The organism is Noviherbaspirillum aridicola (assembly GCF_019656455.1).
Taxonomy (GTDB): Bacteria; Pseudomonadota; Gammaproteobacteria; order Burkholderiales; family Burkholderiaceae_D; genus Noviherbaspirillum; species Noviherbaspirillum aridicola.
Genome location: NZ_BPMK01000008.1, coordinates 1 through 55,594, shown reverse-complemented (window position 1 = coordinate 55,594; position 55,594 = coordinate 1). Strand labels below are relative to the sequence as shown.

54 protein-coding genes, 1 tRNA gene and 1 pseudogene are annotated in these 55,594 nt (G+C 66.7%); 37 read left to right on the top strand and 19 right to left on the bottom strand.

Features of this window, described 5'->3' with window-relative positions:
- Positions 1–195 precede the first annotated feature (195 nt).
- Positions 196–393 (top strand): hypothetical protein, encoded by a 198-nt coding sequence (locus NCCP691_RS10160; RefSeq protein WP_220808159.1) that lies wholly within the window; start codon positions 196–198, stop codon positions 391–393.
- On the opposite strand, the gene NCCP691_RS10155 is transcribed toward NCCP691_RS10160, so the two are convergent.
- A complete protein-coding gene (locus tag NCCP691_RS10155; RefSeq protein WP_220808158.1) occupies positions 394–942 on the bottom strand; it encodes a thermonuclease family protein in 549 nt (182 codons plus the stop codon). It abuts the gene before it with no gap.
- 92 nt (positions 943–1,034) lie between these two features.
- Positions 1,035–1,481, bottom strand: coding sequence for a response regulator (locus NCCP691_RS10150; RefSeq protein WP_220808157.1), 447 nt, complete (start codon positions 1,479–1,481; stop codon positions 1,035–1,037).
- A 166-nt stretch (positions 1,482–1,647) separates the two neighbouring features.
- Between NCCP691_RS10150 and NCCP691_RS10145 the strand changes: the two genes are divergently transcribed.
- The 3 genes from NCCP691_RS10145 to NCCP691_RS10135 all read left to right on the top strand — a co-directional run bounded on the left by NCCP691_RS10145 (position 1,648) and on the right by NCCP691_RS10135 (position 3,784).
- On the top strand, positions 1,648–1,908 hold the full coding sequence (locus NCCP691_RS10145) for a WGR domain-containing protein (RefSeq protein WP_220808156.1): 261 nt from the start codon (positions 1,648–1,650) through the stop codon (positions 1,906–1,908).
- Between the two features lie 102 nt (positions 1,909–2,010).
- Positions 2,011–2,715, top strand: coding sequence for an SGNH/GDSL hydrolase family protein (locus tag NCCP691_RS10140; RefSeq protein ID WP_220808155.1), 705 nt, complete (start codon positions 2,011–2,013; stop codon positions 2,713–2,715).
- 25 nt (positions 2,716–2,740) lie between these two features.
- Positions 2,741–3,784, top strand: a complete 1,044-nt coding sequence (locus tag NCCP691_RS10135; protein WP_238482393.1) for an SDR family NAD(P)-dependent oxidoreductase — start codon at positions 2,741–2,743, stop codon at positions 3,782–3,784.
- 199 nt (positions 3,785–3,983) lie between these two features.
- On the opposite strand, the gene NCCP691_RS10130 is transcribed toward NCCP691_RS10135, so the two are convergent.
- A complete protein-coding gene (locus NCCP691_RS10130) occupies positions 3,984–4,178 on the bottom strand; it encodes a hypothetical protein (RefSeq protein WP_220808153.1) in 195 nt (64 codons plus the stop codon).
- Positions 4,179–4,413: 235 nt separating this feature from the next.
- Here NCCP691_RS10130 and NCCP691_RS10125 point away from each other — a divergent pair, with 235 nt between their 5' ends.
- From NCCP691_RS10125 to NCCP691_RS10075, 11 genes are all read left to right on the top strand, one after another.
- The gene (locus NCCP691_RS10125; RefSeq protein WP_220808152.1) at positions 4,414–6,531 is read left to right on the top strand and encodes a TonB-dependent siderophore receptor; all 2,118 of its coding nucleotides are present in this window, start codon (positions 4,414–4,416) and stop codon (positions 6,529–6,531) included.
- A gap of 179 nt (positions 6,532–6,710) precedes the next feature.
- Positions 6,711–7,772 carry a TauD/TfdA family dioxygenase gene (locus tag NCCP691_RS10120; protein WP_220808151.1) on the top strand — a complete coding sequence of 354 codons (1,062 nt, stop codon included), beginning with the start codon at positions 6,711–6,713 and terminating at the stop codon, positions 7,770–7,772.
- Positions 7,773–7,798: 26 nt separating this feature from the next.
- Positions 7,799–8,803 (top strand): ornithine cyclodeaminase family protein, encoded by a 1,005-nt coding sequence (locus NCCP691_RS10115; RefSeq protein ID WP_220808150.1) that lies wholly within the window; start codon positions 7,799–7,801, stop codon positions 8,801–8,803.
- Positions 8,804–8,806: 3 nt separating this feature from the next.
- Positions 8,807–10,216, top strand: a complete 1,410-nt coding sequence (locus tag NCCP691_RS10110; RefSeq protein ID WP_220808149.1) for a type III PLP-dependent enzyme domain-containing protein — start codon at positions 8,807–8,809, stop codon at positions 10,214–10,216.
- Positions 10,217–10,243: 27 nt separating this feature from the next.
- Entirely contained in the window at positions 10,244–11,290 is a 1,047-nt protein-coding gene (locus NCCP691_RS10105) for a cysteine synthase family protein (protein ID WP_220808148.1), read from the top strand.
- Positions 11,287–12,678 (top strand): MATE family efflux transporter, encoded by a 1,392-nt coding sequence (locus NCCP691_RS10100; RefSeq protein WP_220808147.1) that lies wholly within the window; start codon positions 11,287–11,289, stop codon positions 12,676–12,678. Before NCCP691_RS10105 ends, NCCP691_RS10100 begins: the two co-directional genes overlap by 4 nt.
- Positions 12,675–13,709: a FecCD family ABC transporter permease gene (locus NCCP691_RS10095; protein ID WP_238482392.1), complete on the top strand. Its 1,035-nt coding sequence runs from the start codon at positions 12,675–12,677 to the stop codon at positions 13,707–13,709. The genes NCCP691_RS10100 and NCCP691_RS10095 overlap by 4 nt, the downstream gene beginning before the upstream one ends.
- Positions 13,706–14,740, top strand: coding sequence for a FecCD family ABC transporter permease (locus NCCP691_RS10090; RefSeq protein WP_220808146.1), 1,035 nt, complete (start codon positions 13,706–13,708; stop codon positions 14,738–14,740). The genes NCCP691_RS10095 and NCCP691_RS10090 overlap by 4 nt, the downstream gene beginning before the upstream one ends.
- A 1-nt stretch (position 14,741) precedes the next feature.
- On the top strand, positions 14,742–15,545 hold the full coding sequence (locus NCCP691_RS10085) for an ABC transporter ATP-binding protein (protein WP_220808145.1): 804 nt from the start codon (positions 14,742–14,744) through the stop codon (positions 15,543–15,545).
- Positions 15,542–16,501 carry an ABC transporter substrate-binding protein gene (locus tag NCCP691_RS10080; RefSeq protein WP_220808144.1) on the top strand — a complete coding sequence of 320 codons (960 nt, stop codon included), beginning with the start codon at positions 15,542–15,544 and terminating at the stop codon, positions 16,499–16,501. Before NCCP691_RS10085 ends, NCCP691_RS10080 begins: the two co-directional genes overlap by 4 nt.
- Before the next feature lie 4 nt (positions 16,502–16,505).
- Complete coding sequence (locus tag NCCP691_RS10075; protein WP_220808143.1) at positions 16,506–16,961, top strand: GNAT family N-acetyltransferase; 456 nt, start codon at positions 16,506–16,508, stop codon at positions 16,959–16,961.
- 23 nt (positions 16,962–16,984) lie between these two features.
- Here NCCP691_RS10075 and NCCP691_RS10070 read toward each other — a convergent pair whose 3' ends face one another.
- The gene (locus NCCP691_RS10070) at positions 16,985–18,940 is read right to left on the bottom strand and encodes an APC family permease (protein ID WP_220808142.1); all 1,956 of its coding nucleotides are present in this window, start codon (positions 18,938–18,940) and stop codon (positions 16,985–16,987) included.
- A 189-nt stretch (positions 18,941–19,129) separates the two neighbouring features.
- On the opposite strand from NCCP691_RS10070, the gene NCCP691_RS10065 reads away from it, so the two are divergent.
- The 4 genes from NCCP691_RS10065 (at position 19,130) to NCCP691_RS10050 (ending at position 22,230) form a co-directional block, all read left to right on the top strand.
- Positions 19,130–19,214 (top strand) — tRNA-Leu (locus tag NCCP691_RS10065).
- 81 nt (positions 19,215–19,295) lie between these two features.
- The gene (locus NCCP691_RS10060; RefSeq protein ID WP_220808141.1) at positions 19,296–20,213 is read left to right on the top strand and encodes a 5'-nucleotidase; all 918 of its coding nucleotides are present in this window, start codon (positions 19,296–19,298) and stop codon (positions 20,211–20,213) included.
- Positions 20,214–20,314: 101 nt separating this feature from the next.
- Entirely contained in the window at positions 20,315–21,433 is a 1,119-nt protein-coding gene (locus NCCP691_RS10055; RefSeq protein WP_220808140.1) for a PEGA domain-containing protein, read from the top strand.
- A gap of 14 nt (positions 21,434–21,447) precedes the next feature.
- The gene (locus NCCP691_RS10050; RefSeq protein ID WP_220808139.1) at positions 21,448–22,230 is read left to right on the top strand and encodes a TssQ family T6SS-associated lipoprotein; all 783 of its coding nucleotides are present in this window, start codon (positions 21,448–21,450) and stop codon (positions 22,228–22,230) included.
- Positions 22,231–22,664: 434 nt separating this feature from the next.
- On the opposite strand, the gene NCCP691_RS10045 is transcribed toward NCCP691_RS10050, so the two are convergent.
- Positions 22,665–24,977: an NADP-dependent malic enzyme gene (locus NCCP691_RS10045; protein WP_220808138.1), complete on the bottom strand. Its 2,313-nt coding sequence runs from the start codon at positions 24,975–24,977 to the stop codon at positions 22,665–22,667.
- Positions 24,978–25,144: 167 nt separating this feature from the next.
- On the opposite strand from NCCP691_RS10045, the gene thiL reads away from it, so the two are divergent.
- The 3 genes from thiL to NCCP691_RS10030 all read left to right on the top strand — a co-directional run bounded on the left by thiL (position 25,145) and on the right by NCCP691_RS10030 (position 27,341).
- Positions 25,145–26,113 carry a thiamine-phosphate kinase gene (gene thiL, locus NCCP691_RS10040; protein ID WP_220808137.1) on the top strand — a complete coding sequence of 323 codons (969 nt, stop codon included), beginning with the start codon at positions 25,145–25,147 and terminating at the stop codon, positions 26,111–26,113.
- Positions 26,110–26,631 carry a phosphatidylglycerophosphatase A family protein gene (locus NCCP691_RS10035; protein WP_238482391.1) on the top strand — a complete coding sequence of 174 codons (522 nt, stop codon included), beginning with the start codon at positions 26,110–26,112 and terminating at the stop codon, positions 26,629–26,631. The genes thiL and NCCP691_RS10035 overlap by 4 nt, the downstream gene beginning before the upstream one ends.
- A gap of 221 nt (positions 26,632–26,852) precedes the next feature.
- Positions 26,853–27,341 (top strand): CinA family protein, encoded by a 489-nt coding sequence (locus NCCP691_RS10030; RefSeq protein ID WP_220808136.1) that lies wholly within the window; start codon positions 26,853–26,855, stop codon positions 27,339–27,341.
- On the opposite strand, the gene pyrF is transcribed toward NCCP691_RS10030, so the two are convergent.
- A complete protein-coding gene (gene pyrF, locus NCCP691_RS10025) occupies positions 27,338–28,162 on the bottom strand; it encodes an orotidine-5'-phosphate decarboxylase (protein ID WP_220808135.1) in 825 nt (274 codons plus the stop codon). The genes NCCP691_RS10030 and pyrF overlap by 4 nt on opposite strands.
- A gap of 62 nt (positions 28,163–28,224) precedes the next feature.
- Between pyrF and NCCP691_RS10020 the strand changes: the two genes are divergently transcribed.
- From NCCP691_RS10020 to NCCP691_RS10005, 4 genes are read left to right on the top strand one after another with little or no spacing between them, the layout of a single operon-like run.
- A complete protein-coding gene (locus NCCP691_RS10020; RefSeq protein ID WP_220808134.1) occupies positions 28,225–29,115 on the top strand; it encodes a DMT family transporter in 891 nt (296 codons plus the stop codon).
- Between the two features lie 48 nt (positions 29,116–29,163).
- On the top strand, positions 29,164–29,757 hold the full coding sequence (locus NCCP691_RS10015) for a LemA family protein (protein ID WP_220808133.1): 594 nt from the start codon (positions 29,164–29,166) through the stop codon (positions 29,755–29,757).
- Positions 29,758–29,768: 11 nt separating this feature from the next.
- The gene (locus NCCP691_RS10010; RefSeq protein WP_220808132.1) at positions 29,769–30,575 is read left to right on the top strand and encodes a TPM domain-containing protein; all 807 of its coding nucleotides are present in this window, start codon (positions 29,769–29,771) and stop codon (positions 30,573–30,575) included.
- Positions 30,575–31,075: a TPM domain-containing protein gene (locus tag NCCP691_RS10005; protein WP_220808131.1), complete on the top strand. Its 501-nt coding sequence runs from the start codon at positions 30,575–30,577 to the stop codon at positions 31,073–31,075. Before NCCP691_RS10010 ends, NCCP691_RS10005 begins: the two co-directional genes overlap by 1 nt.
- On the opposite strand, the gene NCCP691_RS10000 is transcribed toward NCCP691_RS10005, so the two are convergent.
- The 3 genes from NCCP691_RS10000 to dacB all read right to left on the bottom strand — a co-directional run bounded on the left by NCCP691_RS10000 (position 31,045) and on the right by dacB (position 34,820).
- The gene (locus tag NCCP691_RS10000) at positions 31,045–32,088 is read right to left on the bottom strand and encodes a M48 family metallopeptidase (protein ID WP_220808130.1); all 1,044 of its coding nucleotides are present in this window, start codon (positions 32,086–32,088) and stop codon (positions 31,045–31,047) included. The genes NCCP691_RS10005 and NCCP691_RS10000 overlap by 31 nt on opposite strands.
- A complete protein-coding gene (locus NCCP691_RS09995; protein WP_220808129.1) occupies positions 32,085–33,314 on the bottom strand; it encodes a YjgN family protein in 1,230 nt (409 codons plus the stop codon). The genes NCCP691_RS10000 and NCCP691_RS09995 overlap by 4 nt, the downstream gene beginning before the upstream one ends.
- A 90-nt stretch (positions 33,315–33,404) precedes the next feature.
- Positions 33,405–34,820, bottom strand: a complete 1,416-nt coding sequence (gene dacB / locus NCCP691_RS09990; protein WP_220808128.1) for a D-alanyl-D-alanine carboxypeptidase/D-alanyl-D-alanine endopeptidase — start codon at positions 34,818–34,820, stop codon at positions 33,405–33,407.
- A gap of 55 nt (positions 34,821–34,875) precedes the next feature.
- Between dacB and NCCP691_RS09985 the strand changes: the two genes are divergently transcribed.
- From NCCP691_RS09985 to NCCP691_RS09955, 7 genes are all read left to right on the top strand, one after another.
- A complete protein-coding gene (locus NCCP691_RS09985; RefSeq protein ID WP_220808127.1) occupies positions 34,876–35,334 on the top strand; it encodes a MarR family winged helix-turn-helix transcriptional regulator in 459 nt (152 codons plus the stop codon).
- A 127-nt stretch (positions 35,335–35,461) separates the two neighbouring features.
- Complete coding sequence (locus NCCP691_RS09980) at positions 35,462–35,881, top strand: organic hydroperoxide resistance protein (RefSeq protein WP_220808126.1); 420 nt, start codon at positions 35,462–35,464, stop codon at positions 35,879–35,881.
- A 120-nt stretch (positions 35,882–36,001) separates the two neighbouring features.
- Positions 36,002–37,420, top strand: a complete 1,419-nt coding sequence (locus tag NCCP691_RS09975) for a coiled-coil domain-containing protein (RefSeq protein ID WP_220808125.1) — start codon at positions 36,002–36,004, stop codon at positions 37,418–37,420.
- A gap of 194 nt (positions 37,421–37,614) precedes the next feature.
- Positions 37,615–37,905 (top strand): co-chaperone GroES, encoded by a 291-nt coding sequence (groES, locus tag NCCP691_RS09970; protein ID WP_220808124.1) that lies wholly within the window; start codon positions 37,615–37,617, stop codon positions 37,903–37,905.
- Between the two features lie 35 nt (positions 37,906–37,940).
- Complete coding sequence (groL, locus tag NCCP691_RS09965; RefSeq protein WP_220808123.1) at positions 37,941–39,587, top strand: chaperonin GroEL; 1,647 nt, start codon at positions 37,941–37,943, stop codon at positions 39,585–39,587.
- A gap of 249 nt (positions 39,588–39,836) precedes the next feature.
- Positions 39,837–41,282, top strand: a complete 1,446-nt coding sequence (locus tag NCCP691_RS09960; RefSeq protein WP_220808122.1) for an ATPase domain-containing protein — start codon at positions 39,837–39,839, stop codon at positions 41,280–41,282.
- Between the two features lie 45 nt (positions 41,283–41,327).
- Complete coding sequence (locus NCCP691_RS09955; RefSeq protein ID WP_220808121.1) at positions 41,328–41,684, top strand: response regulator; 357 nt, start codon at positions 41,328–41,330, stop codon at positions 41,682–41,684.
- A gap of 12 nt (positions 41,685–41,696) precedes the next feature.
- On the opposite strand, the gene NCCP691_RS09950 is transcribed toward NCCP691_RS09955, so the two are convergent.
- From NCCP691_RS09950 to NCCP691_RS09910, 9 genes are all read right to left on the bottom strand, one after another.
- Positions 41,697–42,275: a DUF3299 domain-containing protein gene (locus NCCP691_RS09950; protein ID WP_220808120.1), complete on the bottom strand. Its 579-nt coding sequence runs from the start codon at positions 42,273–42,275 to the stop codon at positions 41,697–41,699.
- A gap of 8 nt (positions 42,276–42,283) precedes the next feature.
- The gene (locus NCCP691_RS09945; RefSeq protein ID WP_220808119.1) at positions 42,284–43,546 is read right to left on the bottom strand and encodes an ABC transporter permease; all 1,263 of its coding nucleotides are present in this window, start codon (positions 43,544–43,546) and stop codon (positions 42,284–42,286) included.
- The gene (locus NCCP691_RS09940; RefSeq protein WP_220808118.1) at positions 43,543–44,253 is read right to left on the bottom strand and encodes an ATP-binding cassette domain-containing protein; all 711 of its coding nucleotides are present in this window, start codon (positions 44,251–44,253) and stop codon (positions 43,543–43,545) included. The genes NCCP691_RS09945 and NCCP691_RS09940 overlap by 4 nt, the downstream gene beginning before the upstream one ends.
- Before the next feature lie 9 nt (positions 44,254–44,262).
- Positions 44,263–44,751, bottom strand: a complete 489-nt coding sequence (locus NCCP691_RS09935) for a DUF2796 domain-containing protein (RefSeq protein WP_220808117.1) — start codon at positions 44,749–44,751, stop codon at positions 44,263–44,265.
- Positions 44,752–44,763: 12 nt separating this feature from the next.
- Complete coding sequence (locus NCCP691_RS09930; RefSeq protein ID WP_220808116.1) at positions 44,764–46,755, bottom strand: TonB-dependent receptor; 1,992 nt, start codon at positions 46,753–46,755, stop codon at positions 44,764–44,766.
- Between the two features lie 71 nt (positions 46,756–46,826).
- Positions 46,827–47,186 carry a hypothetical protein gene (locus NCCP691_RS09925; RefSeq protein WP_220808115.1) on the bottom strand — a complete coding sequence of 120 codons (360 nt, stop codon included), beginning with the start codon at positions 47,184–47,186 and terminating at the stop codon, positions 46,827–46,829.
- Between the two features lie 69 nt (positions 47,187–47,255).
- Positions 47,256–48,038: an enoyl-CoA hydratase gene (locus tag NCCP691_RS09920; RefSeq protein WP_220808114.1), complete on the bottom strand. Its 783-nt coding sequence runs from the start codon at positions 48,036–48,038 to the stop codon at positions 47,256–47,258.
- Positions 48,028–48,945, bottom strand: a complete 918-nt coding sequence (gene ylqF / locus NCCP691_RS09915; protein WP_220808113.1) for a ribosome biogenesis GTPase YlqF — start codon at positions 48,943–48,945, stop codon at positions 48,028–48,030. Before ylqF ends, NCCP691_RS09920 begins: the two co-directional genes overlap by 11 nt.
- Positions 48,946–48,993: 48 nt before the next feature.
- Positions 48,994–49,932, bottom strand: a complete 939-nt coding sequence (locus tag NCCP691_RS09910; protein ID WP_220808112.1) for a histone deacetylase family protein — start codon at positions 49,930–49,932, stop codon at positions 48,994–48,996.
- A gap of 133 nt (positions 49,933–50,065) precedes the next feature.
- Here NCCP691_RS09910 and NCCP691_RS09905 point away from each other — a divergent pair, with 133 nt between their 5' ends.
- The 4 genes from NCCP691_RS09905 (at position 50,066) to mltB (ending at position 55,123) form a co-directional block, all read left to right on the top strand.
- Complete coding sequence (locus NCCP691_RS09905) at positions 50,066–50,986, top strand: AAA family ATPase (protein WP_220808111.1); 921 nt, start codon at positions 50,066–50,068, stop codon at positions 50,984–50,986.
- A 62-nt stretch (positions 50,987–51,048) separates the two neighbouring features.
- Positions 51,049–51,996: a DUF58 domain-containing protein gene (locus NCCP691_RS09900; RefSeq protein ID WP_220808318.1), complete on the top strand. Its 948-nt coding sequence runs from the start codon at positions 51,049–51,051 to the stop codon at positions 51,994–51,996.
- Positions 51,993–54,017 carry a transglutaminase TgpA family protein gene (locus NCCP691_RS09895; protein WP_220808110.1) on the top strand — a complete coding sequence of 675 codons (2,025 nt, stop codon included), beginning with the start codon at positions 51,993–51,995 and terminating at the stop codon, positions 54,015–54,017. The genes NCCP691_RS09900 and NCCP691_RS09895 overlap by 4 nt, the downstream gene beginning before the upstream one ends.
- Positions 54,014–55,123: a lytic murein transglycosylase B gene (gene mltB / locus NCCP691_RS09890; RefSeq protein WP_238482390.1), complete on the top strand. Its 1,110-nt coding sequence runs from the start codon at positions 54,014–54,016 to the stop codon at positions 55,121–55,123. Before NCCP691_RS09895 ends, mltB begins: the two co-directional genes overlap by 4 nt.
- A gap of 165 nt (positions 55,124–55,288) precedes the next feature.
- On the opposite strand, the pseudogene NCCP691_RS09885 reads toward mltB, so the two are convergent.
- Positions 55,289–55,594 (bottom strand): annotated as a pseudogene (locus NCCP691_RS09885) (phosphate ABC transporter substrate-binding protein PstS); the annotation flags it as partial.

Here is a 55,594-nt window from a genome sequence, read left to right as displayed (position 1 = left end):
TGAATACCTTGGGGATGCTTCATCACCTGTAACGTCCGGCCCGCGACGGACTTTAGGGACGCCCCCGCTTTTGCCATTCCGCAAGCGAGCGTTGAAACAGCGTTTTGGTTCCAGGCTGCGTTTGTCGGCGCTCAAGAAATGTCACTGCTCGCGGATGACAATCCTTCCATTCGGCAAATAGAAGGGGAGGATGCAATGACCGGCTGGACGGACGATCTGGAAACAGTCTCATTCTTCATGCAGGCCGCACTGGTTCTGCTCGGACTGCATCTGTCGGTGCTGGCGGGCTTGCTGGCACGCTGGCTGTTCGAAAGGGTGGCCGTCGCGCGGCCGCCGGAATCGGCGCCGGAGACAGGCGAGGCGCCGGAGCGGGTACTGCCGAAAGCCGCCTGATCAGCAGCCGTAGCGCTTGGCGCCGTCGACGATACGGTACTCGCCGTGCCGTCCGACAAAGCAGATGCCTTCCACCGACTGCTTGGCCACGGCCTTTTTCAGTCGCGGCTGACGCCGGAATTCCCAGGGCGGCACGGCATTCGGATGCGACCAGAGTCCGCGCTTGTCGCGCCGCGCGATGGCTTCCAGCCCGGGCAGCGACAGATCCTTGTTGTACTCGGTATAGACCCAGGCAAGCCCGCGCTCGACCTGCACGCGGCTGATATCGACGCCGCCGCAGGTCACGGTCGCGACCACGCGCCCGTAGGCATCCACGTCGCGCTCCTGGTATTGCGCCTGCTTGCCGAAGCACAGCGACGACAGCGATTGCTTCGCCTGCTCCGAGAACGCCTGGTTCTTCTCCGGGGCATCGATGTCCGCCACGCGGACCACCACCGGCGACTTGCCTACCTGGATGGTCAGCGTGTCGCCGTCGGTGATGCCGACGACCTTGTTTGCCCAGGCGGGGGAAAGCAGTGTCAGGCCGAGCAGGGAGAGCAGGAGTTTCATGCAGCCAATTGTACGGACGCCTGATGACGCCGTGATGAAGCGTGACGAGAAGTTGCGTCTTTGCAACACGGCCGCGGCGGGCGCGACGCGTATCAGGCCGGCCTGACCGCCCCTTGCGGCGGCTCGTTGTGAACCGTCCAGTAGCAGCCGAGATCGGCGACGACGCGCATCAGCTCCTGGAAGTCCAGCGGCTTGACCACATAGGAATTGACCCCGCCCGCATATGCGCTGGCGATGTCCGCCTCCATGCGCGACGCAGTGAACATCACCACCGGCAGCTGCGCCAGTGCGGGCGTGGTCCGGATGGTCCTGAGCACTTCGATGCCGTCGATCTTGGGCAGCTTGAGATCGAGCATGATCAGCGAGGGCAGGCCCGCTGGCCGCCCCTCGAACGCGCCGCGCGCAAACAGAAAGTCGAGCGCCTCCTCGCCGTCGCGGGCGACCACGACTTCATTGCCGAGACGATGTTTGTTGAGCGCGTGGAGGGTGAGTTCGAGGTCGTGCGGATTATCCTCGACCAGCAGGATAGGTTTGGCCATGATCAAAGCGTGATTTGTGAAGCGGCATTAGACAAAATCCCGTGCACTTATGCAAGTGGGGCCCATGCCGGGAAAGCGTCGGAGGCTAACGCCGCTACTGTTTCCAGCGAAACAAAATCGGTTATCCTCCCGGCTCATCAACCTGTCGACGCCTGCCCTTTCTTGCATGATTGACCCCGCCGATTCGGTCACCCTCGCCCTGCCGCAACCCACCCGGGTCCGTTTTGTCGCGGGCAGCCGCGTGCATACCGCCACGCTCGACCAGGACCTGTTCGGCGACTGGACGCTGACCCAGTCCTGGAGCGGCCCGCATGGCAGCCGCGGCGGCGGCAGGATCACCCGGGTCGCCAGCTTCGAAGCCGGGATGGCGCTGATGCAGGCGCTGGTGCGGAAACTCGGCAAGGACGGCTATCGCCTCGCGCCCTGAGGGCGCCCCTCTCCTTCAACCCGGCGGCGTCACCGGCGCGAACGCCGCGTGTGACCCGCGGTCGAACATCGACCGCAACGCATCCTGTTACGCAAGACAGGCATGAAGATCTCACGCAGGCAATTTCTCGTTTCCATGCTCGCGGCGCCGGCCGCCCTCGCCTCCATGTCCCATATCGTTCTGCTCGGCGACTCCATTTTCGACAACGGCAGCTATACCGGCGGCGGCCCCGACGTGATCAGCCAGGTGCGCGGCCTGATGCCGGGAGGCTGGAAGGCAAGCCTGCTCGCCGTCGACGGCGCCACCACCGCCGGCATCCCCCGGCAGCTGGAGCGCCTGCCGTCCGGCGCCAGCCATCTCGTACTCAGCGTCGGCGGAAACGATGCGCTTGGCGCGCAGCACATCCTGCAGTCGCGGGTCGCCACGACGGGCGAGGCAATGATGCAGCTCGGCCGCGCGGTCGCCAGCTTCGAGTCGGCCTACCGCAACGCGGTCGCCGCCTGCCTGCGGCCGGGTCTGCCGCTCGTCCTCTGCACGATCTATAACGGCAACTTTCCCGACCCGCAGTACCGGCAGCAGGTGACGACGGCGCTGGCCGTCTTCAACGACGTGATCCTGCGCACCGCCATCGAGCACCGGCTCGGCCTGATCGAGCTGCGCCAGATCTGCAACGAGGCGCGGGACTACGCCAATCCCATCGAACCCTCGAGCCGCGGCGGCGAAAAGATCGCGCGCGCGATCATCGACGTCGTCACGGCAAGGACCGATGCGCGGCGACGTTCGCTCGTCATCGGCGCGCCACCCTAGGATTTCAATGCAACGGAGACAGGCCATGACATGGACAGCAGCAGGCTTCAGGCAAGGCATCGCAACCCTCACCCTCCTGCTGGCAGCCTTGCAGCTGACCGGCTGCGCGACCGGCGGCCAGCGGCAGCAGGATGAGCTGGCCCAAATTGCGGGCAAGACCTATGTGGTGACCGGCGCCTCCAGCGGCATCGGCCGCGGCACGGCGCTCAAGCTGGGCGCGCAGCGCGCCAACGTCGTGCTCGCGGCGCGGCGCACCGAGGTGCTCAAGGAAGTCGAGGCCGAGGTTCGCGCCGCGGGAGGCACGCCTCTCGTCGTCACCACCGATGTCGCCAATCCGCAGGAAGTGGAAAGACTCGCCGCGGCCGCCGTGCAGCGCTTCGGCCGCATCGACGTGTGGATCAATAACGCGGGCGTGGGCGCGATCGGTCCCTTCGAAGCCATACCGCTGGCCGACCATGCCCGCGTCGTCGACGTCAACCTCAACGGCGTCATCTACGGCAGCCATGTCGCGCTGCGCCAGTTCCGCAAGCAGGGGCACGGGCACCTGGTCAATATCGGCTCGGTGGAGAGCGAGGTGCCGGTCGCCTACCACGCGTCCTATTCGGCGACGAAAGCCGGGGTGCTGGCGCTCGGCCGTGCGCTGAACGAGGAGATCCGCCACAGCGGCGCGAAGAACATCGCCGTCTCCACCATCATGCCCTTCGCCACCGACACGCCGTTCTTCGATCATGCGGCGAACTACACCGGCCAGAGCCCGCGCCTGGTCATGATGGACGATCCGCAGAAGGTCGCCGACGCCATCGTCCGCACCAGCGTCAGGCCGGACGAGGAAGTCGCCGTCGGCTGGAAGGCGAAAAGCGGGGTGGCGAGCCACAAGCTGATGCCTGACCTGACCGAACGCGCCACCGGCATCGTCTCGCGCGAATATCAGATGGAGAAGGAAACCGCCGCCCGCCAGCCGCCCACCTCGGGCAGTCTGCACAAGCCCCTGCAGGCGGGGACCTCGGTCGACGGCGGCATACGCAAGCGCATGCAGGAGGAACGCTCGCGCGCGTCGCAGTCGAAATAGCGCGCGGCGCTGGAAACGACAGGCCCTCCGCGATGGAGGGCCTGAAAAATGGTGCTGGTATTGCTTCCGACCGCCAGCTCCGGTGGATGCATCCTCTTCTTCTGCAAGCCTCGTCTCACCCGGATGAATGCATGAGGGGATTCTGGACGGGCAAGCGAATCGTGCCCCTGATATCGCCCAAGTATCCGATTGGCGGACGTCAATCCTTGCGCGCCGCGCCGATCACGCCGGCAAGCAGGAGCGCGAAGCCGACGAAGAAAACGAGTTCTCCGCCGGAAGCGGACGCGACGTCCAGGATCATGACGGCCATGCCCGTCAGTATGACGGCCATCCCCACGGCCATCGCAATCGTCCAGTAGTTCACATTGTCGACGTTGAAAATCCAAGGCCGCAATTAAACCCTTTTTGGGAAGCCAGCAACATCCCATGAACATGGGGAGCAACCGCGCGTGTGAAAATGCCACAGCGTCAACTTTTTTTGATAATGATTCTCATTCGTGCTATCTTCGAAACCTCGTGAGTGAGTGCACGCACTCCTTCTGAACCGCGCGTGGCCATCCCCTCTGCGGCCCGCGCTTCAACAGGCGATCGATCGCCCCGGGAGGCAGGTTTTGTCGACAAGAACAGGAATGAAGCCCCTTGCAATTTCCGCGGCCTGCATGCTGGCCGCATCGCCGCTCGCCCTGAGGGCCGAGACCGGCGCTCAAGACAATGCCGGTCTGGCCGAAGCATCGGCGCGGCATCCCGAACAGGTCATGCCGGCCGTGGTGGTCGGCGGGAGAAAGCCGCTGTACGACGTGCGCGATGTCAATCTCGGCGCCTTCGGCGCGAAGGACGCTTTCGACATCCCGCTGTCCATCCATTCATATTCATCCGTGCTGATGGAGAATCAGCGCGCGCGCACACTCAACGACGTCGTCCGCAACGACCCCGCGGTACAGAATGCATCGATCGGCGGCGCCTTCGATCACGTCAGCATCCGCGGATTCGAGACCGACTGGGTGAACACCATGCGCCGGGACGGACTGAGCATCGCGCCCTACCAGGATGTGCCGCTCGAAAATGTGGATCGCGTCGACGTGCTCAAGGGGCCGTCCGGCTTCCTGTACGGTTACAACTCGCCGGGCGGCACCATCAACCATGTGCTCAAGCGCCCCACCGCCAAATCCTTCGTCAGCGCGACCGGCGAGCTGCGCAACCATGACGGCCGCTACGCGCACGTCGATGCGGGCGGCAAGTTCGGCGACGATTCGCCGCTCGGATACCGTGTCAATGCCGCCGTCGAGAAGGTCGGGAATTTCCGCCACGCGGACGACCTTTCCCGCCGCTTCCTCAGCGCCGCCATCGACTGGAAGCTCAATCGCGACGCCTTGCTGCGCTTCGATTTTGACGCGCAGGAAAAGGAGCTGGCGGCGCAGCCGCTGATCGGCGTGCAGAGCGGGGGACGGCTGCCGCCGGCAATCGACGGCCGCACCCTGCTCGGCCAGCCCTGGCTGCAGTACGAGACACGCACCCACAACGTCGGCGCGCGCTTCGACATGGGGCTCGGCGAGGGCTGGTCGTTCACCGCGCAGCTCAACCGCTCGTACAACAGGCGACTCGCCGCCTTCCCCAGCGTGTATGAAGTGGCCGCCAACGGCGACATAGTCAGCGGCGACATCTTCCTGTCCCCCGACCAGACGTTCAGGACCACTTCGGGGCAGGCCTTCGTCACCGGCCGTTTCGCCACCGGCGCCGTCGGCCACGAGATCGTTACCGGCATCTCGGGCCGCGACTACGAGGCGAGGGACGCCGGTTATGCCATCCTGCCGCACACGGTCGGCAATATCTTCAACCCGGTTTACAGTCCCGAACCCGAGCTGCCCGCATCCCGGCCGAAGAACCTGACCGAGAACCGCCAGTCCTCACTGTTCGTCAGCGACCTTCTGAGCTTCGGCGAACGCTGGCAGGCGATCGTCGGCGCCCGGCACATCCGCTATCACAATGAATTCACGCGGCCCGGGACCCCGACCGAGCACTACCGGAAAAACTCCACCGTGCCGAGCGGCGGACTGATCTTCAGACCGACCAGGCGGGTAATGACCTACGCCAGCTATTCGGAGGGACTCGAACAGGGCGGCATCGCCCCCTTCAACTCGGCCAACGCGGGCGAGGTCATGAACCCGGTCAAGAGCGAACAGCTCGAAGCCGGCATCAAGGCGGAACTCCTGGACGAGCTGAGCTTCGGCGCCGCCGTCTACGAGATTGAAAAGGGTCTGCAAGCCATCAACAGCGACAACGTCTATGTACAGGACGGCCGCCAGCGCCATCGCGGTCTCGAGCTGACCGTCAGCGGACAGCTGACGAGAGACCTGGCGCTGGTCGCCGGCCTCGGCTTCATCGACACCGAACAGGTCGGCAATGACGATGTCCGCACGCGCGGCAAGCGCACGCCCAATGTGCCGAGGCGGCAGGCCAGCATCTTCATCGATTACCGCGTGCCGGGCATCGCCGGTCTGCACGTGAACGGCGGCGCGTATTACGTCGGCGCGCGTCCGCTCGACGGTAGCAACACGGTCGAGCTGCCAGCCTATACACGCTTCGACCTCGGCGCGCGCTACGTGACGACGATAGGCGGACGCAAGACGACGGTGCGCGCCCATGTCGACAACCTCACGGACAAGCGTTACTGGGCCGCGGCGAGCTTCGGCAGCGTCTACCCGGGCAAGCCGCGCACCGTGAGCGTCTCGGCGCAGGTCGAGTTTTGAGAACCTGGGGGCCGGAGCGGTCCCCCAAACCGGTTTCGCCTCTGCCCGCGCGCCTCCGCGGGCGATGCCGAAACAGATTCGTTCAGCACAGCCAGCCCTGGCCAGCAGTGAGGAATTGCTCGCAGTTGTCCGCAATTGCGGCAGTTTTTATTTCTCCAGACAGGAAAAGGAGCATGCACATGGCACAGGCAAGTCCAACGCTCGGCATCCACCATTCATCCGCGGTCTATACGCATCGCCTGACACAACCCGAGCTGGCCTCGGTGGCTAAGCTGGTCGACGAACTGACGCGCAGTTTCGGCAGCGTCGAGACTCCCGAATTCGCCGATGCGTGCACGCTGTGCGCACAGCAGCTGCCGCGCGGCCTGCGCGAGCTGGCACACCGCTTCAAGTATCTGCACCTGCCATACGGCGCGATACTGCTGCGCGGCGTGCCAGTCGACGACGAACGCATCGGCCCCTCGCCCAGCCACTGGGACGCTCCCTGGCGTAACCCGCCGACCCTGCGCGAGGAAGTCGCGCAATGCCTGCTCACCGCCGCACTCGGCGACATCTTCGGATGGCGGACGCAGGAAAACGGCCGCTTCCTCCGCCACATCGTGCCGATCGAAAAAGATCGCGACGAGCAGCTCGGCGGCGGCAGCAGGGTCACCCTGGTGTGGCACAACGAAGAAGCGTTCCACGAGTACCGCAGCGATTTCCTGTCCATCCTTTGCTACCGCAACGACGAACAGGCCGAAACCGTGCTGTCGCATGTCGGGGACATCGATATTCCCGGGGACAAATGGGAAATCCTGTCGGCGCCGCGATTTGTGATCCTGCCCGACAAGTCGCACCTGCCCGACCAGAACATCAGCAGCCAATGGCGGCTGGAGGACGCCGCTTTCCAGCATGTCCGGCGCATGTATGCCGAACCGAAGCCGGTCGCCGCGCTCTCCGGGTCGCGGCGGCGGCCCTGCATACAGGTCGACGAGGCCTTCATGCGGGCGGTGGACGGCGACACCGAGGCGGCGCGGGCCTTCGAATGGCTATTGCGCGAGTTCGATGCACGGAAACACGGCATCGTGATGCAACCGGGCGACCTGCTATGGATAGACAACAAGCGCACCGTGCATGGCCGCTCGGTCTACCAGCCGAATTACGGTCCGCGCCACCGCTGGCTGCGGCGCGTCAATGTGACCCTCAACCTGCGCGCATCGCTGCCCTATCGGGAGAGCCCGACCGCCCGCCAGATCGTCTGAGCCCCCGAACCGAGCAAGGAATCGTCATGCCTCCCACCCTTACCGCCGAAGCCGGCACACTGCGCACACTGAGCAGACAGGATCTGGCGCGCGTCGACTATTCGCTGTCGGAAGTACTGGAAGCCGTCCGCGGCGCGTTTCTCGCCTGCGCGGAAGGCCTGTCGGCCAACCCGAGAAAGCTGAGCGTCAAGGCCGCGGACGGCCGCTCCGTTGCATTCGCGATGCTGGGCCGCGATGGCGAAGGCCAGACAGTCGCGTTCAAGACTTCATACAAATTCACGGGCAGTGCAGATGGCGGGCAAGCCCGCGCGTACTACACCTCGCTGCTGCTCTACGACGATGCGACGGGTCTGCCGATCGCACTGATGGACTGCAGCCTGGTGGGCGCCTTGCGCACACCCGCCGCTTCAGCACTGATCGCGCGGGCGTGCGCGCGACGGGATGCGGAAACCGCCCTGGTTGTCGGTTGCGGCACGCAAGGCCAGAACGCCCTGCCCTTCCTGGTCGAAGCGATGCCGCAATTGCGCCGCCTCATCCTGCACGGCCGGCACGAGCAAGGCCTGCAGGCGGCGCTGGACAGGATGCGCTACTTTCATCCGCAGCGGCAGGTCGAGTTGTCGCACGATCTGCGGGCATCGGCGCTGGCGGCGGACATCATCGTCGGCGCCAGCGGCCCGGCGTCCGCCGAGGCAGTCCGCGAAGAATGGGTCAAACCGGGCGCCGTCGCCATCCTGGTCGGCCACGGCCTGCATGCGGATATTCTGCACGAGGCCGACTACCGGGTCGCCACCAGCGCGGCGCAGATGCAACTGACCGGCACCGACCTCGCCGACCCGCAAGGCGTGTTGCCCGGAGTGGACGCCGAACTGCCCGGCATCCTGCTTGGCCGGCAACCCGGCCGCGTCGACGGCGTGCAGCGCATCTTCGCCTACAACAGCGGGATGGTGGTGACCGACATCGCGGTCGGGCGCCTCCTCGCCGAGCGTGCGCTCGCCCAGGGCCTGGGTCAGGCCGTGCACTTGTGGAGGTGAGGCATGCAATGCACGGAGCCACGGAACGCGATCGAAGCCCTGCCCAGCCTGCCGCCGATCATCCATCCCCTGACGAACGAACTGATCGGCAGGCATCCGGCGCTGATCGCCGAGCTGATCCACGGTCTCGGCCCTGCCCTGCACCTGGTACTGCCCGAGGTCTTCGACGACACGGTGAAGCAGTTCCAGAAAGTCCTGGCCTCGGCCGGCGTCGACGGCTTCATCCTGTTTGCAAAAAAGGCGAACAAGGCCCGCTGCTTCGTCGAGCGTTGTCCGGCGCTCGGCATCGGCGTCGACGCGGCCAGTCTGCAGGAAGCCGGACAAGCCCTGGGCTGCGGCGTACCGGGACAGCACATCGGGGTGACCGGACCGGCCAAGCATGACGACTTGCTGCTGCTCGCCTTGCGGCAGCACTGCCTGGTGGCGATCGACAGTCTCGACGAGCTGCGCCGGTTTGCTGCGCTCGCCGCAAGGACCGGCGGCCGCGGACGGCTTTTGCTGAGGCGGCAAGCGCTGCCGACCGCGGGTCCTGCAGCCAGCCGATTCGGCATGACGGCGGCGGAATGCGAGGAAGCGCTGCGGCTATGCATCGCGCAGCGGCAGCATATGACGCTGGAAGGCTTCAGCTTTCACCTGTCGGGCTATTCGGCGGCGGCGCGCGCCGTCCATGCCGACCGCATGATCGATGCCTGCATCGATGCGCAGCGGCGCGGGCTGAAGCACTGCCTCTCCATCAACATCGGCGGCGGCATCGCAGTGCGTTATGCGGAACAGGCGGCCTGGGACGCGTTCATGCAGCGCCAGCAGGCGTCCCACTATCACGCGGCGAAATCCTTCCCGGATTTCTATCCGTATCACCCGGCCAGCCACGGGCCGGCGATGCTCGCCGAGATTCTGGCTGCAGCGCCTGGTGCGACGGGCATGTGCCTGGCGCAGCGCCTGCGACAGCACGGCATCCGGCTGCTGCTGGAGCCCGGCCGCGCATTGCTCGACCAGGCCGGCTTTTCCGCCTTCCTGGTCCAGGGCCTGAAGGACCGCGCCGCCAGCGACGGCTACGGCATCGTGACCGTCGGCGGCACCAGCTTCAGCCTCTCGGAACAGTGGTTCAACAGCGAATATCTGCCCGATCCGATGCTGCTGGACGCCGGTGAAGCGGACGGCGGCTACGCCGCCTGCGTCGGCGGCGCCAGCTGCCTCGACTCCGACATGCTCAGCTGGCGCAAGGTGCGCTTCGTGCGTCGTCCCCGGGCAGGCGATGTCCTGCTTTACCTGAATACGGCCGGCTACCAGATGGACTCGAACGAATCGCCGTTCCACGACTTGCCATTGCCGCCGAAGGTCGTCGTCTCGATGGAACAGGGGCCGCCGCGCTGGCGGCTGGACACCCGCCCCGGCGCCGCCGCAACGGCTTGATCACTCCACTCGGAAAGAGCACACGACATGGACCGTCATCCTTCCCGGCAATCGCAGCACGTCGTCACGCGCGTATCGCAGCTGATCGGCAATACCCCCATGCTGCAGCTGTTATCGACCCGTTTCGGCAGCCGCATCCTGCTCAAGCTGGAACAATGCAACCCGACCGGCAGCGCCAAGATACGCATGGCGCGCCAGATGCTCGACGAAGCCGAGCAGCAGGGACTGCTGCGGCCTGGCGGCTGGGTGATCGAATCGACCTCGGGAAACACCGGCATGGGCCTGGCCCTGCTCGCCGCCGAACGCGGCTACCGGTTCACCGCGGTGGTCGATCACCATGCGGCAAAGGACAAGATCCGCGCGATGCAGGCCTACGGCGCAGAACTGATCTACGTGAATGAACACGGCGGCGACGCACTGGCGACGGCAGACCGCGAGGCGCTGGCCGAAAGCCTGGCCACCGGGCACGGCGCGTACTGGACCGAACAGCATAACAATCCCGCCAACGGCAACGCCTACAGCCACGTCGCGCAGGAGTTGCTGGACACCCTGGGCGAGGACCTGACCCACCTGGTCGGCGCGGTCGGCACCGGGGGTTCCCTGTTCGGCACGGCGCGCGTCCTGAAACCGCGATTGCCGCGGCTGCGGGTGATAGGCGTCGAGCCGGAAGGGTCGATTGCCTTTGGCGGCCCGGGCGGTCCCTACTACCAGTCCGGCACCGGCACGCCGCCCGGTGCCGCGATCGGCTCGCTCGTCGATTACGACGCGCTCGACGAAGGATTGAAGGTATCGGACCGGCAGGCCTTCAATACCGCCCGCTACCTGGCACGCCGCTACGCCTTGCTGGTGGGCGGCTCGGCGGGGGGCGTCCTTTACCAGGCCATCAGGCGCATCGGCTCCGCACCGCCCGGCAGCACTTTCGTCGTGCTGATCTGCGACGGCGGGGAGAAATACCTGGACACCGTATTCAACGACGACTGGATGCGGGAGCGCGACCTGCTCGACCCGGCCGTCGGCGAAGAACTCGAGCAGCTGATCGAGCAGCTGAGCGAACAATCGATGGAGCAGCCGTGAGCCTGGCGCAATGGCGGGCCGACAGCGCGCATATCGCTGCGCTTGCGGCGCCGCTGATCCTCACCCAGTTCGCGCAAGTGGCCTTGTCGACCACGGATATCGTGATGATGGGCCTGCTGGGACCGCTCGACCTCGCTGCCGGCGGGCTGGCGCTGGCGGTATTCAACGTGTTCCGCACGACAGGCGTCGGCCTGGTGACCCCGACCGGCAACCTCGTTGCCGCCGCCGGCGCAAGCGATGCGCAGGCCGACGCGGAGATCCGCGACCTGGTGCGCGCCAGCTTCGTGCTGGCGACGATGGCCGGACTCGCGTTCTGGTGCCTGATGCTGGGCGGCGGTACGCTGCTGCGATGGCTGGGACAGGACGAGGCCGTGGTCGCGAGGACTGCGGACTATCTGTTCGCGGCAGCGCCGGGCATGCTGCCGCTGCTGTGGTTTCACGCATTGCGCAACTTCACGGTGGGCATGCGGCGGCCCGGCCCGCTGCTGGCGATCACGCTGGCGTCGGTCGCGCTCAACGCCGTACTGAATGTGGTCCTGACCTTCGGCGCCTTCGGCATGCCGGGACTGGGGCTGGTCGGCATCGCCTGGTCCACGACCCTGGTCAATTTTCTGTCGTTCGCGATCTTTCTGCTGCTCGTGCGCCGGGATCCGATGCTGGCGCGCTTCCTGTCCATGCGCCTCTGGCGCGTCAGCCGCGGCGCGCTGACGCGGACCTGGAAGATGGGGCTGCCGGTGGCCGCGACCTACAGCTCCGAAGCCGGATTCTTCGCCGTGGTATCGCTGCTGGTCGGCGCCGTCGGAACCGCGGCGCTGGCCGCGCACACGGTGGTCAATCAGGCCGTCTACATCGTGTTCATGATCTCCGTCGGCCTGTCGCATGCCTCCTCCATCTGCATCAGCAAGGTCTGGGCCCGGAACGAGATCGCCGCCGCCCGGCGTTTCGGCTATACCGGCCTCGGCATGGGCGCCGCCTGCATGGCCGTGATCGGCCTCGCCTATCTCGCGCTGCCGCAGGCCGTGCTCGGCCTCTTCCTGCATTCCGCCGGTGAGAGCGACGCCGCGGTGGCCGCAATCGCCGGCCAGTTGCTGGTCATCGCCGCGGTGTTGCAGGTCTTCGATTGCGGCCAGAATATCGGCGTCGGCATCCTGCGTGGGGCCGGCGAAACCGGCAGCGCGTTCTTCATCACCCTGATCGGATACTGGGGGATCGGCCTGCCCGCCGCCTGGCTGCTGGGCGGGTACTTCCAGTTCGGCGCGCCCGGCATCTGGGCGGGCCTGACCATCGGCCTGATGGCGACCGCCGGTCAGCTGCTGATGCGTTTTCACCGCTTGATCGGCGCGCGCCTCGCCAGGGACGCGGCGACCGCGCCGGTACCCGCACGATGACGACGACCCCCCTTCATGCGCACGGATATCGCGCGGGCGCCGGGAAGCCGGCCTGGATGACGGCGACTTTCTGCGGCATCACGTTTTTCATCCTGTGCGGCAGCGCCGGCATGGCCCTGCTGGTCGGCGCGATCCCGGTGACGACGGCGCAGGTCGTGGAGGCGCTGCTCCGGGGCGGCGGCGACCAGGCCGGGGTCGTGATCTGGTCGCTGCGCGCACCGCGGGTGGCGGTCGCCGTCCTCGCAGGCGCCTGCATGGCAACGTCGGGGGCACTGATGCAAGGCATGACGCGAAACCCCCTTGCCGACCCGACGCTGACCGGCGTCGCCGCCGGCGCCGCATGCGCGATCGTGGTCGCGCAGACATGCTGGCCATCGCTCACCCCGGTCTGGCATCCCGTTCTCGGCATCCTGGGCGGACTGCTGGCGGCGGCACTGACCTTCGCGCTGACCTGGCGGGAACGCTTCTCCCCCGCCCATCTCGCGCTGGCCGGGCTGGCGGTGACGGCCTTCGCCACCGCCGGCATCACGACCGTGCTGGTCATCTCCGGCCCGGAGGCGGCATCGCTGTTCTTCTGGCTGAGCGGCGGGCTGGCCGGACGCGGCTGGGAGCATGTCCGGCTGGTCTGGCCATGGGCGCTCGCGGGGGCCTTGCTTGCACTGATCTGCGCGCGGCCGCTCAACCTCATGGCGCTCGGCGACGACGCGGCACAGTCGCTCGGCCTGCACCTGCCTGCCTGGCGCATCGCCTGTGGCGCCGCCGCCGTCATGCTCGCCGCCGCGGCAGTGGCCGTTGCGGGACCGCTCGGTTTCGTCGGCCTCTGCGCGCCGCACCTGACGCGGCTCTGCGTCGGCGGCGATCACAGGAGGCTGATTCCCGCCGCTGCGCTGTTCGGCGCGGCGCTGGTCTGCGTGGCCGATCTGCTGGCGCGGACGGTGGCCGCGCCGCGTGAACTGCCGTCGGGATTTTTCACCGCACTGCTCTCCGCGCCGCTGCTGATCCGGCTGATTCAGCGCCGGGGGCACGCATGACGCCGCGCGCATCCCTGCGCCGCACACTGGCGCTGACGACGTCGGCGGCCGTGCTGCTGCTACTGCTCGCGGTGCTCGCGACCTTCGAGGGCGCGGCCGACATGTCGGCGGCCAGCGTCGCGCAGGCGCTGTTCGGTTCCGCTTCCGGCACGGATGGCACCATCATCCGGCAGCTGCGGCTGCCGCGCGTCGTGCTGGCCATGCTCATCGGCGCGCATTTCGCGCTGAGCGGCATGATCCTGCAATCCGCCCTGCGCAATCCGCTGGCCGACCCCGGCGTGCTCGGCATATCGTCCGGCGCCACGCTGGCCGTCATGCTGTTTCTGCTGTTCGACGTCTTTCTCGGCACCAGCGACAGCAGCAGGCTCGACAATTATCCCGTCACCTGGCTGCCGGCTGTCGCCCAGCTCGGCGGAACCGGCACCGTCGTGCTGGTCTACCTCCTGGCCTGGCACGGCGGCGCCACGCCCGCGCGGCTCATTCTCTCCGGCATTGCCGTCGGCGCCGGCATGCATGCGGTCGCGATGGGCGTGCTGTCGGGGTGGGGTTCGACACGCATCGAAGTCGTACTCAACTGGCTGTCCGGCAGCCTGTACGGCAAGGACTGGCAGCATCTGTATCCCCTGCTGCCATGGACGCTGCTCGGTGCGCTGACACTGCCCTTCATCATGCGGCCGATGGGCGTACTCGCGCTGGGCGACGACTGCGCACGCAGCCTCGGCCTGCAGGCGGAACGCTGGCGCCTCGTCCTGGTGGCGATGGCGGGTTCGCTCGCCGCGGCCGCGGTGGCGGTCGCCGGGCCGGTCGGCTTTCTCGGGCTGCTCGTGCCACACATCGCCAGGCGGCTGGCCGGCGGATCGCCGCGCCATCAGCTGCCACTGGTCTTGCTGCTCGGCGCAAACCTGGCGCTGGCCGCGGATCTGGCGGGCCGCATACTGATCGTCCCGGACGAAGTGCCGGTCGGCGCCGTCACCGCGCTGCTGGGCGCTCCCTTTTTCCTTTATCTGATGGCGCGACGCCGACACGCATAGCATGACTCTGACCTGTACCGGCCTGTCCCTCGGATACGGCGGAAGACCCATCATCAGCCAGCTTTCCCTCGCGCTGCCCAAGGGCCGCATCACCACCCTCATCGGCCCCAACGGCTGCGGCAAAAGCACCCTGCTGCGCGGCCTGGCCGGGCTGCTGCCGCCGCAACAGGGGCAGGTTCAGCTGGACGAGAAGAGCCTCTCGTCCTGGCCGCGCAGGCAGCTTGCGCGGCGGCTGGCATTCCTGTCGCAGACGCCGACGCCGCCCGAGGGACTCACGGTGAGAGACATGGTGCGGCACGGGCGCTTTCCCCACCAGTCGCTTCTCGGGGGCGAACAGGCCTGCGATCGCGACGCCGTCCATTGGGCGCTGACCGCCACCCGCATGCTCGGCTTCGCAGACCGGCTGATGACCGAGCTTTCCGGCGGTGAGCGGCAGCGTGCGTGGATTGCCATGGCGCTGGCGCAACAGGCGGACATCCTGTTGCTGGACGAGCCCACCACCTATCTCGATCTGCACCATCAACTGGAAGTGCTGCAGCTGCTGACCGCGCTGAACGCGACCCACGGCATCACCCTGGTCATGTCCCTGCATGACCTCAACCACGCCATGCGCTACTCCCACCATACGGTGGTCCTCGATGGCGGACGCATCGCGGCCAGCGGCGCCCCGTCCAGGATCATCGAGCCGGGCCTGCTGCGCCGTGTATTCAAGGTACGGGCCACCGTCTTCGAACGCGAAGATTGCGCCCTGCCCGTTTGCTATCCCGAAGAAACGCTGTCTTCACAGCCACAGGAATCGCCATGACACATCCGATGAGAACCGCCCTGGCCGCCCTGGGAATGCTGACAATTGCCGGCGCCGTGCACGCCGGCACCCCGCCGCTGACCGACGACCGCGGCAAGACACTGCGCCTGCCCGGCGCCGCCACGCGCATTGCCGGCGTCTCCTACTTCGCCGCTGACACCGCCCTGGCTTTCGGCATCCGGCCCGTCGCATCGAGCTTCCTCGTAAGGGCACGAAGCCCCGGGTATCTGCTCGACTGCATGGACGGGGTACAGAACCTCGGCCAGCGCGCCGCCCCCAATCTCGAACTGATGGCGAAGGCCAGGCCCGACCTGATCGTCGCCATCAAGCGCTACACCGAGGCCAATGCCGCCAGGCTGGAGCAGATCGCCCCTTACATGGCATTGCGGCTGGAGACGTTCGCCGACAGCGACCGCTCGATCCTCCTGATGGGCGATGCAATGAACAAGCGGACCGAAGCGGAAAAGCTGAATGCCGATTTCAGGTCGGCTCTCCGGGACCATGCCTCACGCGCACCCGGCATCAAGCCCCGCTCCTACCTCTTCCTCTGGGGCAGCGGCGACGCCCCCTGGGCGTTCTACAACGAGCACATGACCGCTTCCGTCATCAACGCGGTCGGCGGCGTCAATGTCGCGGGATCCAATCCGACGCCCGCCGTGCCCGACAATACCGCGTTCGAGATGAGCGTGGAGGCGATGCTGGCGGCCGACCCCGAGGTGATCTTCATCTACGACTACGGTCCGCAGCGGCGTTTCGAAAGCAACCCGGTATGGCGCCAGCTCAAAGCCGTGAAGAACCGGCGTGTCGTGTATGTCGGGGACCACTGGATCGAGTCGCACGGGCCGGTCGCGCGACAGCTGCTGCTGCGCGAAGCCGCGCATCACCTGCATCCGGATATTTTCCCCGGCCCCGACGCGCGCGCCGTATCGTCGTCCATGCTTCCGCACTGCGGCTGATCCCATGCTCGACTGGACATGGCTGCCCTTCCACGCGCTGACGCCCGAGCAGCTTTACGACGCGATGATGCTCAGGCAGCGTGTCTTCGTGATCGAACAGCGCTGTCTCTATCCCGACGCCGACGGCCTCGATCCCGCATGCCGGCACGGCCTCGCGTACTCGCCGTCCGGCACGCTGCATGCCTATGCCCGGATCCTGCAACCCGGCGTACGTCACCCCGAGCCTTCCATCGGCAGGGTGGTGGTCGTGCCCGAACTGCGCGGCAGAGGCCTCGGCCGCGACCTCATGCAGGCGGCAATGCGTGAAGCGATGCGCCTGTTCCCCGGGCAGCCGCTGCGCATTTCGGCGCAGGCGCATCTGCGGGATTTCTACCGTCAGTTCGGCTTCGAGCCATCGGGGCCGGTTTACGACGATGCGGGAATTCCGCACGTCGACATGTTCAGTCGGGGGCCCGTGTAGTGATGATTGCGGTGGCCGGGCAGTCACACCTTCATCGGCAAAATCACCATCTGCAAACTCTCGAAATGCAGCCGGCGCTGTATCGCCAGCGCGGCCTGGTTGTGCAGCAGGCGGGTGAACCAGTTGTCCTGTTCGAACACCAGCTTGGAGGTGAAGAAGATCGCGTTCGGGTACTCCTGGCTGATCGCTTCGCACAGCTTGGTGACTTCATCGACGACGTCGGTGCCGAAGCCGAGATAGGCGGCAGAGGCCATGTTGTGGCTGTGGCAGAAGTCGACGAAGTACTTGAGCGTGGCGTTGGCCTCGGCGCGCATCTGTTCCATCGCGCCCTCGCCGCCGTAGGCATGGGAGTCGACGGTGCGGGCGTTGACGAAGATGAAGTTCTTGAAGTGGCCGGGGAACATGCGCTGCACCCAGAGCAGCGCATGCAGGCCGCCGCCGCGCGAGGAGCCGACGATGAAGACCGCGGTCTGTGCCTGCGGGTCGGGTTCCACCGCGCCGGTGTGGCGGCCGAAGGGCTGGTTGGCGAAGACCTGGTCGACCGAGTGGATCGCGCGCTTGGTCTCGTGGTAGTGGTTGCGGATGTAGAGACAGAGGCAGGACATCGCCGCGATGATGAGCGCGGCCGCCCAGCCGCCCTGGGCGAACTTCTCGACCAGAAGAATGGAGAGGATGGCCGCGCAGATCAGGAAGCCGGTCAGCGACAGCAGCAGCCGACGCAGCCAGTACTTCTGCTGCTTGTGAGTGAGCCAGTAGACGACGAGGCCGAACAGCGAAATCGCGAAGGTGAGGAATACCGAGACCGAGTACAGCACGACCAGGACCGTCACCTTGCCGCCGGTCCAGAACAGGATGGCGAGCGCGGCGATGCCCATGACCAGAATGCCGTTCTGCGTGACGAGACGGGTGGAGAGGTAGCGGAACTTGTGCGGCACCCAGGAATCGGCGGCCATGTTCGACAGCACCGAGGGACCGCCGAGGAAGCCGGTATTGGCGGCGACGAACAGCAGGCCGGCTTCGAAGGCGAGCACGATCACCAGCATCAGGTTGCTGGTCCAGGCGCCGAGGCCGAAGCTGTCGATGATGGCCTTGAAGGTGGTCGCGTTGAGCGTCTGCCCTTCCACCGGCTTCGCGTCCCAGAGCAGGTAGAGCAGGATGATGCCGCTGGCGGTGAAGGCGAGCGAGAGCGCCATGTACACCATGGTGATCTTGCCGGTGCGCACGCGCGGCTCGGCCAGGATGTTGACGTTGTTGGAGACGGCTTCCAGGCCGGTATAGGTGCCCCCGCCCTGCGAGTACGCGAGCAACAGCATGCCGGCCAGCCCGATCCAGCCGATGTCGGTGGCCAGCGCCCGGGTTTCGTCGAGCGTCACCGGCACCAGTTCCGGCAGATAGGATGCGTGGGCGAAGATGCCGTAGACGATCAGCGCGAAATGCGTGATCACGAAGCCGAGAAAGATCGGCAGCAGCACGCGGATGGCTTCCTTCAGGCCGCGCAGGTTGAGGATGATGAGCACGCCGATGAAGAAGGCCTCCGCCCACAGCTTGTAGGGATGGAAGCCGAGCGGCAGCAGCGAGAACAGCGCCTCGACGCCGGCCGCGACGGAAATCGCGATGGTGAGCACATAGTCGAGTATCAGCGCGCAGCCGGCGACCAGGCCGAGATGCGGTCCGACCAGGTGCGAGGCGACGCGGTATCCGCCGCCGCCCGTCGGGAACAGCTCGATCACCTGGTTGTAGGCGAGCGCGATGATGAAAACGGTGGCGGCGGTGGCGATCGCGAGGTAGAGACCGAGATGGGCATGCTCGCCGAGCGCGCGGAAGGTTTCTTCCGGGCCGTAGGCGGACGAGGACAGTCCGTCGGCGCCCAGCCCTACCCACGCAAGAAAGGCCACCAGGGCGAGCGAATGCCGAGTTTCGGATTTCAGCGGATCGAGCGCCTTGCCGAGCACTATTTCGCGGATCTTCGTGTACTTCATTGTGGTTGCGCCCGGCACGGGTTCGTTCGGAAGAAGTTGGCGATGATACGCCTTCCGATTCCGCAATGACAATGCATGCGCGGCCGTCGTGTTGCTCCTTCCATGCAAATCGGGGATAATTGCCCCTCGCGTCGCCAGGCACTTCGGCCGACGCGCAGAGTCCGGGTCCTCCGGCCTCTTCCGCATACTGCCCGGGTGGTGAAATTGGTAGACGCGCCGGACTCAAAATCCGGTTCCGAAAGGAGTGTCGGTTCGATTCCGACCCCGGGCACCAATCCAATGCTTCCGCCGACACGCCCGCACGACACATGCCGGCCTCGCGGCTTATACTGGCGGCTTCCGTGGACCATCTGCCATGCCAGTCACCCTCGATAATCTGCTCGTCATCGGTATTTCCTCGCGCGCCCTGTTCGACCTCGAGGCGGAGGAAGCGATTTTCCGCAACCAGGGTCTGGAAGCCTATCGCCGCCACCAGCTGGAGAACGAAAACGACATCCTCAAGCTCGGCGCCGGTTTCGCGCTGGTGCGGGCGCTGCTCAAGCTGAACGTGCTGGTGCATAACCAGCGCTTCGTCGAAGTCGTGATCATGTCCCGCAATTCGTCGGAGACCTCGATGCGGATCTTCAATTCGATCCGCCATTATGATCTCGACATCACCCGCGCGGTCCTCTCCGGCGGCGCCTCGCTGGCCCCCTATCTGCGCGCCTTCAATGTCAGCCTGTTCCTGTCGCTGCACGAGGACGACGTGCAGGCGGCGATCGACTCCGGCGTGGCCGCCGCCAGGCTGTACCAGAAACCGGGCAACGCTTTCGAGGAACTCGACCAGATCCGGATCGCCTTCGACGGCGACGCGGTGATTTTTTCGGACGAATCGGAACGGATTTTCCAGACGCAGGGCATCGAGGCCTTTGAAAACCATGAGCGCGAGAATGCCCTCAAGCCGCTGCCGGAAGGACCGTTCGCCAGGCTGCTCAAGGCGCTCTCCTACATCCAGAACAACGTCAAGGCCGGCGACGGCCGGAGCTCGCCGATCCGTACCGCGCTGGTGACCGCACGCTCTTCTCCGGCGCACGAGCGCGTGATCCGCACGCTGCGCGCCTGGGATGTGGCCATCGACGAGACCTTCTTCATGGGAGGCGTCGCCAAGTCCGACGTGCTGGCCGCCTTCAGGCCCCACATCTTTTTCGACGACCAGCCCGGCCATTGCGAGCGCGCCGCGCCGCTGGTGCAGACCGGACTGGTCCCGCTGCGCAAGCCCGGCGTGGATGCCTGAACGCGACAGTATTGCTTCTTGTAAATATATCCGCAGGTCAATATTTTCCCGCAAACGGGTAAAATGCCGGCTCCGGCCACAAGCCGCCTGCCTGCATTCCCATGATTGACGCCACCCCGCCGCTCAAGCAGCTGAACCGCACGTTCATCGGAAGCGTGCTCTTCATCGACATCGTCGGCTATTCGACGCGGACGGTGCCCGACCAGCTGGAGATGAAGGAATGGTTCAACCGCCTGCTCGGCGCGGCGGTGCAGAACGTGGCGGCGAGCGAACGCATCATGGTGGACACCGGCGACGGCGCGGCGATCGCCTTTCTCGGCGATCCGGAAGACGCGCTGTTCGCGGCGCTCGCGCTGCGCGACGCGGTGGAGGATGCCGAGCTGCCGCTGGGCGAACCCGGCTTCGTGCGCATGGGGATCAATCTCGGCCCGCTCAAGATCGTCAGGGACATCAACGGCCACACCAACATGATCGGCGACGGGGTCAATGACGCCCAGCGGGTCATGAGCTTCGCCGACCCGGGACAGGTGATGGCGTCCCATTCCTATTACGACATCATTTCCCGCTTCTCGCGCGACTACACCCAGCTCTTCACCTATGAAGGCACGCGCCACGACAAGCATGTGCGCGAGCACGAGGTATATCGCTTCGGGGCGGCGAAGGACAATGAATCGCTGGCGGAGAAGATGCGCGAGCGTTCGCGCGCGCGCCACCTGCAGAGCGAGCATGAGGATGTACCGCCGGCGGCAGCCGCCCGCGGCGCAAGACCCGGCGGCCGCAACGGCATGATCGTCATGGCGCTGGCCGCCATCGCCGCCATCGCCGGCGGGGCCTGGTTCTGGCGCGGATCGCCGCCGCCAGCCGCGGCGCTGGCGGCATCCGAGCCGCCGCCGGCCGTGGCAAAAGCCCCCGCGCCCGTGCCGGCACCCGCGCGACCGGAACCGGTCGCGGTGGCGGCCACGGCGGACGCGCCGGAACGGAAGACGGAAAAGGCCCCGGAACCGGCCCCGGTCAAGCCCGGCACGGTCAAACTTGCGGTGGCCCCGTGGGGCGAGATTTATGTGGACGGCAGCCGCAAGGGCGTCAGCCCGCCGATGAAATCGATCGCCCTGCCGCCGGGCAAGCACCGCATCGAAGTCCGCAACGGCGACTTCGCCCCCTATCGTGAAACCGTGGACGTCAAGAGCGGCGCCGAGACCACGGTGCAGTACGTGTTTTGACAAGGACTGGAAGCATGCAACACATGAAAGCGGCGGCGCTGCTGCTGTCGGCGCTCCTGGCCGGCTGCGCGCAGATGCCGTTCAAGGGCGGGGATGGCGCCAGGCCGGAGGCGGCAGGCGAGTCCGCGTCGCGCTATGAGCAGGGCCTGAAGCATTACCGCGACAGCCGCTTCGACGCCGCCCTCACCGAGCTGAACGCAGCCATTGCCGACGGACGGCTGTCGGCGTCGGAAGTGACGAACGCGCGAAAGCACCTCGCATTCATCCACTGCATGAACGGACGCGAGCTGCAATGCCGGGAGCAGTTCCAGCTTCTGCTCAAGGCCGATCCCGACTTCGATCTCGCGGCCAACGAAGCCGGTCACCCGCAATGGGGCCCGGTCTGGCGCTCGGCCAAGGGATTGTCGGAACAGCAGCGGGCGCTGTCGCGCGCCAAGGGCTTTCTCGCCAGTGCCGGCCAGCAGAAGCTGGCGGAAGGCATCAGGCACTATGAGGCGGGACGCTACAAGGAATCGCTGGACACCCTGCAGGCCGCGCTGCGCTCGGGACTGCCCTCGAAGACGGAGGAACTGCTCGCGCACAAGCACATGGCGTTCGCCTATTGCCTGAGCAATCGGGCAAAAGAATGCCGCGGCGAGTTCCGCCAGCTGTTCCAGATCGATCCGGGCTTCGAGCTGCTGCCCTCGGAAGCCGGCCATCCGGCATGGACCAGGCTCTACCGCGCCGAAAAGGCGGCCGCGAAAAAATCGGCGGCCGGGGCGGTGAAGAAGGCGGCGGGGCAGGGTCGCGGGAAGTAGACGGCGGGGTCTGACTGAGGCGGGTTTCGTGCCGGCGCAGCGGAGGTGGCGCGGCGTGCATCGCGGTGGCGCGATCTGCGTATCAACTGCTCTCCGGACCACCGGGGTTTGGGCCGGCAGGGACGCCGGCCCTACTTGTTCAGGCTGAGTGGGGCCGGCCTGCCTGCCGGATCAGCGGAGGTGGCTCGGCCTGCGTCGCGTCGCGCGATTTGCGTACCAATCGCTCTCCGGACCACCGGGGTTTGGGCCGGCAGGGACGCCGGCCCTACTTGTTCGGCCTGAGTGGGGCGGCGTCCCTGCCGGACCAGCGGAGCCCGCACAAGCTCATCGCAGCTGACCGCCCTCACTCCACGAACACCCGCCCCATGTTCCGCACAAAAAAAACCGCCCCTGAACAGGAGCGGCTTTTCCACATGCACTGAATAACTCCCGGCTCAACGCTCCGCAACCGCGTCCATCACGCACAGGGCCGTCATGTTGACGATGCGGCGCACCGTGGCCGAGGGTGTCAGGATGTGGACCGGCTTGGCGCAGCCGAGCAGGATCGGGCCGATGGCGATGCCGTTGCCCGCCGCCGTCTTCAGCAGGTTGTACGAGATGTTGGCGGCGTCGATGTTGGGCAGCACCAGCAGATTGGCTTCCGCCTTGAGGGTGGAATCCGGCATGATCGACTGCAGCAGCTTGGGATCGAGCGCGGCGTCGCCATGCATTTCGCCGTCGACTTCCAGCTCGGGCGCACGTTCGCGCACGATCTCCAGCGCGGCGCGCATCTTCTTTGCCGAGTCGCTGTTGCTGGTGCCGAAGTTGGAATGCGACAGCAGCGCGGCGCGCGGATGCAGGCCGAAGCGGCGCATTTCCTCGGCGGCGAGGATGGTGATTTCGGCGAGCTGTTCCGCGGTCGGATTCTCGTTGACGTGGGTGTCGACCAGCACCACCTGACGGTTCGGCAGGATCAGTGTGTTCATCGCGGCGTAGGTGTTGACGCCCTCGCGCTTGCCCAGCACCTGGTCCACGTAATGCAGGTGCAGCGGCACCGTGCCGAAGGTACCGCAGATCATGCCGTCGGCATGGCCCTTGTGGATCATCATCGCGCCGATCAGCGTGTGGCGGCGGCGCATTTCCAGCCGCGCCCACTGCTCGGTGACGCCCTTGCGACGGGTCATGTTCAGGTATTCCTGCCAGTACTCGCGATAACGCTCGTCGTATTCGGGATTGATGGTCTCGAAGTCGACTTCGGGACGCATGCGCAGGCCGAACTTCTCGATGCGCTGCGCCAGCACGGCGGGGCGGCCGACGACGATCGGCTTGGCCAGCTTTTCGTCGATCACCACCTGCACCGCGCGCAGCACGCGCTCTTCCTCGCCCTCGGCAAAGACGATGCGCTTCATGCTGGCCGGCGCCTTCTTGGCGATCGCGAAGATCGGCTTCATGAAGGTGCCGCTGTGGTAGACGAACTTTTCGAGGCTGGCCGCATAGGCCGCCATGTCCTGGATCGGACGGCTGGCCACGCCCGAGGTTTCGGCCGCGCGCGCCACCGCCGGCGCGATCTTGATCATCAGGCGCGGGTCGAAAGGCTTGGGAATCACATATTCCGGGCCGAAGGAGAGGTTGCTGATGCCGTACGCGGTGGCCACCACGTCCGACTGCTCGGCCTGGGCCAGGTCGGCGATCGCGTGCACCGCCGCGATTTCCATCTCGCGGGTGATCGTGGTGGCGCCGGAGTCGAGCGCGCCGCGGAAGATGTAGGGGAAGCACAGCACGTTGTTGACCTGGTTCGGATAGTCCGAACGCCCGGTGGCGATCACCGCGTCGTTGCGCACCGACTTCACTTCTTCCGGCAGGATTTCCGGCGTCGGGTTGGCCAGCGCCAGGATCAGCGGCTTGTCGCGCATCTGCCTGACCATCTCGGGCTTGAGCACGCCGCCGGCCGACAGGCCGAGGAAGATGTCGGCGCCGGGGATCACCTCGGACAGGGTGCGCAGCGGCGTGTCCTGGGCAAAGCGTTCCTTGTCCGGATCCATCAGCTCGGTGCGGCCCTTGTAGACCACGCCGGCGAGGTCGGTCACGTAGATGTTCTTGATCGGGAAGCCGAGGTCGACGATCAGGTCGAGGCAGGCCAGCGCCGCGGCGCCCGCGCCGGACACCACCAGCTTGCACTCGTCGATCTTCTTGCCGACCACCTTCAGTCCGTTGAGGATGGCGGCGCCGACGATGATCGCGGTGCCGTGCTGGTCGTCGTGGAAGACCGGGATCTTCATCCGCTCGCGCAGCTTGCGCTCGATATAGAAGCACTCCGGCGCCTTGATGTCTTCCAGGTTGATGCCGCCGAAGGTGGGTTCGAGCGCGGCGATCACGTCGCACAGCTTGTCCGGGTCGGTCTCGTTGACCTCGATGTCGAAGACGTCGATGCCGGCGAATTTCTTGAACAGCACGCCCTTGCCTTCCATGACCGGCTTGGCGGCCAGCGGGCCGATCGGACCCAGGCCGAGCACGGCGGTGCCGTTGGTGATGACCGCGACCAGGTTGCCGCGCGCGGTATAGCGGAAGGCATTGGCGGGATCGGCGACGATCTCTTCGCAGGCGGCGGCCACGCCGGGAGAGTAGGCCAGGGCCAGGTCGCGCTGGTTGGTCAGCTGCTTGGTGGGTGTGACGCTGATTTTTCCGGGGGTCGGGAACTCATGGTACTCGAGCGCCGCCTGACGCAGTTGCTGGCGGAGTTCTTCCTTGGGATCGTTCGTCGATTCCATGATGTGGCCTTCCTTTTTGGAACGTGGAAAAAGAGGCGATTCTAGCAGACCGGACCTTGCGTTCCGATACGTGATTTATGCAGTGTAGGGCAAAGGCAGCGTGAGTGCGGCTTCGGGAAAACCGAAGTTACGAAAGTTTCGCGGGCCGGCTTCTGTACAATCGCGGGATGTTGTCCGAATTCGATCTCATCGCCCGTTATTTCACGAGAACGCCCCGCCGCAGCGACACCACCGTGCTGGGTGTCGGCGACGACTGCGCGCTGCTCGCGCCGCCGCCGGGCGCGCAGCTGGCCATCTCTTCCGACATGCTGGTCGAGGGCAGGCATTTCTTCCCCGGCGCCGATCCGAAGGCTTTGGGCCACAAGAGCCTCGCCGTCAATCTGTCCGACCTGGCCGCCATGGGCGCGCGCCCGCTGGGCTTTACGCTGGCGCTGGCGCTGCCCGAGGCAGAGCCGGACTGGCTGGCGGGTTTCTCCGCCGGCTTGCTGGCCCTGGCCGATCTCCACGGCTGCGAGCTGATCGGCGGCGACACCACCCGCGGGCCCCTCAATATCTGCATTACCGTGTTCGGCGCCGTGATGCCGGGGCAGGCGCTGCGCCGGGATGCGGCGCGCCCGGGCGACGACGTCTGGATTTCGGGCAGCCTCGGCGATGCCCGGCTGGCGCTGGCCGGCTACCGCCAGGAGCTGGCGCTCACGCCGCAGGAACTGGATGAGGCCGCGCCGCGCATGCATCGGCCGACGCCCCGGGTGGCGCTCGGCACGGCGCTGGCCGGCATCGCGCACGCCGCGATCGACATCTCGGACGGCCTGGCCGGCGATCTCGGCCATATCCTGAAACGCTCCGGCGTCGGCGCGGAACTCGATGCCGACGCCCTGCCCGCCGGCCCGGTCCTGGCCCGGCGCGATGCCGCGCTGCGCCGCGAATACACGCTGGCGGGCGGCGACGACTATGAACTCTGCTTTACCGCGCCGACGGAGCGCCGCGAGGAAGTTCTCGCCGCGGCCCTGGCAGCGGGCACGCCGGTGACGCGCGTCGGCCGCATCGCCGCCGAACCCGGACTGCGCCTGCTCGACCGCGACGGACGGCCGCTCGCGCTGCAACCGACTTCCTTCGATCATTTTTCCGAAACATGACCCCCGTCGATACCGGCCATGCCGGCGCCATCAAGCCGGACGCCCGCTTCATGCTTTCCGATCCCGCCCACCTCATCGCCCAGGGTTTCGGCAGCGGACTGTCGCCGGTCATGCCCGGCACCTTCGGCACCCTCTTCGCCTGGCTGTCGTTCCATGCGCTGAGCGTGCGCTGGCCCGCGGTCTTCACGCCGGGCGCGTGGGCGCTGCTGATCGTCGGCGGTTTCATTGCCGGCATCTGGGCCTGCGGGCGCACCGCGCGCAACATGGGGGTGGACGACCACGGCAGCATGGTCTGGGACGAGGTGATCGGCTTCTGGCTGGTGCTGCTGTTCGTGACGCCGGGCGATTTCGCGACCCAGTTCTGGGCCTTTGTCTGGTTCCGGGTGTTCGACATGATCAAGCCGCCGCCGATCCGGCAGATCGACCGCCATGTGGGCGGGGGCCTCGGCGTGATGTGGGACGATATCGCGGCGGCCTTTTACACGCTGCTGCTGATCGCGGTCTGGCGCGCGATCTGACGCGCAAAAAAAAGTCGCGGTCGGCCAGACCGCGACAAGCTCGAAGCAAAACACCCTTTGGCGGCGTCGCTCAACGCATCCAGTACGGATTCTGCGCGCGCCGCGCACGCGCTGCTTGAGCGGCGTCAGGTCCGGCTCCCGTTCCGCGCGCGGACAGCGCAAAGCCGGGACCCGGTGGTACATTCCCCCGACGGGGAACCCCCTAAAGGAGCGCAACAGAAATGAACAGCGACATCATCGACCTGGCGGCCGCCGCCGGCCGCGCCCTGCGCGACAAGGGATGGATGCTGGCGACCGCCGAATCCTGCACCGGCGGCGGCATAGCGCAGGCCGTCACCGAGATTGCCGGTTCTTCCGAATGGTTCGACCGCGGCTTCGTCACCTACTCCAACCAGTCCAAGTCCGAACTGCTGGACGTGCCGGCGGCGCTGATCGAGCGTTTCGGGGCCGTCAGTGAAGAAGTGGCGCAGGCCATGGCGGCCGGAGCGCTTGCGCGCAGCGGCGCCCGCGCCGGCATGTCGACCACCGGCATCGCCGGCCCCGGCGGCGCGGTGCCGGGCAAGCCGGTCGGCACCGTCTGCTTCGGCTGGGCGCTGGGCGACAGGACCTGGACCGAGCGGCACGTATTCGCCGGCGACCGCCGGGCGGTGCGGGAACAGAGCGTCGCCCACGCCCTGCGCGGGCTGCTGCGGCTGCTGAAAGAGAACTAGCGGAAGGCGTTGATCGCGTCGCGCGTCTCGATCGCCACCCGGCGCGAGGCGGCGGCGAAATCCTCGCCCGCCTGCAGGTCGGGGCTGGCGTACAGGATTGCACGCGAGGAATTGATCATCATGCCGCTGCCGGCGGCGTTCCTGCCCGCCTTCACCGTTGCCTCGATGTCGCCGCCCTGGGCGCCGATGCCGGGCACCAGCAGCGGCATGTCGCCGACGATGCGCCGCACCTCGGCAAGCTCGTCGGGGAAGGTCGCGCCGACCACGAGTCCGCACTGCCCGTTGCGGTTCCATTTCTCGGCCACCATGCGCGCCACATGCTTGTACAGCGGTTCGCCGTCCACCTTGAGGAATTGCAGGTCGGAGCCGCCGGGGTTGGAGGTGCGGCACAGGATGATGATGCCGCGGTCGGTCCATTCCAGGTAGGGCGCGACCGAGTCGTAGCCCATGTAGGGACTGACGGTGACGGCGTCGGCGCCGTAGCGCTCGTAGGCTTCCCGCGCATACTGTTCCGCGGTGGCGCCGATGTCGCCGCGCTTGGCGTCGAGCACTATCGGGATATGCGGATAGGCGCTGCGCAGGTAGGCGCACAGCGCTTCGAGCTGGTCTTCCGCGCGCAGTGCCGCGAAGTAGGCGATCTGCGGCTTGAAGGCGCAGGCGGCATGCGCGGTGGCGTCGGCGACCGCCTTGCAAAAGGCGTAGATCGCGTCCGGCTGGGCCCGGAACTCGGGCGGAAGCCTGGCGATGTCGGGATCGAGGCCCACGCACAGGAGGGAATTATTGGCGTTCCAGGCGGCGGCGAGTTTTTCGGTGAAAGTCACGAGGAAGGTCTGCTGATTGTCGAACAAGCAGCATTGTAACTTGCCATGCTATCGTTTCGGCCATGACGCAGCTCTCCCGCACCCACTGGATTCTTCTCGCCCTGCTCACCCTGTCCTGGGGCTTCAACTGGCCGATCATGAAGATCGGCGTCACCGATTTTCCGCCGCTGACCTTCCGCGCGCTCGGCATGCTCGGCGGCCTGCCGGTGATCTGGCTGGCGGCGTGGCTGCAGAAGGATTCGCTCGCGATTCCGCCCGGCGGCGCCATGACGCTGTTGCGCCTGGCCATTCCCAACATGCTGATCTGGCACGTGTTCATGATCCTCGGCGTCAAGATGCTGTCCTCCGGCCGCGCCGCCATCCTCGGCTACACCATGCCGGTCTGGGCGGCGCTGTTCGGCGTTCTGCTGTTCCGGGAGAAACTCGGGCGCGCGGCCTGGTTCGGCATCGGCTGCGCCTTCGGCGGCGCGCTGCTGCTGCTGTCGAGCGAGTTCGGCAAGCTGGCCGGCAATCCCGCCGGCAGCGTCTTCGCGCTCATCGCCGCCGCCGGCTGGGGCTTCGGCACCGTCCTCATGCGGCGCTCGACGCTGCAGATGCCGACCTCGGCGATCACATTCTGGATGCTGGCGATGGCCACCGCGGGCATGTTGCTTGCGGCTTTCATCCTCGAACGCGACGCCTGGCACCAGCCCGACGCCGCCACCTGGGGCGCGATCCTGTACAACGCGATCATCATCTTCGGCTTCGCGCACGTGGTCTGGTTCATGCTTGCGCGCAGCCTGCCCCCGGTGGCCTCGAGCCTGTCGGTCATGATGATTCCGGTGCTCGGCGTCTTTTCGGGCGCCTGGCTGCTGGGCGAAACCCCGCACTGGCAGGACTATGCGGCGATGCTGATGATCCTGGCCGCCATGAGTTCGGTGCTGTTGAAACGGCCGGGCGCCGCCCATAAATGAGCGCCGTGGCAGAATTTCCAAGTTGACAGTAAAAAAGGACAAGACAAGATGAAGATCTGGCTCAGATGGATGGCCGTCGCCCTGCTCGCCGGCATGCTCGGCGGCTGCGGCTACAACGAATTCCAGAACAAGGACGAACAGGTCAAGGCCGCCTGGGGCGAGGTGGTCAACCAGTACCAGCGCCGCGCCGACCTGATCCCCAACCTGGTCAACACCGTCAAGGGCTATGCCTCGCACGAGAAGGAAACCCTGGAATCGGTGACGCGGGCGCGCGCCGCCGCCACCAGTTTCCAGATCACGCCCGAGGTGCTCAACGATCCCCAGGCTTTCCAGAAATTCCAGCAGGTGCAGGGCGAGCTTTCCGGCGCGCTGTCGCGCCTGATGGCGGTGTCGGAAAACTATCCCAACCTCAAGGCCGATGCCAGCTTCCGCGACCTGCAGTCGCAGCTGGAAGGCACCGAGAACCGCATCACGGTGGCGCGCCAGCGCTACATCGCGGCGGTGCGCGACTATAACGTGCTCGCCCGCAGCTTCCCGACCAACCTGACGGCGATGATGTTCAACTACGAGGTCAAGCCTTCGTTCACGGTGGAGAACGAGCGGGCGATCTCGAACGCACCGACCGTCAACTTCGGCAAGTAAGCGCCCGACCGATGGCAAGGTTCTTCCTCACCCTGCTGCTGGCCATGTTCGCCGCGGGCGCGGCCGCGCAGGAATTCGTGCCGGTGCCGCCGCTGACGTCGCGCGTCACCGACAAGGCCGGCATGCTGAGCGAAAACCAGCAGGCGATGCTGGAGAACGTGCTGAAGGAATATGAGGAAAGGACCGGCAGCCAGATCGCGATCCTGCTCGTGCCCCGGACCGAACCGGAGGCGATCGAGCAATACAGCATCCGCGTGCTCGATGAATGGAAGCTCGGCCGCAAGGGCGTCGACGACGGCGTGCTGCTGGTGGTCGCGAAGGACAACCCGCCTGCGCTGCGCCGCCTGCGCATCGAGGCCGGGCGCGGCGTGCAGGGCTCGCTGACCGATGCCCAGTCCAAGCGCATCCTGCAGGACGTGATCGCGCCGCATTTCAGGCAGAACGATTATTACGGCGGCCTCGCCGCCGGCGTCTCGGCGATCACCGCCCTGCTCGACAAGGAACAGCTGCCGGCGCCGGAGCGACGCGAGGCGGCCGAGGAAGGCGCCGATTTCTCCTTTGGCCTGTTCCTGTTCTTCATGTTCCTGTTCCTGATGCTGTCGCGCCGGCGTTCGTCGCGCTATGCCCGTCACCGCCACGGATGGGGCGGCGCGGTGCCGGGCGTGATCCTCGGCGGTGGCTTCGGGCACGGGCACCACGGCGGCTTCGGGGGTGGCGGCTTCGGTGGCGGGGGCTTCGGTGGCGGGGGCTTCGGCGGCGGCGGTTTCTCCGGCGGCGGCGGAACGGGCGACGGCGGCGGCGCTTCGGGGAACTGGTGATGAAAACATTCAGACGTCTTCTGCGCCACCTGCTGACTACCGGCCGCGCCGGCAAGCGCGCATTCCCGCCCGCGACGCTGCAGGCGATCGAGACGGCGATCGCCGAGGGCGAGACCCGGCACCGCGCCGAACTGCGGCTGATCGTCGAACCCTCGCTCGATCTGCAGGATGTGCTCAACGGCATGAGCGCGCGGGATCGGGCGCGCGAGCTGTTCGCGCAGTACGGCGTCTGGGACACGGAAGAGAACTGCGGCGTACTCGTCTACATCAACCTGGCCGACCACCAGGTGGAGATCGTCGCCGACCGCGGCGTGGGCCGCGTCGTCACCGCCGCCGACTGGCAGCATGCCTGCCGCACCATGACCACCGGTTTCGCGGGCGGCGAGTATCACCGCAGCGTGCTGGCCGCGCTGGGCGAGCTCAATGCCCTGCTCGAGCGGCACTACCCCGACGACGGCTCGACCCGCAATCAGTTGGCCGACAAACCCGTCATGCTCTGATCGGCGCGGCGGAACCGCTCGATGCGCTCGGCGTCGGCGGGATGCGAACTCAGGTATTCCATTGCTTCTTCCTCCTCGGCGTCGCGCGTGCCGCGGCTGTCGTCGTCGTGCCCGGCGTCCGCCATGCGCTCGAACAGGTCCGCCATCGGCGACATCGGCAGGCGATTCGCCTGCATCACGCCGATCGCGTAGCTGTCCGCCTCGCGCTCGAAATCGCGTGAATAGGCCTGGTCGAGCAGGAAGGTGGGTGCCGCCGCGAGCGCGGTCGAGACATCGCCGACGAGCAGATTGATGACCACGCCCACGCCGATGGTCTGCAACAGTCCGCGCAGCGAATGCCGCTGCTGGAGATGGCCGAGTTCATGCGCGAGCACGCCGAGCACGGCCTCGTCGGCCGGGGCGGCCGCCACCAGCTGGTCGGTCATCACGATCACGCCGTTGGGCAGCGCGAACGCATTCGGTCCGACCTTGCTGTGCCTGAATTCGATCCGGTACGCCGGGCTTCCGGCCGGCTTGCGCATGGCGGCGAAGCGCTCGCGCAGCGCGGCCTGGCGCTGCGGGCTCAGGCGCGAAGGCTCCATGAAGCCTTCGTCCATCAGCGCCAGCTGCTCGTCGCCGATACGCCGCGCCAGCTCCGCCGGCAACTGACGCGCGATCGCATCGGCGGCGGCGGGAAGGCCCCATTGATAGCCGGCGATCAGCACCGCCAGCAGCGTGAGCAGCGACAGCAGCGACAGCGGCCAGTTGCGCTGCCAGCGCACGATCCTCGGTTCGCGATATCCGTTCTTGCGCAGCAGGCGCGGCAGGCCCGGGTCCTCGCACTCTATGCGCGTGCCGTCGGGCAGCATGAGTATGCGCGGCGCATGTTCGAGCGGCTCGGAGACCCGCACCTTCGACAGCCGCACGCTGCGGCGCACGCCGTCGCCGTCGAGTGCGAGCAAGCCGCGATGGAACAGCAGCTGTACCGGGTGCCGGCGGCTGGTCTCGCCGTCGTAGTAGTGGGCGGTGATCATAGGCCGATGTCGATGTCGAACAGGTCGCCGGCTTCCTGCCCCGCCGCGCCGGCGTCGTCGGCGCCATGGTCGGCGCGCAGGTCTTCCAGTCCGCCGACCGCCACCAGCGCCATCGAGGCGACGCGGTAGCGCACCAGGCGCACGGTGGCGAAGGGTTTGTAGAGGCCGAGCGTGAGCGTGATCAGCATCAGGTTGCTGGCATGGATCCAGAGCAGGTGGCGGGCGCTGGCCCGGCTTTCGAAACGATGCATGCCGACCTCGGTGTCGTTCCAGACCAGGTTCTGCAGCCGCGCCTCCAGGTAGGGCCGCACGAACAGGTAAAAGGCGTAGGCGCTGGCCAGGCCATAGAGCAGCGCGAACAGCCAGCCGAACATGGTGGCCATCAGCCAGGACGACAGCCTGGCGGTGAGCATGCCGAAGATGGCGGCCGGGATTCCGCCCAGGAAGACCAGGCCGAGCGCCTTGCCATAGACGGCGAAGAAACCGCGCACCCGGCCGTGATAGTAGAAGGCGGTCTGGCCATAGTCGGCCTGTTCATGCTGATAGCGCTTGAGCGCATAGTGCGCCAGGGGCACGGTGGCCCCGAGGGCGACGATGGGCAGGATGCCGGCCAGCAGGATCACGCCGACGCCGGGGTTGGCGCGGAACGAGGCCACCAGGCTCCAGACGAACAGCCCCGTCAGCGCGAGCATGGCGGGAAACAGGATCAGCCGCGCATAGGCCTGGCGCGCACTGCCGCGAAACCGGAAGCGGATGCCGCGATAGCTGGTGTTGGCCAGCTTGAAGCGGAAGGCGCGCGCCAGCAGCCAGGGCGTGATCGCGGCCAGCAGCAGGGCCACCGCCACCGCGGCGACCGCCGAGATGTCGAAGGAGATCTTGTAGGCCGCAACCAGCAGCAGCGCGAGAATTCGGCCGCGAAGGATGGCCTTCGGACTGCCGTGGAAATCGAAGACGGCGCCGTCGAGACGGGTATTGCGGTAGAAGTACTGCAGGCGGCGCACCTTGGCCCAGGCCGAGTAGACGCCCAAGGTCAGCAGCGTCAGCAGCAGGTTGACCACCCAGATGCGGAAGTATTCGCTGCCGCTGCCGGTGAATTCGAAGGGCATGCGCACCGGCTCATCGTCGGCGGGCGCCGGCGCCGTCGTTCGGGAACGCAGGGGCGCGGGCGCGAGAGAAGCCGCAGGCGCCGCCCTTGCCGGAACCTCCGGCTCAAGCGCCAGTTCCATGCCACCGTCCGCCATCCCCCCTCCCCTTGCCTTTTCATTCAGCCATGGACGAGGAGAATACCTTAAGGAAAGACTTTTGCGGGGTCGGCCTCAGCCTTTTTCATAGATCCACTGCAGCAGCGCATCCTGCGCCTCGACCGCGCGCGGCGCGTTCGTATGGTTGATCAGGCAGACGACGATATAGCGTCGGCCGGAAGCGGCGAGCACATAGCCGGCGATGTTGCGGGCGTCGGCAAGCAGCCCGGTCTTCACATGCGCCCTGCCCGCCACGCTGTGACCGTTCAGGCGGCGGCGCATGGTGCCGTCGAGGCCGGCCAGCGGCAGCGAGGCGAGGAATTCCGGCATCGCCGGGGACTGGAAAGCGGTGTCGAGCATGCGTGCCAGGCTCTGCGCGGAAATCCGCTCGGCGCGGGACAGGCCGGATCCGTTCTCGATCACCAGCTCCGGCGCCGGAATGCCGCGCGCCGTCATCCAGTTGCGCACCGCCGTCGCGCCGCCGGCCGCGCTGACCGGCAGGCCGGCGCCGACATGGCCGAGCGTGAGCAGCAGCTGGCGGGCCATCACATTGTTGGAGAACTTGTTGATGTCGCGGACCACCTCCGCCAGGCTCGGCGATTCCCATTCATCGATCAGGCGCGCATCCGGCGGCACGACGCCCAGCCGGGCACCGCCGCGCAGCGTGCCGCCGAGGTCCGTCCAGAGGCGGCGGAAGGCGAGATGGAAGTATTCCGGGTGGCTGAGCGGCCAAGGATGCAGATGGAGGACGCGCTCGCCGCAGGCAGCCGGATAGACGCCGCTGAAATAAACGCCGAGCACGCCGACATCGGTCTGCAGTCCGGCGCGCCAGTCCGCGCACTCGCCCTCGGCCAGGCGCGGCGCGACCACCGGATAGCCGGCCAGCGGCGGGTCGGCGACCACGTTCACCCTGCCGTTCACGGGATCCGGCAGGAAGCGCAGGCTGATCGACTTGTAGTTCAGCAGCAGTGCGTCCGGACCGACGTTGTAGGGCTTTTGCGGCTCGCCGTCGAACTGCGCCGGATCGAAGGCCGTTTCCTCGAACACGCTGCGATCGAGCACCAGGTCGCCCTGTATCTCGCGTATGCCGCGCTCGCGCAGCCGCCGCAGGAACATCCACAGGTGTTCGTAGACCAGCTTGGGGTCGCCGCCGCCCTTGATCACCAGGTCGCCGCGCAGCACGTCGCCCTCCTGCGGGCCGCTTGCCCAGGCGCCGGTCTTCCAGCGGAAGGCGGGACCCAGCAGATCGAGCGCGGCGAAGGTGGTGACCAGCTTCATCGTCGAGGCCGGATTGAAGGCCAGGTTCTCGTTCCAGGCCAGCATCGGCGCGCCGCCGCCGACCGGCGCCACGTAGACCGCGCTCGCCTCGCGCGGTATCTGCGCCCGCTGCAGCGCTTCGGCCATCGGCCGCGGCATCATGGTCTGCGCCTGCGCATACGGCAACACGAGCGCCAGCAGGAAGAGTGAGACAAGCTTCTTCAGTATTCGCATCGCTTGGGGAATAATAGACGGCAGCCGCCGATTATCCCACGCCCGCCCTTTCGCCATGCCCAAGCACGTTACCGAGAATCCCGATCCGCTCGCCCTCGAAAGCCAGTTCTGCTTCGCGCTGTACTCCGCCTCCCTCGCGGTCACCAAGACCTACAAGCCCTACCTCGACCAGCTCGGCCTCACTTATCCGCAATACCTGGCCATGCTCGTGCTGTGGCAGCAGGACGACGTGCCGGTCAAGGAGATCGGCGAGAAGCTCCACCTCGATTCGGGCACGCTCACTCCTCTGCTCAAGCGGCTGGAGACGGCCGGCCTGATTGCCCGGACCCGCGACGAGAAGGACGAACGCCAGGTTCGCATCGCCCTGACGCGGGAAGGCCGTGCGCTGAAGAAAAAGGCGCAGTCCATCCCGCACCAGCTGCTGTGCGCCACCGGGCAGGCGCCGGAGACCCTCGCCCGGCTGCGTGACCAGCTCAACCGCGTGCGCGACGAACTCGGCGAGAAAGATATCTGATTTTTCTCAACCCCCGTGCACGCCCCGGCATTAGATTGCGCACAACTTAATTGCACGTGATATTATTAGTCACCGGCAAAATCAGCCGGTTCCGATCCCTGATACCTGATCCCTGATACCCGATACCATGCAAATCCTCTACACCGCACATTCCACCGCCACCGGCGGCCGCGACGGCCGCGCCAGCAGCAGCGACAACAAGCTCGACGTCAAGCTCAGCACGCCGAAAGAACTCGGCGGGGCCGGCGGCGACGGCACCAATCCCGAGCAGCTGTTCGCTGCCGGTTACGCCGCCTGCTTCCTGTCGGCGCTGAAGTTCGTCGCCATGCACGCCAAGACCGCTCTCCCCGCCGAGGCAGCGGTTGCGGCGGAAGTCGGCATCGGCCCGAATGGACAGGGCGGCTTCGCGCTGGCGGCCAGCCTGAAAGTGAGCCTGCCCGGCCTCGACCGCGACGCGGCGCAGGCGCTGGTGAACAAGGCGCATGAAGTCTGCCCGTACTCGAATGCGACTCGAGGCAATATCGACGTCCAGGTCGCGCTGGCCTGATTTCCCGCGCGGCGCAGCACCATCCCTCGCTTGTACCGCGTACGGCGCTGTCCGTACGCCGCAAGGAACCAAACGGCATGCCCGGTCACTGACTGCACTTCAACAAGTCAGGGGCCGGGCATGCTTGCGTTGGACCGTGTCCCTTTTTCCTTCCACGGTTTTTTTCAAGAGAGGAATATCATGCTGCGCACGAATCCGACCTCAGTTCATACGTTGCAGACAGCCGCCAGGCCGACAGGAAACACACGTGGCCGGCACGCCGATGCGGGCGCACCGCCCACCCAGGCGCCGCCCGGGCCGACGCTCGAGGGCAGGACAGCGCAGCAACGGGCAGGCGACGGGCCGGGGCGCGTCGTTGCAGGCCTCAGGTACGGCCACGTCAGGCTTCTTCAACGAGGCCCGGACGTACCCGAGGCGCGGTCGCCGGCAGCGCACGCTCCGAAGGCCACGCGCGAGCTGAGGAGCGGGAAAGTACGGACGCTGCCGACCATTCCGGAGTGGGAGCCGGTTCTGCGTCCTGACGAGAATTTCGCCGGCGACGTCGCCCGCGCCCTGAGGAACAACGATCCTGCGCCCGCTTCCGAACCTCCCTACAAGACGAGGCTGGCCGATCAAGCCAGGGAGATTCGGCGACTGTCGGATCAGAACAAGGTCCTCCGGGACGTGGTGCAGAATTACAGGCCCGACCCGGCCGCCGTGCTGGCACACGCCACGCCAGGCTATATCGACCAGCTGAAAGCGAGCGAAATGCAGGCGTGGTCGTCCTACAAGCAGCTGAGGCAGCGGCACGCCCGTGTGATCGAGACGCTGCAGCGCCAGAAATCGGAGGCGGAATCGGCCGTGAAGGCGGGCAAGGCAAAGATCGCCATCCTCGAAAACAAGCTCGACAGCGCGAATGAGGCCTACCGCGCCCATGTCCAGGAATGCACGAGAAAAATCTCGGACCTGGCCGGAGAAGCCGGTAAATCGGACGCGCTTGGCAGGGAAATCGCCGAACTCGCCGCGCGGAACAAGACAGCGGAGACAGAAATCGGCGCGCTGCGGTCCGAACTCGCGGATGCGAAAAGCGCCCAGGCGGAAAAGGCGGCGCTGATCGAGAAAAATGAAAACCTGCTGCACGAGAACGCGCAACTTGCGGAGGAAGTGCAAGCGCTCGGCGAGGAAGTCGCCCGCCTCGAAGCGTTCATCGGGCAGATCGAGTGCAGCCTCGAGGAAGAAAAGGCATTCAGCGCGGAAGCGCTGGCTGTCAACAAGAAGTGCGAACAACGGATACGCGCGCTCACCGCCCGGGTCCAGGAACTCGATGAAACGCTGCAAGGCAAGAAATCCGAGATCGAGAAACGCGACGAAACCGTCAAGACCCTCGAGCGCGCGGTCCAGCACAGCGTGGAGAGGTATGGCGAGCTGCACCGGAGCTATGCGCCCCTGCCCGGTCAGATCGAGAAGCTGACCGAGGCAAACCAGCGACTGCGGGAATTGAACACATCGCTTCTGGCCCAGCTGCAGGCCGCGCGTCGTCAGGCCGGCAACCCGGAATAAGGCTTCAAGCCGGACGGCGGTTCTTGAAAAAACAAAATGCCGCCCATATACTTAGCACTCGTTAGGGGAGAGTGCTAACAGTTTCCCCTGGCCTACCAACTTTCCCATGCGGACAAGCACTGCGGCGGAATACCGGTTTGCAGCGCCAGCGCCGCAAAAACTACTATAACTTGTTGATTTAAAAAGGAGTTTGTATGAACCTTCGTCCTTTGCACGATCGCGTCATCGTCAAGCGCCTCGACCAGGAAACCAAGACTGCGTCCGGCATCGTTCTCCCTGATGCAGCCGCCGAAAAGCCGGACCAGGGCAAGATCCTCGCGGTCGGCAACGGCAAGATCCTGGAAGACGGCAAGGTCCGTCCGCTGGAAGTGAAGGTCGGCGACACCGTCCTGTTTGGCAAGTACTCCGGCCAGACCGTCAAGGTCGAAGGCGAGGAACTGCTCGTGATGCGCGAAGAAGACATCATGGCAGTCGTGCAGAAGTAATACAAATCCCGCAGAACAGATAAGGAGTTTCGAACATGGCAGCTAAAGAAGTCGTATTCGGCGATGCCGCCCGTGCCAAGATGGTCGAAGGCGTGAACATCCTCGCCAACGCAGTCAAGGTCACCCTCGGTCCGAAAGGCCGCAATGTTGTGCTCGAGCGTTCCTTCGGCGCCCCGACCGTCACCAAGGACGGCGTTTCCGTGGCCAAGGAAATCGAACTGAAAGACAAGCTCATGAACATGGGCGCGCAGATGGTGAAGGAAGTCGCTTCCAAGACCTCCGACAACGCCGGTGACGGCACCACCACCGCGACCGTGCTGGCCCAGGCCATCGTCCGCGAAGGCATGAAGTACGTTGCCGCCGGCATGAACCCGATGGACCTCAAGCGCGGCATCGACAAGGCCGTCGCCGCCACCGTCGAAGAACTGAAGAACATCGCCAAGCCCTGCACCACCTCCAAGGAAATCGCCCAGGTCGGCTCGATCTCGGCCAACTCCGATTCCTCGATCGGCGAGCGCATCGCTGAAGCCATGGAAAAGGTCGGCAAGGAAGGCGTGATCACCGTCGAAGACGGCAAGTCGCTGAACGACGAACTCGACATCGTCGAGGGCATGCAGTTCGACCGCGGCTACCTGTCGCCGTACTTCATCAACAACCCGGACAAGCAGGTTGCCGTTCTGGAGAACCCGTTCGTCCTGCTGTTCGACAAGAAGATTTCCAACATCCGCGACCTGCTGCCGGTGCTGGAGCAAGTGGCCAAGGCCGGCCGTCCGCTGCTGATCATCGCCGAAGACATCGAAGGCGAAGCGCTGGCGACCCTGGTGGTCAACAACATCCGCGGCATCCTGAAGACCTGCGCCGTCAAGGCTCCGGGCTTCGGCGACCGTCGCAAGGCCATGCTGGAAGACATCGCCATCCTGACCGGCGGCCAGGTCATCGCTGAAGAAGTCGGCCTGACCCTGGAAAAGGCAACCCTGCAAGACCTCGGCCAGGCAAAGCGCGTCGAGATCGGCAAGGAAAACACCACCCTGATCGACGGTGCCGGCCAGGCTGCCGCGATCGAAGCGCGCGTCAAGCAGATCCGCGTCCAGATCGAAGAAGCGACCTCCGACTACGACCGCGAAAAGCTGCAGGAGCGCGTTGCCAAGCTGGCAGGCGGTGTTGCAGTGATCAAGGTCGGCGCAGCCACCGAAGTCGAAATGAAGGAAAAGAAGGCACGTGTCGAAGACGCGCTGCACGCTACCCGTGCCGCCGTTGAAGAAGGCATCGTCCCGGGCGGCGGCGTCGCGCTGCTGCGCGCACGCGCCAACGTCAAGAACCTGAAGGGCGACAACGCCGACCAGGACGCCGGCATCAAGATCGTGCTGCGCGCGATGGAAGAGCCGCTGCGCATGATCGTCACCAACGCCGGCGAAGAAGCTTCCGTCGTCGTCAACAAGGTGATCGAAGGTTCGGGCAACTACGGCTACAACGCCGCCAACGGCACCTACGGCGACATGGTCGAGATGGGCGTGCTGGATCCGGCCAAGGTCACCCGTTCGGCTCTGCAGAACGCAGCGTCGATCGCCGGCCTGATGCTGACCACCGACTGCACCGTTGCCGAGCTGGTCGAAGACAAGCCGGCCGCTGCACCGGCTGGCATGGGCGGCATGGGCGGCATGGGCGGCATGGACATGATGTAATGCCGGCCGCGGGAAGGCAGCCATGCCTTCCGCCGTCAGACAGAAGTAGCAGGAAGCCCGCGGTTCGCCGCGGGCTTTTTCTTTGCCCGGAAAAATTTTCGGCAAAACCGACAGCGCGACCATGAATGCGGCGAGAATGGCCGCAACGGGAAACTTGCTAAACTAGCAGCCGCGATGCGCCCCTCGCGGGTGCCGGGCCGGGTCAGCACCCGACCCGCAACGCGTCACGACTTTCACGAAAGCCAGTTCATGAGCCATCACGATGCCGACAACCTTCATCTGCTTTCGACCGGGATAGGCGGGCTCGACTCTGTCCTCGGCGGAGGCCTTCCAAAGGATCATCTCTATCTGATACAGGGGCTCGCCGGCAGCGGCAAGACGACGCTGGCCTGCCAGATCGGGTTCCATCATGCAAGCCATGGCAAGAAAGTGCTGGTGCTGACGCTGATCGCGGAATCGCATGCAAAACTGCTGCAGCATCTCGGCAATTTCGGTTTTTTCGACCCCGCGCTGGTGGGCAGCCAGGTCCTGTTCTACGGCGGCTACAAGGCCTTGTCAGAGGGCGGCCTGCGCGAACTGCTGAGTTTCATTTCCGCCTGCCTGTCGTCGCACCAGCCTGAAATCATGATCGTCGACGGATTCCGCTCGATCCGGGACTCGCGGCCATCGGACCTGGCGCTGTCGGAATTCATGCACTCGCTCAATGCGCTGGTATCGACCATGGCGTGCACCACCTTCCTGCTGTCGCCGACCGAGGGCAATGAAGCCGAGTCCGAGAACACGCTGGTCGACGGACTGATCGAACTGAGCCAGGAAGAAGACGGCGTGCGCACCATCCGGGAGCTGAAGGTGTTCAAGGCGCGCGGCGCCAACCATCTGCTGGGCAAGCACGCATTCGAGATCTGTACCGGCGGGCTGGTGGTCTATCCGCGGCTGGAGGCCGCCGCAACCCGCAGCAATCATGCGTCCGACGCCAGCGACAAGCAGGTGCGCTTCGGCGTCCCGGGGCTTGACGAGATCGTCCGGCACGGCTTCATGCAGGGTTCGATCACCAATGTGATCGGCACGCCCGGGGTGGGTAAAACCATCCTCGGCCTGCACTACATCCATCAGGGGCTGCTGGACAACGAAACCTGCCTGATACTCGGCTTTTTCGAGTCGCCGCAGCGGCTGCTGCAGAAAGGACGCAAGGTCGGCATCGATCTGTCCGACGCGATGCAGGACGGACGCCTCGAAATGATCTGGCACCTGCCGCTGGAAGTGCTGATGGACCGCCTCGCGTCGGAGTTGCTGGAGAATATCGACAGGAGAAAAGTCTCGCGCGTCCTGATCGACGGCGTCGAGGGATTTCACGACGTGGCCATGCATCCGGCACGCATCAAACCTTTCCTGATCGCGCTGGTCAATGAACTGAGGCGCCGCAATGTCACGACCCTCATCACGCAGGAACTGCCGTATTTCAAATCCTCCTACCGGGATTCGGACTCGTCGGAATCAGCCCTGTACGAAAACATCCTGCTGCTGCGCAGCACGGTGGTCAGCGGCGCGGACCAGCGCCTGCTGTCCGTGATGAAGGTCCGTGAAAGCGGCTATGATCCGGCGCATCGCATCATGAAGATCTCGGACCACGGGATCGCGATTGAAAACACGGTGTCAGCAGGGGCACCCTTCCCCGAAAAGCAGGAGGGGCTCTAGTCACATGTCGAAGCGTATCGCGTCAAAAGACGGACGGAGCGGCGGGTGAAACTGATACTCATTGTGGATGATGAAGTCGACCTGACCACGGCGTATTCCCTGCTGTTCCAGCTTCACGGCTACGAGACCATGACGGCGGCCAATGGCAGGGAGGCGCTGGACGTCATCGCGCGCAGGCGGCCCGACCTCGTCCTGTCCGATCTGATGATGCCGGTGATGGACGGCGTCGAACTGTCCCGGAGGCTGCGCAACGACGAGGCGACGGCTTCCATTCCCATCATCCTGATGAGCGCGGCGCCGGAGCGCCACACGCTGTCGGACCGCAACTTCGACGCGCTCATCCTCAAGCCTGCCCGCTTCCAGACGATGCTCGAGAAAATTCGGGCCCTGCTGCCGGACTGACCGCGGCCCGGCCTATTTCTGCGTGTAAGGACTCAGCGACTCCGCCCTGAGGCGATAGCCGGAAGCACCGAACTCGGTATCGCTGCGCACGGTCTCCAGCGTGCCGTTGACCCAGACCGCCGACATCATCTGCACTTCCTTGAGCGGCCTGGCGGCGACGGCGTGGATGATCTGGTTGGCGGGCGGCGGCGGCGTGTGGATGCAGGCGCCGAAATACGGCACCAGCAGGAATTCCTTGATCTGCCCGCGCTGCGCGTCGAGCGGCACGAGGAAACCGGCGATGCGTATCTTCGTGTTGTTGAGGGCGGGCTCCACCGGCGCCTCCGCCCAGGCCTTGCGCATCTTGTCCAGCGCTTCCATCGCGCGCGGATCGCTGTCGCTGAGCGTGCCGAGGTCGATGCCCTTCATCAGCTGGGACGGGTCCCAGTTCTTCGGCACCAGCGCATCCCAGCTGATTTCACGGTAGCCCTGGGCGGCGGCGGGCGATTTCGCCTGCGGCAGCTTGTCGCCGACCCTGTAGCCGGACTTGTCCTGCGCGTGGGCGCCTGCGCAAAGCAGTGCGCCGCAGAGGAATGCATGGGCGAGTTTCATGGTTTCTCCTAAATCCTCGGGGTGAGGCCGTCGGCGAGCGACAGCCGGTAGGCGCGCCAGCCGGGGACCAGGCTGGCGAACAGGCCGACGCCGACGACGGCGAGCAGCAAGGGCAGTTCATCGGGACGCAACAGCGTCAGCGGCAGAGACAGTCCGTAGCGGGCTTCCACCAGCGGCGCCAGGGCGGCGCCCGCGCCGGCCAGCAGCAGCACACCGACGGCAGCCCCCGCGAGCATCAGCAGCAGACCTTCGATCACCAGCAGCAGAAACACATGCAGCGGCTGCGCGCCGACCGAGCGCAGGATCGCCAGTTCGCGCCGGCGCTCGTTGAGTCCCGCGAGCACCACCGCCACCAGGCCGCACAGGCCGACCAGCACCACCATCGCCGACACCGCCAGCAGGCTGCGCTCGGCCACGCCGACCATCTGCCACAACTGGTCGAGCGCCACCCCGGGCAGCACGGCGAGCAGCGGCTCCTCCCGGTAGTCATTGACGAAGCGCTGCATGCGGAACACCGCGGCACGACTCTTGAGGCCGACCAGCACTGCGCTGGCCTGCCTGGGCCTGAGGTCGAACTTGCGCACATGCTCGGCCGGGATCTGCAGGCCGGGCATGCGCGCCCCGCCCTGCCAGTCGAGATGGATCGCCTCGATCGACTCCAGGCTGACATGCACCGTGCGGTCCACCGGGGTGCCGGTGCGCGCGAGGATGCCGACCACTTCGAACGGCTTGTCGTCGTGCGCGGCCAGCGACACGTCTTCCATGCCGTGGCTGAGCGAGATGCGGTCGCCGACCCGGTAGCCGAGCTGCCCGGCCACCTCGGCGCCGACCACCGCTTCGAAGAGTTGCGTGAAACGCCGGCCCGCCGACAGCCGGAGCGGTTCGGCGTCGCCGTGGCGGAAATGCTCGAAATAGGCGTCGCCGGTGCCGAGCACGGGAAACCCGCGGTGCGAATCCCCGAGCGACAGCGGCACGGTCCAGGCCACCGAGGGATGGCGGGCGATCGCCTCGACGCTTTCCCAGCGGATGCCGGCGGGCGCGTCGCCGATGCGGAACACCGCGTACAGCAACAGCTGCACCGGGCTGCTCCGGGCGCCGACGATCAGGTCGGTGCCGGAGACGGATTGCGCGAAGCTTTCGCGCGCATCGTGGCGGATGCGTTCGACGCCGAGCAGCATGGCCACGCTGAGCGCGATGGTGAGCACGACCAGGCCGAGCGTGAAGCGGCGGTTCCAGGCACTGCGCGCGGCAAGCGGAAACAGATAGCTCATGCCGCGCTCCCTTGCGCCGCCAGATTGATCTGCGCCAGCCCAAGCTCGCGGTCGAACTGCGCGGCGAGGCGGCGGTCGTGGCTGACGAACAGAATGGTGGCGCCCGCCGCCTGCCCTTCCTGCAGCAGCAGGCGCAGGAAATCGGCCTGTCGCTCGGCATCGAGCGCGGATGTCGGCTCGTCGGCGATCAGGATTTCGGGGCTGCCGATCAGGGCGCGCGCGGCCGCCACCCGCTGCTGCTGGCCGACGCTGAGCCGGGTGGCGGGCCGTTGCAGCACCTCGGTACCGAGACCCAGCGCCGCCAGCAGGCGTACCGCTTCGTCGCGCGCGCTGCGCTGGCGCGAGGCGCGCTGCAGGCGCCGCCGCGAGAAGCGGCACGGCAGCAGCACATTGTCGAGCACCGGCAGGTGCGGAATCAGGTTGAACTGCTGGAAGATGAAGCCGACATGGTCGACCCGGAAGCGGTCGCGCGCATGCCCGCGCAGCGCCGCCAGCTCATGGCCGAGCATGCGCACGCTGCCCTGCTGCGGCAGCAGCACGCCGCCGAGCAGGCCGAGCAGCGTGCTCTTGCCGCTGCCGCTCGGCCCATGCAGGAACAGGCTTTCGCCCGCCTGCATGGTCAGCGACGCGATCTGCAGGCAGGGCGTGGCCGCCTGCGGCCACCGGAAACGGAGATCCTCGACAACGACCACCGGTTCTTCCCGCATGTCCTTCCCCTACCAGTCGAGCCGGCTCTTGCGGCCGGTCAGCAGCACGCCGGTCTGGCGGCCGGGTGCCGCCAGCTGCGCCTTCACCTTCTTCAGCCGTGGATAGGCATCGAACAGGCGCACGTCGAGGCTGCGCAAGGCAGCCGGCGTCGCGCACTCGAACCGCACCACCGCGTGCAGGTCCGCGTGTTCGCCACCGCCCTGCGGCAGTTCCACCTCGGCGGGCGCCGCGCGGCAGCCTGCTTCGGGCGGCGTGACGAACAATGCCTGCGGCTGCGCGAAGCGCTCCTTCAGCGTCTGCAGCGCCTGCCGTTCCTTGTCGGTGCGCGGCGCGCGCTCGAAGCCGACGAGGTTTTCCAGCGGCGATTCGAATTCCAGCTCGAGCGCCTTGCCCTCGACCGCTACGGAAAGCGTGGCGAGACCGTGCTGGTGGCCGCCGGCGGCATGGACGCCGCCGGCGGCGAGCAGCATCGCGGCTGCGCATATCGTTTTCTTCATCGATGCATCTCCTCAAAAAGCGGTGCGCAATCCCAGCACCAGGCTGCGGCCCGCGAGCGGCGCCACATCCTTGAGCAGGGAGGTGGACACCCGGATGTCTTCATCCAGCAGATTCTTCGCCAGCGCGAACCAGGTCAGCTGCATGCCGTTCCATGCCTGCGTCCAGGACAGGCTGGCATCGACCCGGGTGTAGCCCGGCGTGGCGGTCTCGAAGGCGGCCAGCCGGTCCTGGCGCTGCGCCCGGATCACGCTCGCGCCCGCCCGCCACGGTCCCTGGCGCCAGCCGGCCTCGACGCCGATCCGGTTCGCCGGCTGCAGCGGCAGGTAACCGCCGCCCGCGTCCAGCCGTCCGCGCGAGGTGTCGGCGAAGGCCCGGCCGGACAATCCCTGCCCGCGCCAGTTATAGCTGATTTCCGCCTCCGCGCCGCGGATTGTCGCACCCGCCTGCGCGAACACGCGCTCCGCCAGTTCGTCGCCCGGATTGCCCTCTTCGTCGAGGACGGCGCCGGTCAGGCGGCCGTAGATGAAATTGCTGACCTTGTTGCGGAACAGGTTTACGCGCCAGCGCAGCAGGCCTTCGGTCTTCTGCAGTGACAGCTCGATGTTGCGGGAGGTTTCCTTGTCGAGCGTGGCATCGCCGCGATCGAAGGTCTCGGTCGCATGGTGCGGGCCGGCGGAGAACAGTTCCTCGGTGGACGGCGCGCGCTGCGCGACCGAGAAGGTCGGGCCGAAGCTGTAGCCGCTCACGCCGGTCCAGGCCGCGCCGAGCGACCAGGAGAACAGGTCGAAGCTGCGCGCCGGGGCCTCCTCCGGATCGCGCCGCGCGGATTCCATGCGCAAGCCTGCGTTGACGCGCGCCGGCCCCAAATCGCGCTCCTCGACCAGGAAGGCGGCGTGCGAGCGCGAACGCGTGCGCGGCACGGTGGCCGGATGGTCTTCTTCGCGCGGCAATGCCGAAAACTTCGCCGTCTCCGCATGCACGCCGAAGGTGCCGCGCCAGCCGGCCAGCGGCTGGTGCGCGAATTCCAGCCGTGCCTCGGTGGCGTCGTTGTTGAAGTCGGTCTCGGGCTCGCCCGCGGCATCGCGCTCGGTGTGCTCGTAATCGGTATGGCCGAGGCGCAGGCGCACATGCTCCAGGCCCTGCAGCGGCCGCCTGACCAGCGTGTCGATGTCGAAGCGCGTCTGCCGCATGTCGATGCGGGCGCCCTCTTCCGACGGCACGCCGTAGCGGGCGTCGAGCGTCGATATCGATGCGCCGGCGTAACCCCAGTCCTCGATCAGGGAGGCGCCGAAGCCGAGATTGTGCTGGCGCGCCGCCGAGTTGGCCAGCCGGCCGCGCGGCGAGTCGGGATTGCCGCGTTCGGCGCGGCCCGGGATGCGGTAGTCGTCGGCGTCGCGCGCGCTGGCGTCGACATGCAGTCCGATCCTGCCCACCGCGCCGTCGGCGGAGAGCGAGGCTGCTTTCGAGCGGTCCGCGCTGCCGTAGCGCAGTTCCGCGTCGCCGGTGGGACGGTCTTCCAGCACCGTGGGAATGCGGCCGTTGACCAGATTCACCAGGCCGCCGGATGCGCCGGAGCCGTAGAGCAGCGCGGCGGGGCCGCGCAGGATTTCGATCTGGCGGGCGGTGAAGGGGTCGACGCCGACCGCATGGTCTTCCGAAATGGTGGAGACGTCCGCCACGCCCATGCCATTCTGCAGCACGCGCACGCGGGGGCCGCCGAGGCCGCGGATCACCGGGCGCGAGGCACCGGCGCCGAACGCGGAAGCGCTGACGCCGGGTTCGTTGGACAGGGTGTCGCCGAGGCTGGCGCCGAGACGGTTGCGCAGCTCGTCGCCGGCGAGCACGCGCGCGGGGGCGAGAATCTGGGACTGTTCGCCGGCATTGAACGGGGTCGCGGTGACGACGACTTCGGGCAGCACGGTGCCCGCGTCCTGCGCCTGCAGCGGGGCGGCGGCGATGAGCGACAGGCCTGCCGTGGCCAGCAGGCTGGTTTGCTGATGCATGAATACTCCTTCGACTGAAATGCGGATGGCACAGGCCGGCCCGTGGCGGGCAGGCCTGCGAACGGTGGCATTCAGCTGGAAGGCGGGGCGCGCGAAGAGAAGTACGCGATGAAGGACGGCTGCCATCCGCCCGCGGGCCATGACAGCCGCCAGTCCTCGGCGGCACGCTCGCAGCGCGCCGAGAAAAACGCGGTATGGATGGTCGCGCCAAGCGTGGCGGCATCGAACAGCTGGCAGGAGTGGGCGTAGCCCTCGTCCGCACCCTGGGCATGATCGGAACCGGCGGCGACCTCGTGCAGCGCCGGCACCATGCCGCCGCCGTGTCGCACCCGGTGCTCCAGACCGGTCCACTGCCCGGCCAGCATGGCCAGCAGCAACAGCGCGGCGAGCACTGTGCGCAGGGGATTGGCCGGGGAGTGGATGCGATGCATGGGGACCGGGGGCGCTACGGGATATAAATGCAACAAAGTTGCAAAATCATATCACAGGGCGCGCAATGTTCAGCCGCCCCAGTTCGGCCGGCGTTTTTCGATGAAGGCCTGGACGCCTTCCAGCGCCGCCTCGTCCATCATGTTGCAGGCCATGGTCTGGCCGGCCAGCTGGTAGGCCGCGCCGATGCCCATCTCCAGCTGCCTGTAGAACATCTGCTTGCCCATGCTCACGGCGACCGCGGGCTTGGCGAGAATGCTGGCCGTCAGGCGCGCGACTTCCGCGTCGAGTTCTTCCGGCGCCGCCACGCGGTTCACCAGCCCGCGCTCGCGCGCGGTATCGGCGTCGATGAATTCCCCGGTCAGCAGCATTTCCATCGCCTGCTTGCGCGAGACGTTGCGGGACAGCGCAACCGAAGGCGTGGCACAGAACAGGCCGTAGTTCACGCCGGACACCGCGAACCTGGCCTCGCGCGAGGCCACCGCGAGGTCGCACATCGCCACCAGCTGGCAGCCCGCCGCCGTGGCCAGGCCGTGCACGCGCGCGATCACCGGCTGCGGCAGCTGCTGCAGCGACAGCATCAGCTTGCTGCACTGGTTGAACAGCTTGCGGTAATACGCCTCCGACGGCTCGGCGCGCATCTGCTTCAGGTCGTGCCCGGCGCAGAAGGCCTTGCCGGCCGCCGCCAGCACCACCACCCTTACCGATTCGTCGTGGCGCAGCGCATCCACCTCGCGCTGCAGCGCCGTCAGCATTTCCCCGGACAGGGGATTGAAGCGGTCGCCGCGGTTCAGCGTCAGGGTCGCGACGCCGCCGGCGACCGTCTTCAGCACGTATGCGTCTTCAGTCATCATCGCTCTCCACTTCGGGTTCGGGCCGCTCGCCGAGGGACTCGGGCGGCTTCCAGGTCGCCAGCAGCTCCACCCGGCTCTGCGGGGTTTCCAGGCTGATGCGGCCGAGCGCGCCGCTGCGGTAGTCGATCAGCAGCGTGTGCGCGGCTTTCTCGAAATCCAGCTCGCCGCCCTTGACGCGGTAGGCGCGCCGCTGGGCCACGCCCTCGATCACGCCGACCGGGTCCACGCCGTCGGTCTTGAAGCCGTAGCGCGCGGTCAGCAGCTGCGGATAGCGGGCCAGCAGCAGTTCGGCGAGAAAGGTGGCGACCTCTTCCTCGATGATGGCGTTGACGCCGACCGCATGGCTGGCGGCCAGCATCAGGCCGTCGGTCGGATGCTCGATCTTGGGCCAGAGCATGCCGGGCGTGTCGATCAGCACCATGTTGTTGCCGAGGTAAAGCCGCTGCTGCGACTTGGTCACCGCCGGCTCGTCGCCGACCGCCGCCACCCTCTTCTTCAGCAGCGCGTTCATCAGCGTCGACTTGCCGACGTTGGGAATGCCCATGATCATCATGCGCAGCGGCTTGAGCGGGGTGCCGCGGTGCGGCGCGAGCTTGAGCGCGAAGCCGGGCACCTTGGCGACGTCGGCCGGCTTCTTGCAGGAGAGCGCGACGGCGTGCACATCCTTCTGGGCATTGAAATGCGCGAGCCACGCCTTGGTCGCCTCGGGATCGGCCAGGTCGGCCTTGTTGAGAATCTTCAGGCAGGGGCGCTGGCGCTGCTTGCGCAGTTGCTCGATCATCGGATTGCTGCTGGCGGCCGGCAGGCGCGCGTCGAGCACCTCGATGACGAGGTCGGTCTTTTCCATGGACTCCGCCGCTTTCTTGCGGGCGGCGTTCATGTGACCGGGGAACCATTGAATGGACATGCTGGGGAATAAGGACCGGAGTAAGCCGCTATTCTACCTGCCCGCCCCTCATTCCAGCTTCGCCAGTGCCTTCAGATGGGCGACGACGCTGCGCCCGAGCGCCGACAGGTTGTAGCCGCCCTCGAGGCAGCTGACGATGCGTCCCTGGGCATGCTCGTCGGCCACCTCCATGATGCGGCGGGTGATCCAGGCGAAATCCTCCTCGACCAGGCCGAGCTGGCCGATGTCGTCCTCCTTGTGCGCATCGAATCCGGCCGAGATGAAGATCATTTGCGGACGGTGCGCATGCAGCGCAGGCAGCCAGTGCTTCTCGATGAGAGGCCGCACTTCGGCGCCGCCCGCGAACGCGGGCACAGGCAGATTGACCATGTTGGGGGCGTTCTCCGGTTCCGTGTACGGATAGAACGGATGCTGGAAGAAACTCACCATCAGCACGCGGGGATCGTCGAGAAAAGCCTCGGCCGTGCCGTTGCCGTGATGGACATCGAAATCCACCACCGCCACCCGTTCCAGGCCGCGCGCGTCGAGCGCATGGCGCGCCGCCACCGCGACGTTGCCGAACAGGCAGAAACCCATGGATTCCGAGGGGCGCGCATGATGGCCGGGCGGACGCACCGAGCAGAATGCATTGCGCACTTCGCCCGCCAGCACCGCGTCGGTGGCGGCGAGGGCGGCGCCGGCCGCGCGCAGCGCCGCCTGCCAGCTGTTGGCGTTAAGCATGGTGTCGCCGTCCAGCGGGTAATACGCTTCGCCGCTCTCCTGCAGCGCGCGCACCTGCTCCCGGATGCGCGCCACCGCTTGCGCGCTGTGCACGCGCAGCAGGGCCTGCTCGCCCGCCAGCGGCGCCTCGCGCCGTTCCAGCAGGCCGGCGATGCCGCTCGCGGCCACCTGGTCCTCGATCGCCTGCAGACGGGCGGGCGACTCGGGATGCCAGGAACCCATTTCGTGCAGCAGGCAGTCGGGGTGGCTGAAGAAGGCGGTGCGCATATTGATGGGTGCCGAAGTAAACGAAGGATACGAAAGGAGAAACTCGAATAGAATCAGTGTAACCAAGAACGGCCGCGCGCACCGGATTTGCCTGCGACGCGCCGCGCGAGACCAGTAACACCCCCGGGGAGCCATGTTCGAAAAAGTCCATGCAGTAGCAAGACAGGTCAGCCAGGTCGTCGTCGGCAAGGACCTGCAGATCCGCCAGTCCCTCGCCTGCCTGCTGGCCGGCGGCCATCTCCTGATCGAAGACGTGCCCGGCGTGGGCAAGACCACGCTGGCGCATGCGCTGGCGATTTCGCTCGGCCTGCGCTTCAACCGCCTGCAGTTCACCAGCGACCTGTTGCCGGCGGATGTGCTCGGCATTTCGGTGTTCAACCGCGAGACCGGCGGCTTCGTGTTCCATCCGGGACCTGTGTTCACACAGGTGCTGCTGGCCGACGAGATCAACCGCGCCACGCCGAAGACGCAGTCGGCGCTGCTGGAAGTGATGGAAGAACGGCAGGTCACCGCCGAGGGCTCGACCCGCGCGCTGCCCGATCCCTTCTTCGTCATCGCTACCCAGAACCCGTCGCACCAGGTGGGCACCTTCCCGCTGCCGGAATCGCAGCTCGACCGTTTCCTGATGTGCCTGTCGCTCGGCTATCCCGACCCGGCCGCCGAGCGCGCGCTGCTGATGGGCGAGGACCGGCGCAGCATGCTCAAGTCGCTGCCGGTGGCGATGAAGCCGGAAGAGTTGCTTGCCGCGCAGGCCGCGCTCAGAAACATCCACGCATCAAACGCGCTGATCGACTATGTGCAGGCGCTGGCGCAGGCTTCCCGCCAGAACGGCCTGTTCGCCGACGGCCTCAGCCCGCGCGCGACCATCGCGCTGCTGCATGCCGCCCGCGCCTGGGCGGCGCTGGAAGGACGCGACCATGTGATACCGGAAGACGTGCAGGCGCTGCTGGTGCCGGTGACGGCGCACCGCCTGCGCCCGCTCAAGGCCACCGGCAGTTCCACCCTCGGCAGTCGCGACCTGGTGCTGCAACTGATGAAATCCGTGCCCGTGTGAAACAGCGCCTTTCGCTTTACGCCCGCTTCGAGCACGCGCTGCGCCGCCGTGCCGGGCAATGGATGTTCCGGCACAAGGGGCCGGAGCCCGGCGAGGTGTTCCTGAACCAGCGGCGCGTCTACATCATGCCGACCCATCCGGGGCTGCTGTTCGGGGTCACCCTGCTGACGATGTTCATCGGCTCCATCAACTACAACCTCAGCCTTGGCTTCGGCCTGACCTTTCTGCTTGCGTCCTGCGGGTTGATCGACATGCACCTGACCTTCCGCAACCTGGCGCACCTCTACCTGGCGCCGGGCCAGGCGAGCCCCGTCTTCGCCGGTGAGGAAGCGCAGTTTTCGCTGCACCTGATCAATCGCAGGAAGCACGACCGCTATGCGATCTGGCTCGACTTCGTGGTCGACGACCGGCCCGAACTGGCGCAGGCGGCCGACGTCGGCGCCAACAGCAGCGCCCGCGTCATGCTGACCACGCCGGCGCGGCGGCGCGGCTGGCTGCAGGCGCCGCGCGTGCGGCTGCAGACGCGCTTCCCGCTCGGCCTGCTGCGCGCCTGGAGCTACTGGCAGCCGGACCTGCGGGCGCTGGTCTATCCCCGCCCCGAGGAACACGCGCCGCCGCTGCCGCAGGCGGCGGCCGGCGTCGACGATGGCCAGGGGCCGGCGGGCAACGAGGATTTCGCCGGCATCCGCGGCTATCAGCCGGGCGACTCTCCGCGGCGGCTGGCATGGCGCCAGATCGCGCGCGCCGACCCCGAGGCGGGCGGCAGTCTCGTCACCAAGCACTTCGAGGGCGGCGCCGCCACCGAGATTCTGCTCGACTTCGCCGCGCTGCCCGCGTCGCTGGACCTGGAAACGCGGCTGTCGCGCCTGACGCGCTGGGTGATCGAAGCCGAGGCGCGCGGCGTCCCCTACGGATTCCGGCTAGGCGACGTCAGCCTGGGCGCCTCGCTCGGCGCCAACCATCGCGACGCCTGCCTGCGCGCGCTGGCGCTCCACGGGAGCGAGGGATGAAAGCCTTCGGCGCCGTCCGCGGCCTGCGCACGCTGTCGCGCGAAAAATCCGACACCCTGCTGCTGCTCGGCGCCTGCTGCCTGGTGCTGCTGCCCCATCTGAGCCGGCTGCCGCTGTGGATCGCGCCGGCCTGCGCGCTGCTGCTCGCGGCCCGCGCCTGGCTCACCTTCAGCGGCCGCCGCATGCCGTCGCGCTGGCTGCTGGTGCCCGTCGCGCTGCTGGCGATGGCGGGCGTCTATGCGAGCTATCGCACGCTGCTCGGGCGCGACGCCGGGGTGGCGATGCTGAGCCTGCTGCTGACCTTCAAGCTGCTCGAGATGCATGCCAAGCGCGACCTGTTCGTCGCGCTCTTTCTCAGCCTGTTCCTGGTGCTGGCCTCGTTCTTCTATTCGCAATCCATCGCCACCGCGCTGCTCACCGTCGCCGCGGTGGTGCTGATCCTGACCACCCTGCTCTCCTTCCAGTACACCGGCGCGGTGCCGCCGCTGCGCAAGCGGCTGCGGCTGGGCGCGACCATCCTCGGCCTGGCGGCGCCGCTGACGCTGGTGCTGTTCCTGCTGTTTCCGCGCGTGCAGGGACCGCTGTGGGGGCTGCCGGCGGATGCGCACGCGGGACGCACCGGCATGTCCGATACCATGAGCCCGGGCAATATCTCGCGCCTGGCGCTGTCGGACGAGATCGCTTTCCGCGTGCTGTTCGACGGCAGGCCGCCGGCGCAGCCGCAGCTCTACTGGCGCGGCATCGTGCTCGGGCATTTCGACGGCCGCACCTGGCGCGAGATGCCGGCGCAGGGCGGCCCCGAAAGCATCGGACTGAACGTGCGCGGCGCGCCGCTGCGCTACCAGGTCACGCTGGAACCGCACGGCCGCGAATGGCTGTTCGCGCTGGAGACGCCGGCCACCGTGCCGACCGTGGCGGGCAATCCGGCGCGGGTGAATGGCGACCTGCAGATCATGTCGGCATCGCCGGTGCGCGAGCGGCTGCGCTACGACGCCGCCTCTTACCTGGACGCCGGCCTGCAGTCCGACACCGACCCGGCGCGCATGCGGCGCTGGCTGCAACTGCCCGCCGGCCTCAACCCGCGCACGCTTGCGTTCGCGGAGGAACTCAGGCGCCGGCATGCGCGACCCGAGGCGCAGATGGAAGCCGTGCTGCGCCACTTCCGCAGCGAGAACTTCCGCTACACACTTGAGCCGCCGCCGCTTGGCCAGCAAGGCATCGACGAATTCCTGTTCGATACCCGCGCCGGCTTCTGCGAACACTACTCCGGCGCCTATGTCTTCCTGATGCGTGCGCTCGGCATCCCGGCCCGGGTGGTGACCGGCTACCAGGGCGGCGAGATCAACCCCGCTGACGGCTACATGACGGTACGCCAGTCGGATGCCCATGCCTGGGCGGAAGCCTGGCTGCCGGGACGCGGCTGGGTGCGGGTCGATCCGACCGCCGCCGTCGCGCCGGACCGGGTGGAGCGCAATCTTGGCAGCGTGGTGCCGCGCCAGGCCTTCGGCGGCCTGATCACGCTCGACCCGGAGCGCAACCTGTTCGCGGCCCAATGGCTGAGGCTGCGGCACCAGTGGGAAGCCATCGGCAATGGATGGAATCAGTGGGTGCTGAATTACACCCCGCAGCGCCAGCTCGACCTGGTGCGCTCGCTCGGATTCACCGATGTCAGCTGGCGCACCCTGCTGTGGCTGATGCTCGTGCTCGGCAGCGTGGCGCTGGCGGTCGCGGTGCTGCCGCTGATCCTGCGGCAGGCCAGGCGCGACCCGCTGCAGAACGTGTATGAGCGTTTTTGCAAGCTGATGGCGCGGCGCGGACTGCCGCGCCTGCCGCACGAAGGGCCGCGTGCCTATGCCGCCCGCATCGCTGCGGCGGATTTGCCACTCGCCGCGCAAAAACGCGCGGCGCTCGCGCGTTTTCTGGAAGTTTACGAAGCGATGCGGTATGGTGCCGGGGCACGTCCGGGTTCGCCCGGCCCCCAACTGTCGCAACTCAAATCCCTGTTAGCAGAATGTCGATGATTTCTTGCAACCGGCCTGCCCGCGCGGCGCTGGCACTTGCGCTGCTCGCTTCCTTCCTTGCCTCCGCCGCACCCTTGCCCTCGCATGCCGCCGCCAAGAATGCGGCCAAGCTGCGCAAGGTCTCCTCCACGCAGGAAGAGGCGAGCGAGTACGCCAATTTCACGCAATGGAAAGAGGTCGCGGCCTTCATCGACCGCATGGTCAACGAACACCAGTTCGAGCGCGCCGCGCTGGAGTCGCTGTTCAACCAGGTGCGCTACGTCGAGACCGCAGTCCGCCTGGTCAAGCCTGCGCCGCCGGGCAAGCCGAAGAACTGGCGCGCCTACCGCGCCCGCTTCATCGATCCGGTACGCATCCGCGCCGGCGCCGAATTCTGGAATACCCACGCCGACTCGCTGGCCGAGGCGGAAGCGAAGTACGGCGTGCCGGCCGAAATCATCGTCGGCATCATCGGCGTCGAAACCGTCTACGGCCGCAACACCGGCAACTTCCGGGTCATCGATGCGCTGACCACGCTCGCCTTCGATTATCCGCAGACGCCGAATCGCGACGCGCGCATGAACTTCTTCCGCGGCGAGGTCGAGAACACCCTGCTGTACGCGCGCGAAGCCGGCATCGACCCGTTCTCGCTCTACGGCTCTTACGCCGGCGCGATCGGCTGGCCGCAGTTCATGCCGGGGAGCATACGCAGGTACGCGGTCGACTTCGACGGCGATGGCCGCATCGACCTTCGCAATTCCCCTGTCGACGCCATCGGCAGCGTCGCCCGCTTCCTGCTCGAGCATGGCTGGAAGACCGGCGAGCCGACCGCGTTCCGGGCCGCCATCGACCAGGCGCAGCCGGTGCGCGCCTGGGAAATGTTCCTCGGCCAGGGGCTGGAAGCGAAGTTCCGGCTCGACGAACTGCAGGCCGCCGGCGTGCAGTCTTCGGACGCACCGACGGACAAGCTGTATGGACTGGTCGATCTGCAGAACGGCGAAGAGCCCACCGAGTACTGGCTCGGCACCGACAACTTCTTCGCCATCACCAAGTACAACCGCAGCTTCTTCTACGCGATGTCGGTGATCGATCTCGGGCACGAGGTGAGGCTGGCGCGGGGACGCTGAAGCGGGTGGACCGGGTGTCGGCTCGTGGATCGGCGCGGCAAGATCCTATGAAGCTGGTCTGATAGAACCGGCGGCCGCCGTTTCGATACACGGGCCATCGCCCGCCAATGAGAAATGCCCGCGGCTGCGGGCATTTTCGGGAAAGCGTAACGGGGTTACGCTGAATTACCAGGCGGCCTTGCCGGATGCATCCTTGATCTGGGATTTCCAGGCATCCTGGACCAGCTTGACGACCTGCGGCGGCATCGCGACGTAGTCCAGTTCGGCAGCCATGTTGCCGCCGTTCTTGTAGGACCAGTCGAAGAACTTCAGCACTTCCTTGGCCTTGGCCATGTCGGCCTGTTCCTTGTGCATCAGGATGAAGGAGGCGCCGGTGATCGGCCAGCTTTCCTTGCCGGCGGAGTCGGTCAGCACCACGGCGAAGCCCGGGGTCTTGGCCCAGTCGGCGCCGGCCGCGGCGGCCTTGAAGGT

Coding starts and splice junctions, on each gene's coding strand:
- NCCP691_RS10160 (WP_220808159.1), top strand. CDS start 196: ATGACCGGCTGGACGGACGATCTGGAAACAGTCTCATTCTTCATGCAG.
- NCCP691_RS10155 (WP_220808158.1), bottom strand. CDS start 942: ATGAAACTCCTGCTCTCCCTGCTCGGCCTGACACTGCTTTCCCCCGCC.
- NCCP691_RS10150 (WP_220808157.1), bottom strand. CDS start 1,481: ATGGCCAAACCTATCCTGCTGGTCGAGGATAATCCGCACGACCTCGAA.
- NCCP691_RS10145 (WP_220808156.1), top strand. CDS start 1,648: ATGATTGACCCCGCCGATTCGGTCACCCTCGCCCTGCCGCAACCCACC.
- NCCP691_RS10140 (WP_220808155.1), top strand. CDS start 2,011: ATGAAGATCTCACGCAGGCAATTTCTCGTTTCCATGCTCGCGGCGCCG.
- NCCP691_RS10135 (WP_238482393.1), top strand. CDS start 2,741: ATGACATGGACAGCAGCAGGCTTCAGGCAAGGCATCGCAACCCTCACC.
- NCCP691_RS10125 (WP_220808152.1), top strand. CDS start 4,414: ATGAAGCCCCTTGCAATTTCCGCGGCCTGCATGCTGGCCGCATCGCCG.
- NCCP691_RS10120 (WP_220808151.1), top strand. CDS start 6,711: ATGGCACAGGCAAGTCCAACGCTCGGCATCCACCATTCATCCGCGGTC.
- NCCP691_RS10115 (WP_220808150.1), top strand. CDS start 7,799: ATGCCTCCCACCCTTACCGCCGAAGCCGGCACACTGCGCACACTGAGC.
- NCCP691_RS10110 (WP_220808149.1), top strand. CDS start 8,807: ATGCAATGCACGGAGCCACGGAACGCGATCGAAGCCCTGCCCAGCCTG.
- NCCP691_RS10105 (WP_220808148.1), top strand. CDS start 10,244: ATGGACCGTCATCCTTCCCGGCAATCGCAGCACGTCGTCACGCGCGTA.
- NCCP691_RS10095 (WP_238482392.1), top strand. CDS start 12,675: ATGACGACGACCCCCCTTCATGCGCACGGATATCGCGCGGGCGCCGGG.
- NCCP691_RS10090 (WP_220808146.1), top strand. CDS start 13,706: ATGACGCCGCGCGCATCCCTGCGCCGCACACTGGCGCTGACGACGTCG.
- NCCP691_RS10085 (WP_220808145.1), top strand. CDS start 14,742: ATGACTCTGACCTGTACCGGCCTGTCCCTCGGATACGGCGGAAGACCC.
- NCCP691_RS10080 (WP_220808144.1), top strand. CDS start 15,542: ATGACACATCCGATGAGAACCGCCCTGGCCGCCCTGGGAATGCTGACA.
- NCCP691_RS10075 (WP_220808143.1), top strand. CDS start 16,506: ATGCTCGACTGGACATGGCTGCCCTTCCACGCGCTGACGCCCGAGCAG.
- NCCP691_RS10070 (WP_220808142.1), bottom strand. CDS start 18,940: ATGAAGTACACGAAGATCCGCGAAATAGTGCTCGGCAAGGCGCTCGAT.
- NCCP691_RS10060 (WP_220808141.1), top strand. CDS start 19,296: ATGCCAGTCACCCTCGATAATCTGCTCGTCATCGGTATTTCCTCGCGC.
- NCCP691_RS10055 (WP_220808140.1), top strand. CDS start 20,315: ATGATTGACGCCACCCCGCCGCTCAAGCAGCTGAACCGCACGTTCATC.
- NCCP691_RS10050 (WP_220808139.1), top strand. CDS start 21,448: ATGCAACACATGAAAGCGGCGGCGCTGCTGCTGTCGGCGCTCCTGGCC.
- NCCP691_RS10045 (WP_220808138.1), bottom strand. CDS start 24,977: ATGGAATCGACGAACGATCCCAAGGAAGAACTCCGCCAGCAACTGCGT.
- thiL (WP_220808137.1), top strand. CDS start 25,145: ATGTTGTCCGAATTCGATCTCATCGCCCGTTATTTCACGAGAACGCCC.
- NCCP691_RS10035 (WP_238482391.1), top strand. CDS start 26,110: ATGACCCCCGTCGATACCGGCCATGCCGGCGCCATCAAGCCGGACGCC.
- NCCP691_RS10030 (WP_220808136.1), top strand. CDS start 26,853: ATGAACAGCGACATCATCGACCTGGCGGCCGCCGCCGGCCGCGCCCTG.
- NCCP691_RS10020 (WP_220808134.1), top strand. CDS start 28,225: ATGACGCAGCTCTCCCGCACCCACTGGATTCTTCTCGCCCTGCTCACC.
- NCCP691_RS10015 (WP_220808133.1), top strand. CDS start 29,164: ATGAAGATCTGGCTCAGATGGATGGCCGTCGCCCTGCTCGCCGGCATG.
- NCCP691_RS10010 (WP_220808132.1), top strand. CDS start 29,769: ATGGCAAGGTTCTTCCTCACCCTGCTGCTGGCCATGTTCGCCGCGGGC.
- NCCP691_RS10005 (WP_220808131.1), top strand. CDS start 30,575: ATGAAAACATTCAGACGTCTTCTGCGCCACCTGCTGACTACCGGCCGC.
- NCCP691_RS10000 (WP_220808130.1), bottom strand. CDS start 32,088: ATGATCACCGCCCACTACTACGACGGCGAGACCAGCCGCCGGCACCCG.
- NCCP691_RS09995 (WP_220808129.1), bottom strand. CDS start 33,314: ATGGAACTGGCGCTTGAGCCGGAGGTTCCGGCAAGGGCGGCGCCTGCG.
- dacB (WP_220808128.1), bottom strand. CDS start 34,820: ATGCGAATACTGAAGAAGCTTGTCTCACTCTTCCTGCTGGCGCTCGTG.
- NCCP691_RS09985 (WP_220808127.1), top strand. CDS start 34,876: ATGCCCAAGCACGTTACCGAGAATCCCGATCCGCTCGCCCTCGAAAGC.
- NCCP691_RS09980 (WP_220808126.1), top strand. CDS start 35,462: ATGCAAATCCTCTACACCGCACATTCCACCGCCACCGGCGGCCGCGAC.
- NCCP691_RS09975 (WP_220808125.1), top strand. CDS start 36,002: ATGCTTGCGTTGGACCGTGTCCCTTTTTCCTTCCACGGTTTTTTTCAA.
- groES (WP_220808124.1), top strand. CDS start 37,615: ATGAACCTTCGTCCTTTGCACGATCGCGTCATCGTCAAGCGCCTCGAC.
- groL (WP_220808123.1), top strand. CDS start 37,941: ATGGCAGCTAAAGAAGTCGTATTCGGCGATGCCGCCCGTGCCAAGATG.
- NCCP691_RS09960 (WP_220808122.1), top strand. CDS start 39,837: ATGAGCCATCACGATGCCGACAACCTTCATCTGCTTTCGACCGGGATA.
- NCCP691_RS09950 (WP_220808120.1), bottom strand. CDS start 42,275: ATGAAACTCGCCCATGCATTCCTCTGCGGCGCACTGCTTTGCGCAGGC.
- NCCP691_RS09945 (WP_220808119.1), bottom strand. CDS start 43,546: ATGAGCTATCTGTTTCCGCTTGCCGCGCGCAGTGCCTGGAACCGCCGC.
- NCCP691_RS09940 (WP_220808118.1), bottom strand. CDS start 44,253: ATGCGGGAAGAACCGGTGGTCGTTGTCGAGGATCTCCGTTTCCGGTGG.
- NCCP691_RS09935 (WP_220808117.1), bottom strand. CDS start 44,751: ATGAAGAAAACGATATGCGCAGCCGCGATGCTGCTCGCCGCCGGCGGC.
- NCCP691_RS09930 (WP_220808116.1), bottom strand. CDS start 46,755: ATGCATCAGCAAACCAGCCTGCTGGCCACGGCAGGCCTGTCGCTCATC.
- NCCP691_RS09925 (WP_220808115.1), bottom strand. CDS start 47,186: ATGCATCGCATCCACTCCCCGGCCAATCCCCTGCGCACAGTGCTCGCC.
- NCCP691_RS09920 (WP_220808114.1), bottom strand. CDS start 48,038: ATGATGACTGAAGACGCATACGTGCTGAAGACGGTCGCCGGCGGCGTC.
- ylqF (WP_220808113.1), bottom strand. CDS start 48,945: ATGTCCATTCAATGGTTCCCCGGTCACATGAACGCCGCCCGCAAGAAA.
- NCCP691_RS09910 (WP_220808112.1), bottom strand. CDS start 49,932: ATGCGCACCGCCTTCTTCAGCCACCCCGACTGCCTGCTGCACGAAATG.
- NCCP691_RS09905 (WP_220808111.1), top strand. CDS start 50,066: ATGTTCGAAAAAGTCCATGCAGTAGCAAGACAGGTCAGCCAGGTCGTC.
- NCCP691_RS09900 (WP_220808318.1), top strand. CDS start 51,049: ATGTTCCGGCACAAGGGGCCGGAGCCCGGCGAGGTGTTCCTGAACCAG.
- NCCP691_RS09895 (WP_220808110.1), top strand. CDS start 51,993: ATGAAAGCCTTCGGCGCCGTCCGCGGCCTGCGCACGCTGTCGCGCGAA.
- mltB (WP_238482390.1), top strand. CDS start 54,014: ATGATTTCTTGCAACCGGCCTGCCCGCGCGGCGCTGGCACTTGCGCTG.